This window comes from Citrobacter sp. Res13-Sevr-PEB04-36 (genome assembly GCF_015672735.1).
Taxonomy (GTDB): domain Bacteria; phylum Pseudomonadota; class Gammaproteobacteria; order Enterobacterales; family Enterobacteriaceae; genus Citrobacter.
Genome location: NZ_JADABY010000064.1, coordinates 1 through 48,270 on the forward strand (window position 1 = coordinate 1; position 48,270 = coordinate 48,270).

Here is a 48,270-nt window from a genome sequence, read left to right on the forward strand (position 1 = left end):
GTTTGTGGAGCAGCATTGGCTACGCCGGATGCGGTGATGGTAAACGTCAGCGGGCGGTTCATCGCTCTGCCTTGCGAGGTCTCATTAGAGACGAAAAACCTTAAGGTAGATTTAACACCCGGTAATACCTTTCATCGTTCCTGGCTACGGGATGCTGGTTCAGCGGGACCGTGGGTGAATTTCTCTCTCCATCTGATCAATTGCCCAAAGGGAACTCGACAGGCAACGCTGACGATATCTGGTACTCCGGAAAATCAGGGGAATGAGGCGTTATTTAAAAATAGCGGAACAGCGCAGCGGGTCTCGATCCAGCTTAACGGTCTGAATGGTGAAAAGTATGGTAACGGTCAATCACACACCATGACGCTGATGGATGAAACTTATAATTGGCCTCTGCGTGCAAGGCTGTTTAGTGTACTGGGTGGTGCGACAGGCGGAACTGTACAAACTGCTGTCACGATGACGTTTACCTATCATTAAGTTGCCAGAACACCTGAATTCAAGGGCTATCTTCAGCTGCGTAGACGGGGTTTCCCCCACATATAATCTCAATCTCCTCATTTCTCCTCAGAATATTTGAATTGTCGTTTTTGTGATCTAAATTGTAGTACAACACATTAATGTTGTACTACATTACGTCTATAGGAACGATGAATTACGTCACGTTAGTACTACAAAGTTGAGGCGTGCTTCAGCGATAACGGTAAAGTAGAGCAGTACATACAGAGCACAAGGACTCTCCATGACTCTCAATAAAACCGATCGCATTGTTATTACGCTGGGCAAGCAGATTGTCAGCGGTAAGTACGTACCGGGTTCAGCGCTACCCGCGGAAGCGGATTTGTGCGAGGAGTTTGAAACCTCGCGCAATATTATTCGTGAAGTGTTCCGCTCGCTGATGGCGAAGCGGCTCCTTGAAATGAAACGCTATCGCGGGGCGTTTGTTACCCCGCGAAACCAGTGGAATTATCTTGATACCGATGTACTGCAATGGGTGCTGGAAAACGATTATGACCCGCGCCTGATTAGCGCGATGAGTGAGGTTCGTAATCTGGTGGAACCGGCGATTGCACGCTGGGCAGCGGAGCGGGCGAACTCAAGCGATCTGGCTGAAATCGAGTCGGCGCTCAATGACATGATCGCCAACAACCAGGACAGGGATGCTTTTAATGAAGCGGACATCCGCTATCACGAGGCCGTTTTACAGTCGGTACATAACCCTGTTTTACAACAACTTAGCATAGCAATTAGTTCACTACAGCGTGCGGTTTTTGAACGAACCTGGATGGGGGATGAGGCCAACATGCCGAAGACGCTCCAGGAACATAAGGCGCTATTTGATGCGATACGGCACCAGGATAGCAATGCGGCAGAGCAGGCGGCTTTAACTATGATCGCCAGCTCAACACGAAGGCTCAAGGAAATCACATGACAGCTCGCTACATCGCAATTGACTGGGGATCAACCAATTTACGCGCCTGGCTTTACCAGGACGACAAATGCCTGGAGAGCAGGCAATCAGAAGCTGGTGTAACGCGTCTGAACGGTAAATCTCCTGAAGCGGTGTTAGCTGAAGTCACACAAAATTGGCGTGATGGCGCCACCGCCGTGGTGATGGCGGGAATGGTCGGTAGCAATGTGGGCTGGAAAATTGCCCCCTATCTTCCTGTTCCCGCCCACTTCTCTGCCATTGGTGAGCAGTTAACCTCTGTTGGTGACAATATCTGGATTATTCCCGGACTTTGTGTTTCTCGCGAGGATAACCATAATGTGATGCGCGGCGAAGAGACCCAATTGCTGGGTGCCCGCACGCTTTCTCCTTCCTCTGTTTATGTCATGCCCGGAACGCACTGCAAATGGGTACAGGCCGACGTACAACAAATCCATGATTTCCGTACCGTAATGACCGGTGAATTGCATTATTTGCTGCTGCGCAACTCGCTGGTAGGGGTGGGATTGCCAGAGCAGGAGACCTCTGCGGAGGCCTTCACCGCTGGACTGACTCGTGGTCTTGCTGCCCCTGACATTCTGCCGCAACTTTTTGAGGTGCGTGCCTCGCATGTGCTGGGGGCTCTCCCGCGTGAGCAGGTTAGCGAATTTCTCTCCGGTCTGCTGATTGGCGCTGAAGTCGCCAGTATGAGCGAACAATTCGCGTCCCAACAGGCTATTACTCTCGTCGCAGGTTCAGCTCTGACCTCACGTTATCAACAGGCATTTCACGCCATTGGACGTGAGGTCTCAGTCGTATCCGGCGACACGGCATTTCAGGCAGGCATAAGGAGCATCGTTCATGCAGTGGCAAACTAATCTTCCGTTAATCGCAATATTACGTGGCATAACGCCTGATGAAGCGCTGGCGCATGTCGGTGCAGTCATTGAAGCGGGTTTCGATGCTGTAGAGATCCCGCTTAATTCCCCACAGTGGGAAAAAAGCATTCCGGCAATTGTGGATGCGTATGGCGACAAGGCTCTAATTGGCGCTGGAACCGTGCTTAAACCTGAGCAAGTGGACCAGCTTGCACAAATGGGCTGCAAGCTTATCGTCACACCCAATATTCAGCCTGAGGTGATCCGCAGTGCGGTGAACTATGGCATGACCGTTTGTCCTGGCTGTGCGACGGCCAGTGAAGCCTTTACCGCGCTGGATTCTGGCGCGCAGGCGTTAAAAATATTCCCTTCATCCGCTTTTGGCCCGGACTACATCAAAGCACTGAAAGCGGTGCTTCCGCCTGATGTTCCGGTGTTTGCCGTTGGCGGCGTGACGCCTGAAAATCTGGCGCAATGGATTCATGCAGGTTGTACAGGTGCTGGATTGGGCGGCGATCTCTATCGCGCCGGGCAGTCTATTGAACGTACCGCGCAGCAGGCTACGGCATTTGTAAAAGCGTATCGAGAGGCAGTGAAATGAAAATTACCAAAATCACCACGTACCGTTTACCCCCGCGCTGGATGTTTTTAAAGATTGAGACTGATGAGGGGATTGTTGGTTGGGGCGAACCAGTTATTGAAGGGCGGGCACGCACCGTGGAAGCGGCAGTACATGAGTTTGGCGACTACTTGATTGGTCAGGATCCCTCACGTATCAACGACCTGTGGCAGGTGATGTACCGGGCTGGTTTTTATCGTGGTGGCCCGATCATGATGAGTGCTATCGCCGGTATCGACCAGGCGCTGTGGGACATCAAAGGCAAAGTGCTGAACGCACCGGTATGGCAACTTATGGGTGGTCTGGTACGCGATAAAATCAAAGCCTACAGCTGGGTTGGCGGCGATCGGCCGGCAGAAGTGATCGACGGTATCAAGAAGCTGCGCAGCATTGGTTTTGATACCTTTAAACTGAACGGCTGCGAAGAAATGGGCGTCATTGATAATTCTCGCGCGGTGGATGCAGCAGTGAATACCGTGGCGCAAATTCGCGAAGCCTTCGGGAATGAGATTGAATTTGGTCTCGATTTTCATGGTCGCGTCAGCGCCCCGATGGCGAAAGTATTAATCAAAGAACTGGAACAATATCGCCCGCTGTTTATTGAAGAACCGGTGCTGGCTGAGCAGGCGGAATACTATCCGAAGCTGGCGGCGCAAACGCACATACCGATTGCCGCAGGTGAACGTATGTTCTCACGCTTTGAGTTTAAACGCGTGCTGGAAGCCGGTGGTCTGGCTATTCTTCAGCCGGACCTGTCCCATGCGGGCGGTATTACCGAATGCTACAAAATAGCCGGAATGGCGGAAGCCTACGATGTGGCGTTGGCACCGCACTGCCCGCTGGGGCCTATTGCACTGGCTGCCTGCCTGCATATCGACTTCGTTTCTCGCAACGCGGTATTCCAGGAGCAAAGCATGGGCATTCACTACAATAAGGGCGCGGAGCTGCTCGACTTTGTGAAAAACAAAGAAGATTTCAATATGGAAGGTGGGTTCTTTAAACCATTAACAAAACCGGGGCTCGGTGTAGAAATTGATGAAGCCCGAGTTATCGAACTCAGCAAAAATGCGCCGGACTGGCGTAATCCATTGTGGCGACATGAGGATGGTTCTGTCGCCGAATGGTAATGTCCGTCATACTTCGCGCCGCAGGTGCGTTGGCTGCGATTGTGCACCCCAGTCACTGACTTCAGTCAGCTCCCGGGGATTTACAATCTTGCCGCCTTCCTGTGACACGAATTATTTAGGACATCCATCCCTATAAAAAAATCAAATACACCCTCTGTAATTTACAGGGCATGGTGAGCGGCTTCGCTATGCCCAAAATCTGGAGACAGATTACGATGGATATTTCAGTTACTACTGCAAAACCCGGGCGTCGTCGGTATCTGACGCTGATTATGATCTTTATTACCGTGGTTATTTGTTATGTTGACCGCGCCAACCTTGCCGTGGCGTCGGCACATATTCAGGAAGAATTTGGTATTACCAAAGCGGAAATGGGGTATGTCTTTTCTGCGTTTGCCTGGCTCTACACCCTCTGCCAGATCCCCGGTGGCTGGTTCCTCGATCGTGTGGGCTCTCGTCTGACCTACTTTATCGCCATCTTTGGCTGGTCGGTGGCAACTTTATTCCAGGGATTTGCGACTGGGCTGATGTCGTTAATTGGCCTGCGCGCCATTACCGGAATTTTTGAAGCACCCGCATTCCCAACTAATAACCGCATGGTAACCAGTTGGTTCCCCGAGCATGAACGCGCCTCAGCTGTCGGTTTCTACACATCGGGACAATTTGTGGGCCTGGCGTTCCTTACGCCGCTGCTGATCTGGATTCAGGAGCTCCTGAGCTGGCACTGGGTATTCATTGTTACTGGGGGGATTGGCATTGTCTGGTCACTTATCTGGTTTAAGGTTTACCAGCCACCGCGCCTGACCAAGAGCATTACTCAAGCTGAGCTGGACTACATTCGTGACGGCGGCGGTCTGGTGGATGGCGATGCGCCTGTTAAAAAAGAGTCGCGTCAGCCGCTGACCAAAGCCGACTGGAAGCTAGTGTTTCATCGTAAGCTGGTGGGCGTCTATCTGGGGCAGTTTGCCGTTACCTCTACACTGTGGTTCTTCCTGACCTGGTTTCCAAACTATTTAACCCAGGAGAAAGGCATCACCGCACTGAAAGCGGGCTTTATGACTACTGTCCCGTTCCTTGCCGCTTTTTTTGGTGTGCTGCTTTCCGGTTGGTTGGCGGACAAACTGGTGAAAAAAGGCTTCTCACTGGGCGTAGCGCGTAAAACGCCGATTATCTGTGGCCTATTGATCTCTACCTGCATCATGGGGGCGAACTACACTAACGATCCGGTGTGGATTATGACCCTGATGGCCATTGCATTCTTCGGCAACGGTTTTGCGTCCATCACGTGGTCACTGGTCTCTTCACTGGCGCCAATGCGCTTGATTGGTCTCACCGGCGGTATGTTTAACTTTGTTGGCGGGCTGGGGGGAATCACCGTTCCGTTGGTGGTCGGTTACCTTGCGCAGGATTATGGTTTTGCGCCAGCGCTGGTTTATATCTCTGCCGTTGCCCTGCTTGGCGCGTTGTCTTACATCCTGTTGGTGGGGGATGTGAAGCGCGTCGGTTAATGTTCTTTAACCAGCCCGTCAGCCGTTACGGCGGGCTGCTCTTCCTGGCTCGATGGATAATGCGCCACGCCGCTGCGCATTATCCATTTATGGGAAAATGCGGACGTTAGCGCCCGGCTCTTGAGGATTTTTCCATACAGCTTGATACGCAGCCTGCGGGTTGCCTTGCGATAGGCTTTATTTTTGTCGACCGCGTCCTGCAACAGTACGGATTTAAGGATTTCCGCGCTGTCCAGCGCATAGCTAATACCTTCCAGTGAACTGGCGCTAATAAATCCGGCGGCTTCGCCAATCAGAAAGGCGTTCTCCTCACCGCAGACGAAATCCTTCCAGCGTGATGGGAACAGGACTGTGCATTTTTCGCTTTTCACCGGATTGCTAAACTGGAAATGGAACACTTCCATCTTAGCTTTCAGCGCGTCAAAACGAGCCTGACCGTCCTTCATTGGGTAAGCGCCGCCGAAGATAAAAAAGCCGTCTTTGCTGATACTCCAGGAATAACAGTCCGTAGCATCGTTATCAAAAATACACGAGTAGAACGGGACAGGATGTTTTTCCGTAAACCACTGTTGAATAGCAACATATTTGCGGATCTGATGCTGTGGGTAGAGATGACGGCGCACCAGCGAATTCGCCCCGTCGGCACCGATCAGATAGCGGGCCGTAATCTGTTGTTCCCAGCCATCTGCACGGAATATCACATGCCATTTATCGCCCTCGCGCCAGACTTTACGACACAGGCTGTCATGGTAAACCTGCACATCGTCAGGGATCAGTGATTTCATCCATAAATCAAAAGCATGGCGATCGATATTAATATAGCTACGCTGGTAGTTTCGGCTCAGAGAGGCGGCCACATCGACCGTTTTAACGCTGAATATCTGTGGATTGGCAATAACATCAACCGGGAGCGTGATCCCGTCGCGGATAAAAGAACGTTGGGCGTCAGGAGCCAGTAGACCTCCGCAGGGTTTGGTGAACCCTTCAGTCCCGCACTGGCGCTTTTTATCCAGCGCAATCACGCGCATTTTTCCGCTCAACTGCCGTGCCAGCGCCGCACCTGCCGGGCCTAAACCGATAATTGCCACGTCAAAATGTTCCATCTTTCTGCCCGTAATAAGTGAGATGGGTATACGCTAAAGCCTGAAAGTGAAGTCCCTGTGAAGTATGATTACTGAAATTGTCTCGTATCAGGGCATCCTATGAAGCAAGTCACCTTTACGCCGCGTCATCACCAACTGACCAATATCAATACCTGGACCCCGGACAGCCAGTGGCTGGTTTTTGATGTGCGTCCCTCCGGCGCGTCGTTTACCGGTGAGACCATTGAACGCGTCAATATCCACACTGGCGAGGTGGAGGTGATTTATCGCGCGACGCAGAAGGCACACGTCGGCGTGGTGACCGTTCATCCGAAGTCTGAAAAATATGTGTTCATCCATGGCCCTGAAAACCCAGATGAAACATGGTATTACGATTTTCACCATCGTCGTGGAGTGATTGCTGGTCAGGATGGCGTGACGAATCTGGACGCGATGGATATTACTGCCCCGTATACCCCTGGCGCACTACGCGGTGGTAGTCATGTGCATGTTTTTAGCCCGAACGGTGAGTTTGTTAGCTTCACCTATAACGACCATGTGCTGCATGAGTATTCCCCGGCGCTGGATTTACGTAATGTTGGCGTGGCGACGCCATATGGCCCGGTGCCTGTCTCCATTCAGCATCCACGTGAGTACAGCGGGAGCCACTGGTGCGTGCTGGTGAGCCAGACCACGCCTGCGCCGCAGCCGGGCAGCGATGAGATTAACCGTGCCTATGAAGAGGGCTGGGTGGGGAACCACGCGCTGGCGTTTATCGGTGATACGTTGTCAGTAAATGGCGAGAAAGTTCCCGAGCTGTTTATTGTTGATTTGCCGCAGGATGAAAGTGGCTGGAAGCAACCGGGCGATGCACCGCTTGAAGGCAGCGAATCAACCATGCCGGCACCGCCGGTTGGCGTGATCCAGCGTCGCCTGACATTTACCCACGACCGCGCTTTCCCTGGACTGGTTAATCAGCCGCGTCACTGGGTGCGCAGTCATCCCCTGGCGCCAGAGATTGCATTTTTGATGCGCGATGATCATGGTGTGGTACAGCTATGGTTGATTTCTGCTCAGGGTGGTGCACCGCGTCAACTGACCCATTGTTTGACCGATATTCAGTCAGCGTTTAACTGGCATCCGTCAGGCCAATGGCTGGGATTCGTGCTGGAAAACAGAATTGCCTGCTGCAATGTGCAGACGGGAGAGATTGATTTTTTAACGGAAAGTCACAAAGCTCCACCTTCCGCAGATGCGATCGTTTTTTCGCCTGATGGGCAGCGGGTTGCGTGGATGGAGGACGTCGAGGGTTTCCGCCAGCTGTGGGTGACAGAAACCGGACGTTAACTTAAGGGGTAGGCATTTTTGCCGGGGGGATCACGTCGTTAGTAGCTTGCGTGCTCTCCTCGCTTCTTTCTACTCGCGATCTCACCGAGCTATCGGTACGAAAGAAATCCCACGGGAGCAGTAGCGTATCCAGCACGGCAGTAAACGGCATATCAAGAATGGCCAGCGACTTGGTTCCCCAGTTTGTATCACTCTCGCTTATCATCGTGGCGCTGGCACGCGTGCCGGGATACGTTCCTTCTTTACCTCCGGTGTGTGACATGATGCTGGAGCAACCGCTCACAAGAGCTATCCCGCTGCACATCATCAGTGTAAACAACATTTTTTTTATCATCGTTTATTCATCTGTTAAACATCGGTGTTTGCATGGTGAGTTATAGCGATCCATTGCGAAAAATAACATCACCATTCTGTCGCACTGTGGCGGCTATCGCACTCTAACGATAACAATTGTTCCCCCAGTGTATGCAATAGACAACAAACTGCAAAAAAAGTCAGATGAATACGCTTGAAAAGTTTGTATTAAGACCCATTTTTAGGATGTAGGCAAATGAAGGGCACGCCTGATGGGTGTCCTGGCTACCTGACCTGTCCATGATGGAAGGTCTAACATTCTCGCTGATTTCAGGAGCTATTGATTATGCGTAACTTTGACTTATCCCCGTTATACCGTTCTGCAATTGGTTTTGATCGTCTGTTTAACCTGCTGGAAAGCAATCAGAGCCAGAGTAATGGCGGCTACCCTCCGTATAACGTCGAGCTGGTGGACGAAAACCATTACCGCATTGCGATTGCCGTTGCGGGCTTTGCTGAAAGCGAGCTGGAAATTACCGCCCAGGACAATTTGCTGGTGGTAAAAGGCGCTCATGCGGACGAGCAAAAAGAACGTACTTATCTGTACCAGGGTATTGCCGAGCGCAACTTTGAACGCAAGTTCCAGTTGGCGGAGAACATTCATGTTCGCGGCGCAAACCTGGTAAACGGTCTGCTGTACATCGAACTTGAGCGCGTGATTCCGGAAGCGAACAAACCGCGCCGCATCGAAATCAACTAATTCAGTGGGCCGCGTCAGGCGGCCCTGCTAAGCAATCAGCTTGCCGTCAGGGAGCTGAAAGGTATTTACTCGCTTCTTAGAAGGAGAAATGAATATGCGTAACTACGATTTATCCCCGCTGCTGCGTCAATGGATCGGTTTCGACAAACTGGCCAATACACTGCAAAACACCGGTGAAAGCCAGAGCTTCCCACCCTATAACATCGAAAAGAGCGACGATAACCACTATCGCATTACGCTTGCGTTAGCCGGTTTCCGTCAGGAAGATCTGGATATTCAGCTGGAAGGCACGCGTCTGACCGTGAAAGGTACGCCTGAGCAGCCGGAAAAAGAGACCAAGTGGCTGCATCAGGGACTGGTGACACAATCCTTCAGCCTGAGCTTTACCCTGGCTGAAAATATGGAAGTCTCCGGTGCGAGCTTCACCAATGGTTTGTTGCACATCGATTTAATTCGCAACGAGCCAGAAACGGTTCCGCCACAGCGGATCGCCATCAGCGAACATCCCGCATTAAATAGCTAATTAGCTCCTTGCCTTTGCCCCGCCAGAAATGACGGGGCTTTTTTGTGCTTTACCACCCATACATTGCGCCTGTACTCTGCCAGAATCCATTTACTTAATGATGTTATTCACAGGGAACAGAATAATGAGTGATATAGCATTGACGGTCAGTGTTCTGGCATTGGTGGCGGTTGTCGGGTTATGGATCGGCAACATTAAAGTCCGGGGTGTGGGTTTTGGCATCGGGGGCGTGCTGTTCGGCGGTATTATCGTCGGGCATTTTGTCGATCAGGCTGGGATGACCCTGAGCGGTGATATGCTGCATTTTATTCAGGAATTCGGCCTGATACTCTTCGTGTACACCATCGGTATTCAGGTGGGGCCAGGCTTCTTTGCTTCGCTGCGTGTTTCAGGTTTGCGCCTGAATCTGTTTGCCGTGCTGATTGTCATTATGGGGGGTCTGGTCACCGCTCTCCTGCATAAGATTTTTGCCATTCCTTTGCCTGTGGTGCTGGGCATATTTTCTGGTGCTGTCACGAATACCCCGGCGCTGGGTGCAGGGCAGCAAATCCTGCGCGATCTGGGTACACCGATGGATGTGGTGGATCAGATGGGGATGAGCTACGCCATGGCTTATCCTTTTGGTATTTGCGGTATTTTGCTCACGATGTGGCTGATGCGCCTTATCTTCCGCGTTAACGTCGAGGCGGAAGCACAGCAGCACGAATCAACGCGGACCAACGGTCAGGCGCTGATTCAGACCATGAACATCCGCGTTGAAAACCCGAACCTGAATAATATGGCGATTCAGGATGTCCCCATTCTGAACAGCGATAAAATCATCTGCTCGCGCCTGAAACGTGAAGAGACACTGATGGTGCCGTCGCCGGGAACCATTATCCAGTTGGGTGACTTGCTCCATCTGGTGGGGCAACCCGCTGATTTGCATAACGCGCAGGTGGTGATTGGTCAGGAAGTCGATACTTCGCTGTCGACGCGAGGTACGGATTTACGCGTTGAGCGCGTGGTAGTAACCAACGAACAAGTGCTGGGCAAACGGATCCGTGACCTGCATTTCAAAGAGCGCTATGACGTTGTAATCTCGCGTCTGAACCGCGCGGGCGTTGAGTTGGTTGCCAGTAGCGATGCCAGTCTGCAGTTTGGCGATATCCTCAATCTGGTTGGACGCCCCTCGTCCATTGATGCTGTCGCTAATGTTGTCGGCAATGCGCAGCAAAAGCTGCAGCAGGTACAGATGCTGCCGGTATTTATTGGTATCGGGCTTGGGGTATTGCTGGGTTCCATTCCGCTGTTTATCCCTGGCTTCCCGGTGGCGTTAAAGCTGGGTCTGGCCGGTGGCCCGCTAATTATGGCGCTGATACTTGGGCGTATCGGCAGTATCGGCAAGCTGTACTGGTTTATGCCACCGAGCGCTAACCTGGCGCTGCGTGAACTGGGGATTGTGCTCTTTCTCGCGGTGGTTGGTCTGAAATCGGGCGGTGACTTTGTCGACACGCTAACTCAGGGAGATGGCTTAAGCTGGGTGGGTTACGGTATTTTCATTACCGCCGTTCCGCTGATCACCGTTGGTCTGCTGGCACGACTTCTCACCAAAATGAACTACCTGACACTGTGCGGAATGCTGGCCGGTTCGATGACCGATCCCCCCGCGCTGGCGTTTGCCAATAACCTGCACGCTACCAGCGGTGCGGCGGCGCTTTCCTATGCCACCGTCTACCCGCTGGTGATGTTCCTGCGCATTATCACCCCCCAACTGCTGGCGGTGATCTTCTGGGGAATGGGTTAACACTGACTTATCCGGCCTGCCTGCCTGTAGGCCGGATAAGACGCAATTCTCCATCCGGCACCATAAGGTGCGTCTCTCTTTTCTTTTGTCTCATCACATTACGTCCTCGTTCGTTTGAGAATCAGGTTCATACTCCTTAACTGTTCCGGTATAACGACCAGACAACAACATTGAAGGAGCCATAATGAAGATTTCCCGCCTCGGAGAAGCGCCGGATTACCGCTTCTCGCTGGCAAATGAGCGTACGTTTTTGGCGTGGATCCGCACCGCGCTGGGGTTTCTGGCCGCCGGTGTGGGTCTTGATCAACTGGCACCGGATTTCGCCACGCCGGTCATTCGCGAACTGCTGGCGCTGCTGCTGTGCCTGTTTGCCGGCGGTCTGGCGATTTATGGCTACCTGCGCTGGTTGCGGAATGAAAAGGCCATGCGCCTGAAAGAGGACCTGCCATACACGCATAGCCTGTTGATAATCAGTCTAATTTTGATGATTGTTGCGGTCATTGTGATGGGCCTGGTGCTGTATGCCGGATAGCCGTAAATCGCGACGTATCGCCGATCCGGGGCTGCAACCTGAACGTACCTCGCTGGCCTGGTTTCGCACCCTGCTGGGTTACGGCGCGTTAATAGCACTGGCGCTGAAACATAACTGGCATCAGGCCGGCTTTATGTTTTGGGTGTCAATTGGGGTACTGGCAATTGTGGCGATAATCCTTTGGCGCTATACCCGGAGCCGAAACCTGATGGACGTCACGCATAGTGATTTTTCTGAATCTCGCGCGGTGTGTGACAAATTTATGATCTCCCTCGCGGTGTTATCTCTCGCAATACTGTTTGCTGTAACACACGTTCGCCAACTTATCGTATATATCGGGACTTTTGCATGACAGGATGTGAGGACATGGATGTTAGTGAGGGAATGATTAAGGTGGTGGTAGATCACCAGAAATGTCAGCATCCTAGTGATTTATATCGTAATTTACAACAAGCAGGCGTTCGTTCGGCGCAGTTTATTCCCCTGGTTGAACGCGATGAAAAAGGGTGTCCGACTGCGGGTTCCGTTACAGCGGAAGACTGGGGACGGTTTTTAAATACGGTATTTGATATCTGGGTTCGTGAGGATATATCACGAATATCTATTCCGCTTTTTGATGAAACGTTGAATCGGTGGTGTGGCCGGACGGGACAAACCAATCGACAGACGCTTTCACAGATGAACGCGCGCTGCCAGTCATGTTCCCTGTTGCAATTCTATCGTGGTGAGTGCCCTGCATATTGTGATGATAGCGGCAAGGGCGGACTGTGTGCAGGCTACCACGCTTTCTTTGACCACACAGCTCCGCATATGCGCGTTATGCGCGACCTGCTGAAACAGCACCGCTCACCGATGGAACTGATGGCGATGCTGCGTTAAGGTCAACGGCGTTTAGCGCCCTTTCGCCAGGTACTGTGCCATTTCGGCTTCCGGCACCATGCCGCCGCCGGTGGCCCACACCAGGTGCGTGGCGTTATTAAGCTGCTCAGCACTGAAACCGTGCATTTGTTGATAGTCAGCTGACGCGCAAACGCGTTGCGGACCGGCCATACCCGCCAGAGCCGAAGGCTCAAGGCGAATCCCTTCCTCCTGCGCCAGCCAGCCCAGCATGTCGTACATGGTCTGGTCATCAAGGGTGTACAGACCGTCGAGCAGACGCTCCATTGCGCGCCCCACAAAACCCGATGCACGGCCCACCGCCAGGCCATCTGCCGCCGTCAGGTTGTCGATGCCAATTTCTTGTACAGATATCTCATCGTGTAGCCCGGTATAAACCCCCAGCAACATGCACGGTGAATGAGTCGGCTCGGCAAAGAAGCAATGCACGTTGTCGCCGAACGCTAGTTTCAGACCAAACGCCACGCCGCCAGGGCCGCCGCCGACACCGCACGGTAGATAGACAAACAGTGGATGGTTGGTATCCACCACGCGACCCTGCTGTGCGAACTGTGCCTTCAGACGCTGCCCGGCTACAGCGTAACCCAGGAACAGCGTGCGGGAGTTTTCGTCGTCGATAAAGAAGCAGTTCGGGTCAGACTCCGCCGCCTTGCGACCCTGTTCAACCGCCACGCCGTAATCTTCTTCGTACTCCACTACCGTCACGCCGTGGCTGCGCAGTTTGGCTTTTTTCCAGGCGCGGGCGTCAGCGGACATATGCACCGTCACCTTAAAGCCAATACGGGCGCTCATGATGCCGATCGACATCCCCAGGTTACCGGTCGAGCCTACTGCGATGCTGTACTGGCTGAAGAACTGTTTAAACTCAGGCGAAAGCAGAATGCTGTAATCATCTTCCGTAGTCAGCAAACCGGCTTCCAGCGCCAGTTTTTCGGCGTGGGTCAGCACTTCATAAATACCGCCACGGGCTTTAATCGAGCCGGAGATCGGCAGGTGGCTGTCCTTCTTCAACAGAATTTCGCCATTGATGTTCTGGCCAAATTCTTTTTCCAGCCGCTTCTGCATGGCGGGAATGGCTGCCAGCTCAGATTCGATAATGCCGCCGGTGGCTGCGGTTTCCGGGAAGGCTTTCGCCAGGTACGGCGCAAAGCGCGCCAGACGGGCGTGAGCATCCTGAACGTCGTCTTCCGTCAGGCCAACATAGGGTAAACCTTCCGCAAGAGAGGTGGTGCCCGGGTTAAACCAGGTCGTTTCTTTCAGTGCGACCAGTTCCTCCACTAACGGATACTGGGCGATGAGTTTTTGCATTTTTTCCATAGGACGTCTCTTTGCGCTTAGATGATAAAGGAAAGCAGGAATGTGCATGCCAGTGCAATCACCGACGCGATAAATGTCGCGGTCGTATAGTATTTAAACGTCTCATTCAGGGTAGCGCCGCAGTACTGCTTCACCAGCCAGAAGAGGGAATCTGTGACGATCGTGCAGCCAATCGCGCCGGAACCGATGGCAATGGCAATGATCTCCGGGCTGACGTTGGGATAGAGCGGCAGCATGGGGCCACAATCGCCGTTGCGCCCATCATCGCCACCGTGGCAGAACCCACTGCCGCGTGCAGGATCAGTGCCACCAGCCAGGCCAGCAGAATCGGGTGCATATGCATGTTGGAGAGGATAAGTGCCAGCGTATCCGCCAGTCCGCTGCTCTTCAGAATGGCGTTGAACGCGCCGCCCGCACCGATAATCAGCAGGATGTTGGCAATGGAGACAAAGCCATTTTCAGTATGGGTCAACAGTGCGCCCATGCCGATATGCTGGCGCAGACCGAGAATGTAATAGGCCACAAACACGGCGATAAACATGGCGGTGATCGGGTTGCCGATAAACTCCAGCAGCGTATATACCGCGCTGCCTTTCGCCATATTCAGTTCAGCGACGGTTTTCATCAGCATCAGGCCAATTGGCAGCAGCACGGTAAACAGCGTGGCCCCCAGCGACGGCAGCGTGTTTTCATCGCGAACCTTCAGGTCGGAAAACTCTGCCGGTACCGGTTTAAACGGCAGACGATTGCCTAGGAATTTCAGGTACAGTGGCCCGCCGATCAGTGATGCCATTAAACCCACCAGTAAACCGTAGACAATCACGGTACCAATGTCCGCTCCCAGCTTATTGGCCACGAACAGGGCTGCCGGATGTGGCGGAACGACGCAGTGCACCGCCATCAGCGCCGTACACAGTGGGATCGCCAGTTTCAGCAGCGAGGTATTGGTTTTTTTGGCGATGGAAAATGCCAACGGAATCAACAGCACCACGCCCACTTCAACAAACAGCGTGATCCCGCAAATCAGGCCGACCAGCACCATAATGACGTCGGCGGAAAGCCAGCGACAGCGCTGAAGCGTCAGGCCGATGCGTTCTGCCGCGCCGGATACTTCCATCATTTTTCCGAGAATGGTTCCCAGACCGATAACCGCGGCAAGGAAGCCCAGCGTACCGCCGATGCCACTCTCAATGGCATTGACCATATCCAGCGGCCCCATGCCCATCATCGTACCCACGAAGAAGCTGGCTAACAGCAGTGCCAGAAACGGGTGGAATTTGAACTTCACGATGGTCAAAACGATCAACACGATGCTTATCAACAACGTGCTCACAACCCAGATTTGAGAGTGCATATCTCACCTTGCCCTGTGATTAACCTGACGTTATACCCTGGGTCTATTGGACAAAATTAAGGCACATGCTGACAAACGATATAAATCTTCTTTCGCATGAGACAGATTGAATCAAAATGGTGATTTACGTCTAATAACGGCCTGATAATGCGAGATGATTCACTCTGGTTCATCTTTGTGCTGATTTTTACAGCGTATTTTTTTACACTTTGGGGAAAGATTCAGCATGAAAGAGGTGAGTATGGATCCCGGACGCGAGGTCAGAAATCGACTGCTCAATGGCTGGCAGCTGTCAAAGCTTTATACTTTTGAAGTGGCGGCCAGGCATCAGTCGTTTGCGCTGGCGGCAGATGAACTGTCGTTAAGTCCCAGCGCCGTCAGTCACCGAATTAATCAGCTGGAAGAGGAGTTGGGCATCCAGCTGTTTGTCCGCTCACATCGCAAAGTTGAACTCACCCACGAAGGCAAACGGGTGTTCTGGGCGCTGAAATCCTCGCTGGATACGCTCAACCAGGAAATTCTCGACATCAAAAATCAGGAGCTGTCCGGGACGCTCACCGTCTACTCGCGGCCCTCCATCGCCCAGTGTTGGCTAGTTCCGGCTCTCGGTGACTTTACCCGCCGCTACCCGTCGATTTCCCTGACCATGCTGACCGGGAATGATAACGTCAATATGCAGCGTGCCGGGGTCGACCTGGCCATCTATTTTGACGACGCGCCGTCTGCGCAATTGACGCATCATTTTTTGATGGATGAAGAGATTCTGCCGGTGTGCAGCCCGGATTATGCCCGCCGCCATGATCTTACCGGCTCGCGGGTGAATCTGTCGCACTGCACGTTGCTGCATGACAGGCAGGCGTGGAGTAATGATTCCGGGACCGATGAGTGGCACAGCTGGGCGCAGCATTTTACGGTGAATTTGCCGACATCATCGGGCATTGGCTTCGATCGTTCTGATTTAGCGGTGATTGCGGCCATGAATCATATCGGCGTGGCGATGGGGCGCAAACGGCTGGTGCAAAAACGACTCGACAGTGGAGAACTGGTTGCCCCCTTTGGCAATATGGCGCTGAAATGCCATCAGCACTATTACATCACCACGCTACCCGGCAGGCAGTGGCCGAAAATTGAGGCGTTTATTGGCTGGCTGCAGGAGCAGGTAAAATAATCGAGGTGAGCCTCGAATATTTTTACGCTTTCTCTCTACACCCGGCGTCAGAAATTATGCTAAATACGTGAATTACACCTGATGATTTGCCTAAGGACACACCGTGTTAAAGCCGCTTGTTTCCCTGTTGTTGGTCGCCTGCACTACCGTCTATGCGGCACAACCTCCGCTGACGGCGGCGCACTATGCACAGCAGTTGGGCGTAGGGATGGATGTGGACTGGGCGCGCACAGAACGGGGTATCCGCGAGTTCGACCCGCTGGTGGTACGGGACTTTCAGGCGAAGGGGATCGCCCACGTACGTATTCGTGTTGTCGGAGAGCCAACGGAGGCCCGGCTTATCCATCTGCGTAAGCTGGTGGAAGCCTGCGAGCATTATGGCGTGATCCCGATTATTGCTTATCAGGCGGATGAATATAAAAAAGACCCCAGTGCCAGCAACGAAAAAGAGGTGATTAACTGGTGGGTGGCAGTGGCGCATTACTTTGGTCAAGGCTCGCCGTTACTGGGTTTTGACCTGATCTACGAACCTGCGGATAAGCTTAATCATAATCAGGTGTCGCTCAATCGGGTGTATGACAAAACGATTCGCATGATTCACGCCATCTATCCCCAGCGCATGATTTTTGTCGCACCACGCCTGCGCGCCGCGCCGGAAGAGTTGTCGAACCTGAAGTTGCCGCCACAAAGTCAGAACAACGTGCTGGCCGAGTGGCATATCTTCCCGTGGGGGCCGTTAAAAAATAACGGTAAGTATCCGTGGACGTCGGGTACGGCGGCAGAAAAGGCGGCGATTCGCGTCCGCATTAATAGCGCCGTTCACTGGCAGCAGAAGACCGGCCATGTCAGTTGGGTTGGTGGATGGGCGCCGGGAGAGACGATCAAAAATGGGTCTTCTGCTGCACAGATGGCGTTTGCCCGCTTTATGGCCTGTGAACTGAAGAAAGCGAAAATTCCCTACGCTATTAATACAGATACGCAGTTTTATGATGGCGAGGAAGGGGCCTGGCGTCCGGCGCTGGAGCCGCTACTGAATACGATGATTGCGCCTGAATGTGACAAGCCTGGCGAAAAACCGGGCCATCACACGCTTAAACCGCCTGCTCCTGATGAGACACGCGTGACGCCAGCGGCAACCAGCAGATCAGAATCAATACACCCATAAGGGTCATCAGCAGACCCAGGCTGGCCTGACCGGTCTGAGGCAGCATCGCGGAAAGCCACGCCAGCACGCCGGAACCAATATTTTGTAACCCCCCCACCAACGCCCCGGCGGTACCAGCCAGGAATGGGAAAGGTTCCATCGCGCCGCTGGTAGCGAGCGGGAACAGCATTCCGGCACCGAAGAAGAACAGCGCGGCGGGAATCAGTAACGTCCAGACGTTCATCACGTCAAACAGGCCAGGGATCCACATCATCAAACCAGCTGACAAACAGCTAATGACCGATTGCCACATCAGCGTTGAGAAGCGCTTGTTCGGGCGACCGGCGAACCACGCCCCGAAAAACGCCGCCGGGATCGGCAGAATAAACAGGATACTGACCGCCATGCTGCTTAAGCCTAATCCTGCGCCCAGCAGTACCCCTGAGCAGGCTTCGAAGACGGCTACACCCGCAAGGCCACCGATCAGCATCAGTACGTAACAGGTGAATGCGCCGTTGCCAAACAGGGTTTTGTAGCTGGCGATCAGACGTGGACGCGGCGCACCTGCAGGGCGCGTTTCTGGCATCCAGCGCGCCATGCTAAACGTCACGCCCGCGCACAGAATCAACAGGAAAATATAGCAGGCGCGCCAGTTCCATATCGTGTCCAGCACGCCGCCAATCAGCGGTGCTAACAGTGGGCTGACAAGAATACCCATATTTAACAAACTATTAGCATGACGCAGTTGGGTGCCCTCATACAGATCACGCGGTAAGGTTCGTGCCATCACACCGCCGACGCCCGTTCCCATCCCCTGCATGGCGCTGGCGATAATCAGTACCGTCAGGCTATGGGTAGTAATGGCGACCAGCGTAGCCAGCATAAAAATAGACATTCCGGTGAGGATTACTGGACGGCGCCCTACGCGGTCGGAAAGAGGTCCGTAAACCAACTGCGACACACCGTAGGTTAGCAGGTAGGCCGCCATTACGCTTTGTACCGCCCCTTCGCGAACGTTGAGTTCACGCGCCATATCGGCAATGGCGGGGATATAAATGGTTTGTGCCATCTGGCCTACCGCCACCAGGAGTACCAACATCAACAACAAATTGACGCTTCTATGCCTTTTCATTTCGCTGATTACTTTTAAAAAAGAGAAAAAATAAGAATAAGGTGCTGCACATTCCCGTAAATGCGCGTGGAATCTACCACATTAAAAAAAGAAGACCACATTGATCACTATAAAGGAAAAAGGAGGAGCGGCAGGAAATGTAAACAAAAAACGGCAATAAATGTTGCCGGAATGCGCACCCTACGATCAGGATAAACGTAATAATATTGCCCCGGCGGCAATCCCCGCAGCGGCGATAAGGCGTATTCCTGCGACCTTTTCTTTAAGCAGCAGCCAGGCGAGCAGGGCACCAAACAAGATGGAAGTTTCTCGCAGTGCGGCGACTACCGCCAGCGGGGCCTGCGTCATCGCCCACAGCGCCAGACCGTAAGAGCCCATAGTGCCGATGCCGCCCAAAATGCCTTTCTTCCATTGCTGCGCCAAATAGCGTGATGACTCCCGGCGTCGGGCGATCATCGCCCAGGTGAGCAGACAGGATCCGTTGAGAAAGAAGGTCCACAGCGTATAGCCCAGCGCGGTTTCTGAGAGTCGTACTCCGGTGCCATCCACCAGCGTATAGCCAGCGATAAAACAGGCGTTAATTAACGCCAAAACAATTCCCCGCTGCGAGCTGCTGCGCCCGTTAAACGCCATGCCGAGGATCGCCATACAGATGGTGGCGATACCTACCCAGGCGAGCATTGACAGGCTATCGCCGAGAAACAGAACGCTGATGATCGCGACCAGAAGCGGGGCAGTACCGCGCATTAAGGGATAGGTCTGGCTCATGTCCGAAACCTGATAGGTTTTGGCGACCAGCACGGTATACACCACCTGTAATGCGGTTGAGACCGCTAAGTACGGCAAGCTGGCTGCAGAGGGATGAGGTGCAAAAGGCAGGCATATCAACGCCATGACCGCCGCCGATCCGCTGACGCTGATGGCGGAGTACAGCTTATCGTTTCCTGCTTTTACGATGGCATTCCAGCTGGCATGGAGCAGTGCGGCGAACAGTAAAATGCAGAAAACAGAAAGCGTCATGGCGGTCTTCGTCCCTGGGTGTGTCATAAAAACGTAACATATTGGCGCGGCGCACGCACCAGGGCAACGGTGAAAGGGGAGTGGTTACCCACTCCCCTTCGGTGCGACTTGAATCTGAATTATTTAATGTACTTCAGAACAGCATCAAGCAGTTGCAGTGCAGCAACAATGAGTTTCAGGATAAGAATGGTGATATCCACGAGGCTCATACGCTCTCCTTTTGGTACAAGGAGCACGATGCTGGCGTACCTCGCCGCTGCCTGTTGCCAGCACCTTTGTTGACATAACACAGCGTGCTCACACGGGGTTAAGGCGCTGACGGCACCACCCGTTTCAGCCAGGACTTAGTTGCGCCGGTTTACTCTGCGGCCCCCGCATAACACATTGCGTACGGCGATATTATAGATAATCACTGTATAAATTAACAGTATTTTATGGACTTTCAATTATGACTGCGCCATACTCAAAAACGTCAAAATTCGAGCCGAAATTGCGTGTTCTTCGTGGAACGCGTATACTTTTTGCGTTGACATAACACAGCGTGCCCGGCGGCAACCAACCGCACAACGCTGATAAAAACCTCGCTCTGTCGGGGTTTTTTCTTTTTGCACAATCTACAATGAAACGTGATCGCTGACGCATTTTTGCGCAGATGAAAATTTTTCCATTGTCACGCTGAAAAACCTGTGTTTGTATAAATCCTGTTAATCAACGAACAGACAAGGTCCCTAATGAACCCTTCCATGCTGACTGCGACCCTACTAAAAACTGCGCCATCTCGCGCAGTGGTCGTCGTGCGTGTGGTGGTGGTCGTCGGCAATGCGCCGTAGGGTCCGGAACACACGATTCCAAAACCCCGCCGGCGCAAACCGGGCGGGGTTTTTCGTTTAAGAGACCCACCCGGAAAGTCGGCCCAGAATAAAAGGACTGGAGCATGGCAATTTCGGGCATAACATCCAAGCGTACGCGTTTTACGGGCGCAGAATTCATCGTTCATTTCCTGGAGCGCCAGGGAATTTCGGTGGTCACCGGTATTCCGGGCGGCTCGATTCTCCCTGTATACGACGCTTTAAGCCAAAGCACGCAAATCCGTCATATCCTGGCGCGCCATGAGCAGGGCGCGGGGTTTATCGCCCAGGGCATGGCGCGAACTGACGGCAAACCTGCTGTGTGTATGGCCTGTAGCGGGCCGGGCGCCACCAATCTGGTGACCGCCATTGCTGATGCGCGACTGGATTCCATCCCGCTGGTGTGCATCACCGGCCAGGTTCCGGCCTCGATGATCGGCACCGACGCCTTCCAGGAAGTCGACACCTACGGCATCTCTATCCCCATCACCAAGCACAACTATCTGGTCCGCCATATCAATGAATTACCCCAGGTCATGAGCGACGCTTTTCGCATTGCGCAGTCAGGACGCCCGGGCCCGGTGTGGATAGACATTCCTAAGGATATTCAAACCGCTGAATTTGAAATTGAAGAGTTGCCGGAGCCCGCGCAGAAAATGGCGGCGCCGGAGTTCAGCCGGGACAGCATCCGTGATGCCGCCGCGATGATTAACGCAGCCAAACGCCCGGTGCTGTACCTTGGCGGCGGGGTTATCAATGCGCCTGAGCGGGTGCGCGAGCTGGCAGAAAAAGCGATGCTGCCCACTACCATGACCTTAATGGCGCTTGGCATGCTGCCAAAAATGCATCCGTTGTCGTTAGGTATGCTGGGGATGCACGGCGCGCGCAGTACCAACTTTATTCTGCAGGAAGCGGATTTATTGATTGTTCTGGGGGCACGTTTTGATGACCGGGCGATCGGTAAAACCGAGCAGTTCTGTCCGAATGCCAAAATCATCCATGTGGATATCGACCGTGCGGAACTGGGTAAAATCAAACAGCCACACGTGGCGATTCAGGCCGATGTGGATGAGGTGCTGGAACAATTGATCCCGCTAATTGAGGCGCAGCCGCGTGAAGAGTGGCATCAACTGGTGTCCAACCTGCAGCAAGAATTTCCGTGCACCATCCCGCAGGAAAAAAATCCGCTCAGTCATTATGGGCTGATTAACGCGGTTGCTGCCTGTGTGGACGACAACGCGATCATCACCACCGACGTGGGGCAGCATCAGATGTGGGCGGCGCAGGCTTACCCGCTGAACCGTCCGCGCCAGTGGCTGACCTCCGGCGGCCTTGGTACCATGGGTTTTGGCCTGCCTGCGGCAATTGGCGCGGCGCTGGCGAATCCGGACAAAAAAGTGCTGTGTTTCTCCGGCGACGGCAGCCTGATGATGAATATTCAGGAAATGGCCACCGCCAGCGAGAATCAGTTGGATATTAAAATCATCCTGATGAATAACGAAGCGCTGGGGCTGGTGTATCAGCAACAGAGCCTGTTCTACAAGCAGGGCGTGTTTGCTGCCACCTATCCGGGGATGATTAACTTTATGCAGATTGCCGCCGGTTTCGGTCTCGAAACCTGCGATTTAAACCACGAAGCCGACCCGCAGGCGGCATTGCAGGCGATTATTGATCGTCCGGGACCGGCGCTGATCCACGTGCGTATCGATGCGGAAGAAAAAGTGTATCCGATGGTGCCACCGGGTGCGGCAAATACAGAGATGGTGGGGGAATAAGCTATGCAACAGCAGACACATGACAACGTAATTCTTGAACTCACCGTGCGTAACCACCCCGGCGTTATGACCCACGTGTGCGGCCTGTTCGCCCGCCGCGCGTTTAACGTGGAGGGCATTCTCTGTCTACCGATTCAGGGCAGCGACCAGAGTCGAATCTGGCTATTGGTCAACGACGACCAACGTCTGGAGCAGATGATCAGCCAGATTGATAAACTGGAAGATGTGGTGAAGGTGGCACGCAACCAGTCCGACCCGTCGATGTTTAACAAGATCACCGTGTTCTTTGAGTAATCCGTTCAATGCTTGAACGACGAAGTGTATATCGTTAAGGTAAGCGACTTTGCCGGATGGCGGCGTAAACGCCTTATCCGGCCTACCACGGCTCCTGCCCGTAGGCCTGATAAGCACAGCGTCATCAGGCATCCCACACGCCAGGACAAAACTCATGATCACCGTTGCACTGATAGACGATCACCTTATCGTCCGTTCCGGCTTTGCGCAGTTGCTGGGGCTTGAACCTGATTTACAGGTGGTCGCCGAATTTGGTTCGGGGCGTGAGGCGCTGGCTGGATTGCCGGGGCGTGGTGCGCAAGTGTGTATTTGCGATATTTCCATGCCGGATATCTCCGGACTGGAGTTGATAAACCAGCTCCCCAAAGGCATGGCCATCATAATGCTCTCCGTCCACGACAGCCCGGCGCTGGTGGAACAGGCGCTAAACGCCGGGGCGCGTGGCTTCCTCTCCAAGCGTTGTAGCCCTGATGAGCTGATTGCGGCGGTACACACCGTGGCGACCGGCGGCTGCTATCTCACGCCAGATATCGCCGTCAAACTGGCTGCGGGGCGTCAGGATCCGTTGACCAAACGCGAGCGTCAGGTGGCAGAAAAACTGGCGCAGGGGATGGCGGTGAAAGAGATTGCCGCCGAACTGGGCCTGTCGCCGAAAACGGTGCACGTGCATCGCGCTAATCTGATGGAAAAACTGAACGTCAGTAACGACGTCGAGCTGGCGCGCCGGATGTTTGACGGCTGGCAATGAACACCTTTTTCTCTCGCTTAATCACCGTTGTTGCCTGTTTCTTTATCTTCTCCGCTGCCTGGTTCTGCCTGTGGAGCATTAGCCTGCACCTGGTGGAACGCCCGGAGCTGGCGGTGCTGTTGTTCCCGTTTGGCCTGCGTCTGGGGATCATGCTGCAATGCCCGCGCGGCTACTGGCCGGTGCTGCTGGGCGCGGAGTGGCTGCTGATTTTCTGGCTGTCGCAGGAAGTGGCGTTGGCGCATCTGCCCCTGTTGATTATCGGTAGCGTGCTGACGCTGCTGCCCGTGACATTGATCTGGCGCTATCGCCATCAGCGCGACTGGCGCACCCTGCTGCTGCAGGGGGCTGCGCTTGGGGCGGCGGCGCTGTTACAGTCCCTGCCATGGCTGGGTCAGGGGGAAGCGGCGTGGAGCGCGCTGCTGTTGACGCTGACCGGTGGACTGACGTTGGCCCCCATCTGTCTGGTGTTCTGGCACTATCTGACCAGCACCACCTGGCTGCCGCTCGGCCCGGCGGTGGTCTCCCAGCCGGTGAACTGGCGTGGGCGACATCTGGTGTGGTACTTGCTGCTGTTTAGCGTCAGCCTGTGGCTCCAGTTGGGCTTGCCGGACGAGCTGTCGCGCTTCACTCCGTTTTGCCTGGCGCTGCCGATCATCGCGCTGGCCTGGCACTACGGCTGGCAGGGCGCATTGATTGCGACGCTGATGAACGCTATCGCGCTGATTGCCAGCCAGACCTGGCACGATCATCCCGTTGATTTACTGCTCTCACTGCTGGCGCAAAGCCTGACCGGGCTGCTGCTCGGTGCCGGTATTCAGCGTCTGCGTGAACTCAACCAGTCGCTGCAAAACGAGCTGGCGCGTAACCATCGGCTGGCGGAGCGTCTGCTGGAAACCGAAGAGAGCGTGCGCCGCGACGTGGCGCGTGAACTTCACGACGATATTGGCCAGACCATCACCGCCATTCGTACCCAGGCGGGCATTGTCCAGCGGCTGGCCCCGGAGAATGCGGGCGTGAAGCAAAGCGGGGCGCATATCGAGCAGCTCTCGCTGGGCGTCTATGATTCCGTGCGGCGCCTGCTGGGTCGCTTGCGTCCACGACAGCTCGACGATCTGACGCTGGAGCAGGCCATTCGCTCGCTGCTGCGCGAAATGGAGCTGGAAAGTCGTGGCATCGTCAGTCATCTCGACTGGCATATCGACGAGTCGGCACTCAGCGAAAGCCAGCGGGTGACGCTGTTTCGCGTCTGTCAGGAAGGGCTGAATAATATTGTGAAACATGCCAACGCAAGCGCGGTGACGCTACAGGCCTGGCAGCAGGATGAACGGTTAATGCTGGTGATGGAAGATGACGGCTGCGGTCTGCCGCCGGGCTCGAATCAACAAGGATTTGGTCTGACCGGCATGCGTGAGCGCATTACGGCCCTTGGCGGTTCGCTCTCGATTTCCTGCATGCACGGTACGCGGGTCAGTGTATCGTTGCCTCAGCGCTACGTGTAAGGAGCATTGATGCTGACGTTTTTTAAAGCTCCGGCGAATGCGCCGCTTATCACTGATAAACATGAGGTTGACGCCCGTTACCGCTACTGGCGGCGGCATATCCTGCTGACCATCTGGCTTGGCTATGCGCTGTTCTATTTCACGCGTAAAAGCTTCAACGCCGCGGTGCCGGAAATTCTCGCCAGCGGTGTGCTCACCCGCAACGATATTGGCCTGCTGGCAACGCTGTTTTACATCACCTATGGCCTGTCGAAATTTGTCTCCGGCATCGTTAGCGACCGCTCCAATGCCCGCTATTTTATGGGCATCGGACTGATTGCCACCGGGGTGGTGAATATCCTGTTTGGTTTCTCAACCTCACTGTGGGCATTTGCCGTACTGTGGGCGCTGAATGCCTTTTTCCAGGGCTGGGGATCGCCGGTGTGCGCCCGTCTGTTGACGGCCTGGTATTCGCGTACTGAACGCGGCGGCTGGTGGGCGCTGTGGAACACCGCGCATAACGTCGGTGGGGCGTTAATTCCGATGGTAATGGCCGCCGCCGCGCTGCATTACGGCTGGCGTGCCGGGATGATGATGGCCGGCACAATGGCGATTGTGGTCGGGATTTTTCTCTGCTGGCGACTGCGTGACCGCCCGCAGGCCATCGGCTTACCGCCGGTTGGCGACTGGCGGCACGATGAGCTAGAAATCGCTCAACAGCAGGAAGGGGCGGGGCTGACCCGCAAAGAGATCCTCACCAAATACGTGCTGCTGAATCCGTATATCTGGCTGCTGTCACTGTGCTACGTGCTGGTGTACGTGGTGCGTGCGGCAATCAATGACTGGGGCAATCTGTACATGTCGGAGACGTTGGGCGTCGATCTGGTGACTGCCAATACGGCGGTAACGATGTTCGAGCTGGGTGGATTTATCGGCGCGCTGGTGGCAGGTTGGGGTTCAGACAAACTGTTTAACGGCAATCGGGGGCCGATGAACCTGATTTTTGCCGCCGGGATTTTGCTCTCCGTCGGCTCGCTGTGGCTGATGCCGTTTGCCAGTTATGTGATGCAGGCGGCGTGCTTCTTCACTACCGGGTTCTTTGTCTTTGGCCCACAAATGCTGATCGGCATGGCGGCAGCGGAGTGTTCGCACAAAGAGGCAGCGGGGGCGGCAACCGGATTTGTCGGGCTGTTCGCCTATCTTGGCGCATCGCTCTCTGGTTGGCCGCTGGCGAAGGTGATGGAAGTCTGGCACTGGACCGGATTCTTTGTGGTGATCGCCATTGCGGCGGGTATTTCCGCGCTGCTGTTGCTGCCGTTTTTAAATGCTCAGGCGCCGCGCGACGTCAGTGAAGCGTGATGTATCTCACCTTTTTGCCTTGAGAGGCGCAAAACTAAGAAATTTTCCCGGTTTCGCCTGGACGCTGTCTCAGGCGTCTCTCCCGACTGATTTTTACAATGCCTGCTATTCGCAGGTATAAAAATTAGCTCGGGAGTGTCCTATGCTGGCCTTTCTAAACCAGGTGCGCAAGCCGACCCTGGATCTGCCGCTCGATGTGCGGCGCAAAATGTGGTTCAAGCCGTTCATGCAGTCTTACCTGGTGGTTTTCATCGGCTACCTGACCATGTACCTGATCCGCAAAAACTTTAACATTGCTCAGAACGACATGATCACCACCTACGGGCTGAGTATGACGCAGCTGGGGATGATTGGCCTGGGCTTCTCCATCACCTACGGCGTGGGTAAAACGCTGGTCTCCTACTACGCTGACGGCAAAAACACCAAGCAGTTCCTGCCGCTGATGCTGATCCTCTCGGCCATCTGTATGCTCGGCTTTAGCGCCAGCATGGGGCCAGGCACAACCAGCTTGTACCTGATGATTGCCTTCTACGCGCTGAGCGGTTTCTTCCAGAGTACCGGCGGTTCGTGCAGCTATTCGACCATCACCAAATGGACGCCGCGCCGTAAACGTGGCTCCTACCTCGGTATGTGGAACATCTCCCATAACCTCGGCGGCGCGGGTGCGGCAGGCGTAGCGCTGTTCGGTGCTAACGTGCTGTTCGACGGCCACGTTATTGGGATGTTTATCTTCCCGTCGATTATCGCGCTGATCGTGGGCTTTATCGGCCTGCGCTATGGTAGCGACTCTCCGGAATCTTATGGTCTTGGCAAAGCAGAAGAGCTGTTTGGCGAAGAGGTAAGCGAAGAGGACAAAGAGACCGAAGAAAACGAAATGACCAAATGGCAGATCTTTGTTGAGTACGTGCTGAAAAACAAAGTGATCTGGCTGCTGTGCTTCTCCAACATCTTCCTGTACGTGGTGCGTATCGGTATCGACCAGTGGTCTACCGTGTATGCCTTCCAGGAGCTGAAACTCTCTAAAGAGGTGGCGATTCAGGGCTTTACCCTGTTTGAAGTGGGGGCGCTGGTCGGCACGCTGCTGTGGGGCTGGCTGTCGGATCTGGCGAACGGCCGTCGGGCGCTGGTGGCCTGTATCGCGCTGGCATTAATTATTGCCACGCTCGGCGTTTATCAGCACGCCAGCAACCAGTACATTTATCTGGCCTCGCTGTTTGCGCTTGGTTTCCTGGTGTTTGGTCCGCAGCTGTTGATCGGCGTGGCGGCAGTGGGTTTTGTGCCGAAAAAAGCGATCGGCGCCGCCGATGGGATTAAAGGCACCTTCGCGTATCTGATCGGCGACAGCTTCGCCAAGCTGGGACTGGGGATGATCGCCGATGGGACGCCAGTCTTCGGCCTGACCGGCTGGGCAGGCACCTTCGCCGCGCTGGACACCGCCGCGATTGCCTGTATCTGCCTGATGGCTATCGTGGCTGTCTTCGAAGAACGTAAAATCCGCCGCGAGAAAAAAATTCAGCAGTTAAAAATCGCTTAAGTGTGTAGTGGTAACGCTTTGCCCGCCTTCATGGCGGGCTTTTTTATGCCTTATGCGCCGTCCTGAATAGCGTTAACACGTTCGGCCGTCGACAGAGATGAATTTGCCGCTATGATGGGCGTCCTGTCTGGTAAGGGATGTGCGCATGATTTGGATAATGCTGGCCACGTTGGTGGTCGTTTTTGTTGTCGGTTTTCGGGTGCTGACGTCTGGGGCGCGGCGTGCGGTGCGCCGGTTGAGTGAACGCCTGGGCATTGATGTGATGCCGGTAGAATCGATGGCCGATCAGATGGGGAAAGCGCAGGGCGAAGCGTTTCTGCAGTACCTCCACCGACCTGACGAATCGCATCTGCAAAATGCCGCACAGGTGCTGTTGATCTGGCAAATTGTCATTGTCGATGGCAGCGAACAGAATCTGCTGCAATGGCATCGTTTGCTGCAAAAAGCCCGGCTGGCCGCGCCAATTACTGACGCTCAGGTGCGTCTGGCGCTCGGTTTTTTGCGTGAAATGGAGCCAGACCTGCAGGAGATAAACGCATTTCAGATGCGCTACAACGCCCTTTTCCTGCCTGAGGATGGCGTTCACTGGCTGCACTGATATCTGATTTGTGATGGTGACTACTTGTCATCGTCGTCCGGCGGTGAAAGTTGTTAAAACGTTAAATCCGTCACATTTTTAATGTTACACTGCGTAACTTTTCTACAATAACCCTACGCAGGTTACAAAATTGAGTGACGTTATTGAACAAAAATCCCGCGCTGAGGTGAATGCCCGACCTAACTGGTCGGCGGTATTTGCCGTGGCGTTCTGTGTTGCCTGCCTGATAACCGTTGAGTTCTTGCCGGTCAGTTTGCTGACGCCAATGGCGCAGGATCTGGGTATTTCGGAAGGCGTTGCCGGGCAATCGGTCACTGTGACGGCCTTTGTCGCCATGTTTGCGAGCCTGTTTGTCACGCAAATCATTCAGGCGACCGACCGTCGCTATGTGGTGATCCTGTTTTCGGTGCTGCTGACGCTCTCCTGCTTGCTGGTCTCATTCGCCAACTCCTTTACGCTGCTGCTGGTGGGGCGCGCCTGTCTTGGGCTGGCGCTCGGTGGCTTCTGGGCGATGTCGGCGTCGTTGACCATGCGTCTGGTTCCCGCGCGCACGGTGCCAAAAGCGTTGTCGGTTATCTTCGGTGCGGTCTCTATCGCACTGGTGATTGCCGCGCCGTTGGGGAGTTTTTTAGGCGGTATTATCGGCTGGCGTAACGTGTTTAATGCTGCGGCGGTAATGGGAGTGCTGTGCACTATTTGGGTGGTGAGATCGCTGCCTTCTCTACCCGGTGAGCCGTCGCACCAGAAGCAAAATATGTTTAGCCTGCTGCAGCGTCCGGGCGTGATGGCCGGTATGATCGCCATCTTTATGTCCTTTGCCGGGCAGTTCGCCTTCTTTACCTACATCCGTCCGGTATATATGAATCTGGCGGGCTTTGATGTGGATGGCCTGACGCTGGTGCTGCTGAGTTTTGGTATCGCCAGCTTTGTGGGCACGTCGTTCTCGTCGATGATTTTGAAGCGCTCGGTCAAACTGGCGTTAGCCGGTGCACCGCTGGTGCTGGCGCTCAGCGCGCTGGTACTGATCCTGTGGGGCAGCGACAAAGTGGTCGCGGCTGGTATTGCGATTGTTTGGGGGCTGGCGTTTGCGCTGGTGCCGGTGGGATGGTCGACGTGGATCACTCGCTCGCTGGCCGATCAGGCAGAAAAAGCCGGATCCGTCCAGGTCGCCGTGATCCAGCTTGCCAATACCTGTGGGGCTGCGGTGGGAGGCTATGCGCTTGATAACCTCGGACTGCTGTCGCCCCTGATGCTCTCCGGCAGCCTGATGCTGCTGACGGCGCTGGTGGTGGCAGCGAAAGTACGCATAAAGGGTATGCAATGATCCCAATATTCATTGCGGGACCGTCTACGTAGGCCGGATAAGGCGTTAACGCGCCCTCCGGCATCGTGCCCGGTGGCGCGGTGCTTACCGGGCTACGTGACTACGACGATGCACGATCCCTTATCAGAACCACGCTTCCCACATCGCGCCGAGGTTGAAGTCGTCCAGGGTTTCGTCTTTCGTACCGTTGACGCGCGCAGTGCGGTCGTTGTCCACCTTGCCGCCTGTCACGTAGAAGCGCAGCATGGGGCGGAATTCGGGTCCCATGGCGATTGACATGTTCTGCGACAACGTCAGCTTCCAGCCGCTGTTATCCCCGCCGTTGTCGTAATCAACCCGCTGATAGCCCGCTTCCAGCCAGGTGGAGTGAACGTCGTTCCAGAAGTACATCGGGCGTACAATCGCGCCGTAGTTCTTACGGTTATCACTTTTATCTGCGCTGTTGTCGTAGTCATGGAACGCCAGCAGGTATTCCACCTGCGCCTGGCGGGTAAACTTATGGCTCCCCTCGAAGCTGGCGTAAACCGTGGTCAGGTCGTCGGTTTTGTTGTAGACGCTGTTGTCTGAGTTATCCGAATAACGGGCGATTACCTTGTTCACGCCGCTGTCGTTGGTGTGGCTCAGCACAAAAGCGCCCTGCCAGGCTTTGAGTCGGTCATCGCTCTCGACGGCTTTGGAGTCAAAACCGTAGTTGGCGTAGATCTCCAGGTCCAGCGGGCCAACCTTCATATTGTGGATTTTTGACGTCACCGCATAGTTACCTTTGTCACCGGTGCCGGAGCCGCCGGTACAGGTAATGCGTGAAGGGTTGGCTTCGTCTTCCATGACTTCCGGGCTGCACGATTCGACGGCGGCAACGGTGGCGACATCAAACTGTACGCCGCCAATGTCGAAGTTCTTCACCCCGGCACCCTGGCCGTCGTGGTTCATCCAGAAGTAGTCGTTGATGCCCTGTTGTGGACGCTGATGGAAGTCGCGGCCGGCCCAGATGTAGGCGTTCGGATTGGACTCCAGCACGTTGGTTACGCCCGCGTAGGCTTTTTTGAGGTTAACTTCATCGCCCCAGTGGTCAATCATTACGTTGATATCCCAGATTGCGCCGTTGTCGCTTTTGAACGCTTTGGATAGCTGGAATTCGCCGCCGTTGCCTTCGTTGCCCAGACGACCAATCGCAGATGCACCGTTGTAGGACCCGTCAACGCCAACGTATTTCTGATCGCCACTCTGGAAGTGCGCGCCGTAACGGGCGTAGCCGCTGAACTTCACGCCGAACGGTATTGCCATATCCGGTGACTGCGCTGCGCTTTGCGGTTCGTTAATCACATCGGTTTTCTTCGCCACGGCAGCGTCCATTTTCGCCTGGCGCTCCGCCAGCGCTTTATCGACGGCTTTGGCGACGATGGCGTCGATTTGTTCCTGCGTAAATTCCTGTGCGAGGACAGAAATTGGGCACAGCGCGGCCACGACCGCCATGGCTAATGGAAGTTTTTTTATGTTCATGGTTATCTCATTTGACACTTAACCCTTCAGGTTGCCATTGGCATTCTGAATAAGCGTGTGTATTCATTTATTTTAAGATAATAACCATCCCGTCTCGGTTGAATTTGCTATCACCAAAACAAGTTGATTTGTTTATTGTATTAATGGGTACAGAAATAATTTATTTAATCGTAATAAATACTCCGTTCAGAAAGTGTTATTTAGAAACTAACGTTGATACAGATGAATAATTTCTTCTGACAGTTCGCGGGCTAATAGCGACGTCATTAAGTGGTCCTGCGCATGCACCATAATTAATGTCATCGGTTGCCGGGCTTCCCCGGCGTCCTGTTCGATCAATTTGGTTTGCATGTGGTGAGCCTGACGGGCATAGCCGTCAGCCTCACGAAGCAGGCTTTTCGCTTCGTCAATGTTCCCGGCGCGCGCAGCGTGCAGCGCTTCGAAACACAGGCTGCGTGACTGCCCGGCATTGACGATGATTTCCATTACTGCTTCTTCTAATGCAATCATGATGCTCTCTTTTTAATCGAATCCATTATTGGCGGCAGTTTTCGCAAACCACTCGCCGCTCTTTTTCACGGTACGTTTTTGCGTGGCTAAATCTAACTGGACAAAACCGTAGCGGTTTTTATATCCGTTGAGCCATGACCAGTTATCAATAAAGGTCCACATATGGTAGCCAAGACAATGGCAGCCTTCGCTAATACCTTTATGCAGCCATTTAAGATGTTGCGAGACAAACTCAATACGGTAACTGTCGTTAATCTGATCGTTCTGAATAAAACGCTGCTCGTTTTCTACGCCCATGCCGTTTTCAGAAATAAAACAGCGCGGGTTACCATAATTATCACGTAGATTAGTAATAATATCGTAAATACCCGGCTCATAGATTTCCCAGCCACGGTACGGGTTCATTTTACGTCCCGGCATTTCGTAATAATCAAACAATGACTCTGGCATAAACGGCGCGTCAGGATTGACGGCGCTATCGCGGCATTTCACCCGGCGCGGTTGGTAGTAGTTAATACCCAACAGGTCGATTTTACCCTCGGCTATTAGCTGGCTGTCGCCGGGCTGGCAGGCCGGTAGCTGATTGTACTGTTTTAACAGTTCCACCAGGTCTGCCGGATATTCGCCTTTTAATACCGGATCGAGGAAGCTGCGATTAAACAGCAGATCCGCATGGTGTGCGGCTTTCACATCTGCCGGATTTTGCGAGCGCGGATAAGACGGCGTTAAATTCAGCACCACGCCGATTTCACCGTCATAGTTGCCAGCGCGATACGCTCGGACCGCCGTCGAATGCGCCAGTACGGTGTGGTAGGCCACGGTTGCCGCACGTTTGAAATCCACCACGTTCGGGTAGTGGAAGTCATACAAATAACCGCCTTCTACCGGGACAATCGGTTCGTTGAAGGTGAACCAGTGCTTCACCCGATTGCCGAACAATGTAAAACATGTCTGGGCGTAGCGGCCAAAGGCTTCCACAACTTCACGATTTTCCCAGCCGCCTTTTTCCTGCATCACCATCGGCATATCGAAGTGGAACAGGGTGATAAAGGGCGTAATGCCCTGCGCCAGCAGCTCGTCGATAACATTATTATAGAAATCGACCGCTTCAGGATTGACCTCGCCGGTACCATCCGGGATCAGGCGCGACCAGCTCAAGGACGTACGGAAGCTGTTGTGCTTCAACTGCTTTAACAGCGCGATGTCCTGTTTCCAGTGTTGGTAAAAACCGGACGTATCTGCCGGGCCAACCCCCTGATGGAAACGACCCGGCTGACGCTCGAACCACACGTCCCATGTGGTCTGGCTTTTACCGCCGTTCAGGCTATCCCCTTCGGTTTGTAGCGCTGAGCAGGCACTGCCCCACCAGAAATTTTCAGGAAAACGGTATCTCATTGTTCTGACTCCTTGATTCATTATGAGTTGCTACGGGCAGCGTTCGCCACGGAGACGGCATCCTGGGCTTTTTGCTCTGCGGATTTCATCAAAGAACGTTCGTACGCACGCAGGAAAGGCAGGTACATCAGCGCCGACATTGCCATGCAGATAAAGCACATCACCACCGGACTTAATGCCCAGTTCGCGGCCCAGGATGCCCCAATTGGCGCAGGCGTGGTCCACGGAGTTAACGACACGACCTGGGCTATCCAGCCAAGCTTGGTGGCGCTATAAGCCAGCACCGCATTGACCAGCGGAACGCAGACGAACGGGATGAACAGCATCGGGTTCATGATGATCGGCGCACCAAACAGAATAGGCTCATTGATGTTAAAGAAACTAGGCACAATTCCCATTTTACCGATGGTGCGCAGGTGGGCGACGCGGCTGCGCAGTAGCAGGAACGCAAGCGGTAAGGTTGAGCCCACGCCGCCAATCAGCAGGTAGTGATCCCAGAAACCTTGCAGATAAACGTGCGGCAGCGCCGCGCCTGCCGCCAGTGCCGCCTGGTTAGCGGACAGGTTTGCCATCCAGAATGGGTTCATGATGCCGGTGACAATCAGCGCGCCGTGAATTCCCGCAAACCAGAAAATCTGGCACAGCAGGACGGAAAGCAGAATCGCCGGCAGGGAGTCAGAGGCGGAAACCAGCGGTTCCAGCAGGTGCATAATCGCCTGTGGAATAATCATCCCGGTTTGCGCTTCGATGAACAGGTTGAGCGGATGCAGGGTGGCAATCACCACCAGAACCGGTATCAGGATCTCAAATGAACGCGCAACACCGGTCGGCACTTCTTTCGGCAGGCGGATCGTCACGTTGTTTTGCTTCAGCCAGGCATACACCCGGGTGGAGTAAATGGCGGTAATCAGGGCGGTAAAGATCCCCTGACCGGAAAGGTACTGCGTCGAGATTTTTCCGTCGGCATAAGGCGCTGCAACCAGCAAAAACGCCATAAAGGCCAACAACCCGGACATGATCGGGTCGAGATTAAACTGGCGCCTAAGGCTGGCGCCAATGCCAACGGAGATGAAGAACGTCATAACACCCATGCTGAGGTTAAACGGCAGCATCAACTGTTCACGGTAGGTGGCAGAAAAGTCGAGCCAGCCACGGGCAAAGCTGTTGGTGGTTTCGGCAGAGAACGGAGGGAAAATAAACACCAGCATGAACGAGCCGATGATCATAAACGGCAGCGCCGCCGTAAAACCGTCACGAATCGCAATCACATACTTTTGCTGCCCCAGTTTTCCGGCGAGCGGGGTGATGGATTGTTCAATGACGGCAACCATTGACTGATATAACGAACTCATATTGATACCTTTCTAGTGTGTCGCTTCAATCAGCGACAGGGCATAATCCAGCACTTTGTCACCGCGTTGCATACCGTAATCCATCATATCTATGGCTTTTACGGGTACACCCTGGGTGGCAGCCTTTTCTGAGAGCGTAGTAAGCATGTACTTTACCTGGGGGCCGAGCAGCACCACCTGATAATTTGGAAACTGTGTGTCAAATTCGGCAACACCGTATGCATCAATCTTCACGGGCAACCCGCGCGTTTCCGCTTCTTCAACCATTTTGCGAACCAGCATGCTGGTGGACATCCCTGCAGAGCAACACAACATAATCCTGAACATGGTGAACCATCCTTTAAATGTAAGAACATATTGCGAGTTTGATTTGATATCATACGGAAACCGGTTTCCATTCGTCGCAAACAGAACTGTGACGGCCATCAAGATCTTATTGTTATAAGGCTTATTATTGGAGTCTGGATCACGAAATTCGGTGGTTTTATCTCTTTTTGAGTCAAAATGGAAAATCGGTTTCCATGAAAAACGGAAACAGATATACTGCGAGTGGCGATTATTTAAGCCAGTGTTAAATACAGGAAGGAAAGGGCCGGGCAGGTCCTGTCAGGGGAGAATGATGTCTACTATCAACGATGTATCGCGTCTGGCTGGTGTATCAAAGGCCACGGTGTCACGCGTGTTGAGCGGTTCACGTGGTGTTAAGGAGGCCAGTCGTCTTGCCGTGTTGAAAGCGGTGGATGAACTGAACTATCGCCCTAACGTGATTGCGCAGTCGCTGCTGAGTCAGTCCACCGGCTGTATTGGGGTGATTTGCGCGCAGGATAACATTAACCAGACCACCGGCTATCTCTACGCGCTGGAAAAACACCTTAGCCAGCATCAAAAACATCTGCTGCTGCGTTTTGCCAATAGCAAAGCGGAAGTGATGAACGCCCTCGATGAGTTAAGCTGCGGGTTGTGCGATGACGTATTGATTATTGGCGCGCGTTTCCCGCTGAGTATCAGTCAGGAGAATGTCATTCTGGTGGATTGCCTGGATTCCGGCGATGACGTCAACAGCATTCAGTTTGATCACGCGTTCGCTACCGAAACAGCCTGTAACTACCTGATAAGCCAGAACCGTCGCCAGATTGCGTTGATTCATCCGGACGGCATGGGGTTCTCGGATCAGGTGCTGCTGGGCTACAAGCATGCGCTGGAAAAAAACTTCCTGCCGTTTAACCGCAATCTGGTGTTTATGGAGGCCACGTCGTCCTCCGTGGCATTACAGGAGCTGCTCAATAACGCGTCAACGCTCAATTTTAACGCGCTGTTGGTGGCCGACGAGCAACAGGCTCAGCGAGTTATCCCGCAGCTGCTGGCGTTTAATAAATCGGTGCCGGGAGACATAATGGTCTTTAGTCTGGCCGGGTCGCTGCATTTGCCGGGCATTCCGACTATCCCGGCCATTGAGTATTCAATGGATGCGATGGCGGCACGCATCGTCAGCTGGCTGAACGAGAAAACCCAGAACGTGCTGGGTTCATACGTGCTGCGCGGCGACCTCATTATTCCTCAACGTTAGCCGAAATAATCAGGCGCGAAGCAATTCGTTTCGTGCCTAGAGATCAGGGCATTCAATCTTGCCAAGTGCATCCCAGTAGTTATTCTGATTACTCCTTTGTATTGCCAAAATGGCCTCGCGGATATGCTGCTGATTACGTGTATCGGCCATAATCGTTTTTTCCCATACTTCATCTGACGGCGACCCCTGCGGAGTACAAATTTTTCGCAAGTCCTTCAATACAGTATTTTTTTCGTGAACTGCCTGTAGAGAACCGTAAGCCGAGTCGGCCTGCGCCAGACCCGGCAGCGTGAAAAGGACGGCAATAATCGGAAAAACGGCTCGTTTCATGATAATAATCCTTGTTGTCGATGCGCATCATCTCAAGAGTAAGTGTAGACGCCATAAGGCTCACTCATCTGCCTGTGTTAATGTCTAAAATTAAATCAGCCAGAAGTTTTAGTTTTTCAGGAGGATAGAATGCAGATACAGATTACGGATACGGTTACCGAAGACGATCAAAATGCGCTGCTTACCGGATTGCGGGCTTACAATCTGCAGTTCCTGAAAACGACCAATTTCGGCGATTTGGCGGTCTACTGGCGCAATGAACACCATGAAATACAGGGTGGGCTGATCGGTAAAATCAAAGGTGAATGGCTGTGTATCGAGTTTTTATGGATGCATGAATCCCTGCGTAAAGGGGGTTATGGCACAAAATTGATACAGGCGGCAGAACAGACGGCTCGCGAGAGGGGATGTCTGCACGCATTGGTTGATACTCTGAGTTTTCAGGCATTGCCGTTTTATCAAAAGAATGGCTACCAGCTGCAATTAACCCTCGAAAACTTTCCGGAACAAGGTGCCGCACGCCACTATTTATCGAAAATGTTTTGATGACCGGGAGTGTTGGCCGTAACGTCTGGATGTCGCCTCACTTTCTTGCACAGCAGAATAGTGTATGTTCTGAACAATCATTTATTTCTTAAGCGGTAAAGAGATGAGGCGGATTGAGGTAATACTGGGGGAGCTGGAACGGCTGACGCGTGGGCTTAATCTTGCCAATTTGGCGCAGGAAACGGCATTCACGGCGGAGGCTATAGGCTTCAACCTTGGGCTGGCGCGCAATTCTGTCAGTAAAGACCTCAATCAGCTATGGAACGATGGCCTGGCGATTAAAAGTCGGGGCCGTCCGGTGTTCTTCCTGCATCGTCAGGCAATTGAAATGTTGCTGGATCGCACGCTGGATGAGTCCGAACGCGAAGTGCGGTCGGTTGCCGATCTCATTGCCCATCAGGAGAGTCTGGTCTCTGACGATCCCTTTATCGGGCTTATCGGCTACGACCGCAGCCTGCGCGATGCGGTGGAAAAAGGTCGAGCGGCGGTACTCTATCCTCATGGTCTGCATGTCATGCTGACCGGCCCCTCTGGCGTAGGCAAAACCTTTTTTGCTGAGCTGATGCATCGCTTTGCCTGCGAACGCGCGACGGGAACGTCGCTGCCACCGCTGGTCTATTTTAACTGTGCAGAATATGCCCATAACCCGGAGCTGCTTTCCTCACATCTGTTTGGTCATCGCCAGGGGGCATTTACCGGAGCAAACGAGAATAAACCCGGTTTAGTCGAACAGGCTGACGGTGGTTATCTGTTACTCGATGAGGTCCATCGACTGCCGTATGAAGGGCAGGAAAAGCTGTTCTCCATTCTCGATAAAGGCGAATACCGGCCTCTGGGTTCGAGTGCTACGGCGCGCTCCATTTCGGTACGCCTGATTTGTGCGACGACTGAACCGGTGAGTTCGGCGCTGCTACGCACTTTCCAGCGGCGTATTCAGGTCTGTATCGATCTGCCAGGTATCCGCCAGCGTTCAATCGAAGAACAGGTTGAATTGATTGTCGGTTTCTTACAGCGTGAGAGCCGTAAAATCGAACGCACGGTAAGCATCGACAAAACGCTACTGCTCTGGCTGCTGAACAAACCGCTGGAAGGCAATATTGGCCAGCTCAAGAGCGATATTCAGTTTCTGTGCGCTCAGGCGTGGGCATCAGGGATGACGGAGCAAAGTGACACGCTACAACTGGATAAACGGCTCGCAGAAATGCCGTTTAATGCCACGGCGGAACAGCGCCAGTTGGTTGATGTACTGTTTGTCGGAAAAGAGCGTCTGAGCGTGGATGCTCGCACGCTCCCGGCATTAAAAAACTCGCTGGCAACCGGGGCGGAAATTGAAGATAGCGATCTCTTTTACAGCTTCCTGACTCGCGAATACGTCAACCTGCGTAACAGTAATGTACCGCCAGCCGAAACGCTGGCGATACTCAAAAATAAGCTCAGTTCCATATTTGATTACGGTCTTTACAGTCGCGATAACGTGGCGCATCCCCCGCGCTATGGTGACCAGATTGAAGAACGGGTGACGTTACTCATCGGCTGTGTTGAACAAGTGCTGGGCTTTACGCTGCCGGAAAACCTGGTGAATCCATTGCGCAAGCACCTTCTGGCGCTGATTGGTTATGTGCAGCGCGGACTTATCCCGCAGCTTTACTCCTCCAGCCTGATCCTTGATCGCTGCAAAGATGAATACGACAACGCCACGCTGTTGTGCCGAAAAATCAATGAACTGCTGTATATTCAGTGCCCGGCGACGGAAGTTGTCTGGCTATGTTTGTTCCTTAAAGAGTGTCGCCATTACCGACAGCGCATCGACGCCAGCCCCGACTGCGGTGTGGTTTTGATTGCCCACGGAGCCACCACCGCCACGAGTCAGGCGCAGTACGTGAACCGTGTGCTGGAGCGTGAATTGTTCAGCGCTATCGATATGCCGTTTGAGCAATCGGTGCATGACACACTGGAAGCGCTGACCCGGATGATCCAGACCCGGCAATACCGGCGATTAATCCTGATGGTAGATATCGGTTCACTGATTCATTTTGGTAGCACCATCAGCAAGTTATTCCAGATAGATGTTCTACTAATGCCGAATATCACCCTGACCAGCCTGCTGGAAGTGGGCCTGGACTTAAGCTATGAAACCAGCGACTTAGCGCAGTTGGCGGCGTTAATGCAGAGTAAAGATATCCCCTGTCAGCTCTGCACACCGCAGCAGGAGAACGGCGGCAAAGTACTGGTGATCTCCTGTATTACCGGCATGGGGACAGCGGAAAAAATCAAAAAGGTGCTGGAGGAGAGCTTTGGCGAACTGATGTCGCAGGACACACGGATGGTTATCCTCGATTACAACGAAGTGCGCAGTCTGGAGCGCGTCCAACAGGCGATAAATGCCAGCGAAAGACTGGCGGGGATTGTCGGCACCTTCCAGCCGGGGTTACCGGATATTCCGTTTATTTCGCTGGAGGAGCTGTTCTCCGAGCAGGGGCCGGAGCTGGTGCTGAGCCTGCTGACGCCCGATCTCTCCAGCAGCGAGCGCCGTCTGGAGATGGAACGCAGTGCCATGCGCTTTATTAGTGCGCTGACTATGGAGAGCATCATCAACCATATTTCGGTGCTCAATCCTCAGCGTATTCTGAAGGAAATGGAAGGCGTGCTTAACCACCTGACGGCTGCACTTTTGCTGAAACCGAGCCGTCAGGTGACACTGCGCTTCCTGATCCACTGCTGTTGTATGGTCGAGCGTATCGTGATTAACCGCAAACCGTTACAGATGGCGCTTGAAAACAAGCCGGACCTGGACACCCACGCATTTAGTGTCATTAAATCCGCTTTCCTGCCGATCGAAGAGGCCTACGCCATTCGTTTATCGGACGCGGAATATTTTTATATCTACGAACTGTTATATAGCTGACCCCTTGCCTGGCGGGGCTTTACGTCCCGTTCGCTTTCCCTCTTCCCCCGCGTGACACAAATTCTGGCACATCCCTTGCTCTGGTTACCTATGTCTATGTAATCGAGCCAGGAGGCCATTTTGACTACCACTGAATCCTTGCCCCAAATTCTGCTGCTGACCCATGGCGGCTGGGGGCAACAGCTTTGCAACAGCCTGCGCATGGTGACGGGCGAAATTAAAGGCGTCACGGAAATCGCGCTGATGCCCGTCGATACGCTCGGTGAGTTTTATCAGCGCGTCGAAGCCGTGGTGAAAATCATGCCGGAAGGTTCACTTATCCTGACGGACTTCATTGGTGGGACTACCTCTAACGTGGCGGCGCGGCTGAGTGCCGATTACCCGGTGGCGGTGGTTTCCGGGCTGAATGCCTCTTTGCTACTGGAGGCGCTGGACAGGCGTGAGCATGGTCTTCTGACCACCTGCGTGGCTGAACTTGTTGATGCCGGGCGGAGCAGTTGTCTGGACGTTGCCGCCCATGTTCGTCAATTACAACAATCAAAATAGGGAAGAAAACATCATGGCAAACATCGTCTTATGTCGAATTGATAGCCGTCTGATTCATGGGCAGGTGGTAACGAAATGGGTTGGACAATCCCAGGCAAACCGAATTGCGGTAGTCAGTGATGAACTGGACGCCGATCCGTTTATGAAAAATATCTACCTGATGGCCGCACCGCCGAACATCAAAGTGGATTGCTACGGTAATCAGAGTTTTGCTGCCGCATGGAAAGAAAACCAGCTTGGTGACGGCAAAGTATTGGTGCTGTTTCCTTCTCTGACGGCGATTCAGGAAGCGGTCCAACTGGGTTTTGATGTGACCACCATTCAGGTCGGTGGACTGGGCGGCGGGCCAAACCGCAAAGCGGTATTCCAGAACATTACGCTGGATGAAAAAGACGTCGGCATTTTGGGTGACCTGAAAAACCGCGGGATTCAGGTGTTCTTCCAGACCATCCCGGAAGATAAGCCGCAGTCGCTGGACGATATCCTGAAAAAATTCTAACCCTTTGATAATGGGATAACACTATGGATACTTTAGTCTTCGCAAGCCTGATGGGGTTGTATTACTGGTTTGCCCGTTTACGTTTAGGCTACACCTTCTCCGCCATGCTGCTTCAGCCCGTTGTCATTGCTGTTTTTGTGGGCTTGCTTTTAGGCAACATGGAAACTGCGATGATCATTGGCGCAGGTATGCAGCTGGTTTACCTTGGCGTCACCTCCACTCCGGGCGGTAACGTCCCGTCAGACCCCGCGCTGGCCGCCTGTATCTCGATTCCTATCGCCGTGAAAGCGGGAATGGACCCGAATCTGGCCATTGCGCTGGCGATCCCGTTTGGCGTGATAGGCGTGTTCCTTGACCAGTTGCGCCGTACGTTGAACGCGGCGTGGGTACATATGGCGGATAAGCATGCGGAAACGGCGAACATGGCAGGCATTATGCGCTGTGCTTTCCTTTATCCGGCGTTGCTCGGCCTGGTACTACGCTTTCCGGTGGTCTTTGCCGCCAACTATTTTGGTCAGGACGTGGTGGAAAGCTTCCTCAAGCTGATGCCACACTGGCTGACCCACTCCTTTGAAATTATGGGCGGCATTCTGCCTGCGCTGGGCTTCGCCATCACCATTATGGTGATCGGTAAAAAAAGCCTGCTGCCGTGGTTTATCGGTGGATTCTTTGCCGTGCTGTACCTGAAGGTGGACATCATGGCGATGGCAATCTTTGGTACCTGCGTGGCCTTCCTGATTAAAGGTCTGGCGAAAAATGAAGGAGCAGCATGATGAGCAGCGACGTAATGCAGAATGAACTGGTCGAGCGCGCACGAGAAAGCGGCACGCTGACCAAGGCCGACATCACCAAAGCCTGGTTTATTTATTGGCTGGGTGCGGAAGTCTCCAGCTCTTATGAGCGTTTGCAAAGCCTGATTTACTGCGCCTCAATGACGCCGATCATCAAAAAGCTCTACCCGCAAAAAGAAGAGCAGGTTGAAGCGCTAAAACGCCATCTGAACTTCTTCAACTCGGAACAGACGTTTGGGGCGGTGATTCAGGGGATCTCCATTGCGATGGAGGAGCAAAAAACGCGTGGTGAACCGATCAGCGACGCCTCTATCACCGGGATTAAAACGGGTTTGATGGGGCCGCTGGCCGGGATGGGGGACTCCATCATTTGGGCCGCCGTAATGCCGCTGTTAATCGCTATTTTCATCCCATTCGCCGCCAATGGCAGTGCGATGGGCGGCATTGTCCCCTTAATTCTCTATCCTGCTATTACGCTGGCGATAAGCTACGGCATGGTTCACAAAGGCTACACGCTGGGGCGCGACTCAATAATCGGTCTGCTGCAAGGAGGGAGAATTAAAGAGCTTATCTACGGCGCGAACGTGTTGGGCCTGATCATGATGGGGGCGCTGTCTGCAAGCTACGTCAAGATTACGACACCGTTAAAGCTTAGCGCCCTGAAAGGCTCGGAAGTGGTGGTGCAGCAAATCCTCGACTCTATTGCCCCTGGCCTGTTGCCGCTGGCGGCGGTATTCGCTATTTACTTCTATCTGGTGAAGAAAGGGCCGCGTTACACCACCATTTTGCTGTCGATTGTGGCGCTCAGCGTGGTTTGTTCGCTGTTGGGAGTGTTGTAAATCATGACACAAAATATCTATCAACAACTGGGACTAAAGCAGGTGATTAACGCCTGCGGCAAGATGACGATCCTGGGTGTCTCCAGTGTTGCGCCAGAAGTGATGCAGGCAACGGCGCAAGCGGCTTCAGCCTTTGTTGAAATTGACCGGCTGGTGGACCGTACCGGCGAGTTGGTTTCCCGCTATACCGGTGCCGAGGATAGTTATGTCACCTCATGCGCCTCGGCAGGGATTGCCATTGCCGTGGCTGCCGCAATCACCCGTGGCGATCCGCTCCGGATCACGCTGATGCCAGATAGCACCGGTATGGCAAACGAAATAGTTATGCTGCGCGGGCATAACGTGGATTACGGTGCGCCAATCACCAGTGCGATTCGCTTAGGCGGCGGACGGGTGGTGGAAGTCGGCTCAAGTAATCTGGCGGCCCGCTGGCAGTTGGAAAGCGCGATTACCGACAATACCGCCGCGCTGCTGTACGTAAAATCGCACCACTGCGTGCAGAAAGGTATGTTAAGCATTGCGGATTTTGTGCAGGTCGCACAGGTTCACAACCTGCCGCTGATTGTCGATGCCGCCGCCGAGGAGGATTTGCACGCCTGGGTGGCGAGTGGTGCCGACATGGTGATTTACAGCGGGGCAAAAGCGTTCAACGCGCCAACCTCCGGGTTTATTACCGGCAAGACACCGTGGATTGCCGCTTGTAAAGCGCAGCACCACGGTATTGCCCGGGCGATGAAAATCGGCAAGGAGAACATGGTCGGGCTGATTTATGCGCTGGAAAACTACCATCAGGCGCAAACTGTAGTCACCGCAGATCAGCTACAGCCCGTAGCGGCAGCGATTTCTGCCATTCGTGGACTGGAGGCTGATATTGAGCAGGATGAAGCCGGACGTGCTATCTGGCGTATTCGTGTCCGGGTGAATGTACAGGCGCTAGGTATTGACGCCCGTGAAGTCGAAGCACAGCTACGCGGTGGTGATATCGCCATTTACGCTCGCCGTTACAATCTCCACCAGGGCGTCTTTAGCCTTGATCCGCGTACGGTCGCAGAAGGGGAAATGGCGCTGATCGTTGCACGACTGAAGGAGATTGCAGACCATGCAGCAGATTAATTTTTATCGTCAACGTGTGGCGATTAACGTGCTGGCAAAAGATATTGCCAATGCCAGGGAAATCTACGACGCCGCCGAGGGCCATGCGGTAATCGGCGTGCTCTCCGCGCAGTTTGCCTCAGTAGAAGACGGCATTCAGGAGGTCAAACGCTGGATGGCGCAGGTGCCTTCCATCTCCGTGGGGCTGGGAGCCGGAGATCCGGCGCAGTATTACAAAGCAGCGATGATCGCATCTGCGGTTCATCCGGCGCACGTCAACCAGACCTTTACCGGTAGCGGTTTTGCGGCTGGCGCGCTGGCGGCAACGGGGGGCGAACAGACGCACATCAACGCGCTGGTTAGCCCGACAGGTACGCCGGGTGAGGTGCTTATTTCCACCGGGGTTAGCAGCAGCAAAGGGACACCTGCTCGGGTTCCCTGTGATGCGGCGGTGCGTATGATGCAGGATTCAGGGGCGCATGCGGCGAAGTTTTTCCCTATGGGGGGCGAGAAGTCGCTACCTGAGCTGTATGTGCTGGCGACGACCGCCGCGCGCAACGGAATGACGCTAATTGAACCGACCGGCGGAATCGATCTTGATAATTTCGGCATCATATTGCAAACCTGCCTGGAAGCAGGCGTATCACGCGTGATGCCACACGTTTACAGCTCAATTATCGATCCGCAAACCGGCAATACCCGGCCAGAAGATATCCGCAGATTAATGGAGATCGTAAAAGGCCTGGTGTGATAGTGCCTCCTGCATATAACCCCCGACATACAGGCCCGGTAAGCGTTATCGCCACCGGGCATTTTTGCGAACATTATTCCCTGAAAATGTATGCATTGCAGTTGAGAGTTTTTATCCTACAAAGCGCCTCGCAGGCTTAAAAGTTGCCTGATGTGGATAATGCGATAGGCGAGTAAGGTCCCGTCATCTTGTACTGCAGGTGATGGATCGCCATGAAAAAAAACATGACCTCTACGCCGCATGATGCGGTGTTTAAAAGGTTTTTAGGCCATCCGGAAACGGCGCGGGATTTCCTGGATATCTGGCTTCCGGAATCGCTACGCGACCTTTGCAACCTGAACACACTGAAGCTTGAATCCGGTAGTTTTGTGGAGGAAGACCTGCGGGCCAGTTATTCCGATGTACTGTGGTCACTGCAAACAACGAAGGGAAGGGGCTATATCTATGCGCTGATTGAACATCAAAGCTCGCCGGATGCCCATATGGCATTTCGGCTGATGCGCTATGCCATTGCCGCGATGCAGCGTCATCTCGACGCCGGGAATAAAGCGTTACCCCTGGTGGTGCCGATACTTTTTTACCATGGTGTGGAAAGTCCATATCCCTTTTCGCTGAGTTGGCTGGATGAATTTGCAGAGCCAGAGATAGCGCGACAGCTTTATGATGCACCGTTTCCGTTGGTGGACATCACCATGGTGTCTGATGATGAAATTATGCAGCACCGGCGGATGGCTTTGCTGGAGCTTGTTCAGAAGCACATCCGCGAGCGTGATCTGATGCTATTGGTGGATAAGCTGGCGGTCCTACTTGTTAAGGAACACGCTAATGACAGCCAAATAGAAACGCTGTTTAATTACTTGCTATAGTCTGGCAGTGCGACCCAATTTGAGGCGTTTATTCGTAAGCTGGCCGGGCGCGTTCCCCTACACAAGGAGAGATTAATGACCATTGCTGAATGCTTACGTGAGTCGGGGAGAAAAGAAGGAAAACTGGATGAAGCGTTGCGGATTGCACATGCCATGCTTGAAAAGGGTATCGATCGCGACCTGGTGCTACTGATTACCGGGCTTTCCATTGATGAGCTGATGGAACACTCCGACTAATCTCCTTTATTTCCGTTATGCCTTTTTCTTCTTGCTGATGCTTTTTCGTTTTTTAAACCGCAGCGGCCTTCCCGCTATAGTCATTTCATTACTCAATGGGCGGTTAATTCAAAAGGATAAAAACGTGAAGCTGAAGAAACCATATTTTGGGGCCGGGGCTGCGGTATTGCTGGCAGGATTACTGCTGGCAGGTTGTGACCAGCAAAGCAGTGATGGAAAACACATTAAAGTCGGCGTGATTAACGGCGCAGAGCAGGATGTGGCAGAGGTCGCGAAGAAAGTGGCCAAAGAGAAGTACGGACTCGATGTTGAGCTGGTGGGTTTTAGTGGTTCGTTGCTGCCCAACGATGCAACTAATCATGGTGAGCTGGATGCCAACGTCTTCCAGCATCGTCCGTTCCTTGAACAGGATAATAAAGCGCATAATTACAAACTGGTGGCGGTGGGCAATACCTTTGTCTTCCCGATGGCCGGTTATTCGAAAAAAATCAAAAGCGCGGCAGAGCTAAAAGACGGCGCGACGATTGCGATACCTAACGATCCCACTAACCTCGGACGCGCGCTGTTGCTGCTGCAAAAAGAAAAATTAATTACGCTGAAAGACGGTACCGGTCTGCTGCCGACAGCGCTGGATATCACCGATAATCCGCGTCATCTGACAATCATGGAGCTGGAAGGCGCACAGCTGCCGCGCGTGTTGGACGATCAGAAAGTGGACGTGGCGATCATCAGTACCACCTATATTCAACAAACTGGGCTTTCTCCGGTACATGACAGCGTATTTATCGAAGATAAAAACTCGCCGTATGTGAATATTCTGGTGGCGCGAGAAGACAATAAAGATGCCGGGAACGTAAAAGAATTCCTGCAATCCTATCAGTCTCCGGAAGTCGCTAAGGCGGCGGAGAAAATCTTTAATGGTGGCGCGGTACCGGGCTGGTAATAACCCTCTGTAGCCGCGCCGCTCGGTGTTATACCGCTCGGGCGCGGCGGCGGGAGTCCATTGATATCAGCACCACTGAAGAGAGGATCAGCAACGTGCCCAGCCAGTCTGGCAGGGTAAACGTAATCCCTAACAACAACAGCGACAACAGGGCGCTGCTTAACGGTTCTGCACAGCTCAAAATACTCGCTTTCGGTCCGCCAATCATCTGCGCGCCTTTCAGGTACAAGCTAAACGTCAGCGATGTGCCGATCACCACCAGATAGAAAAATGCCAGAATCAAACTGCCATTGACCACGAAGTCCGTTCCCTCTCCGGCATAGAACGGGAGCAGGATCAGGCCACCTATCAGCATGCTCCAGCCAACAATCGGCAGCGTACCGTAACGGGCGATAAGCGTAGAGGGATAGGTGGTATAGAACGCGGCGGCAAAGGCGGAGGCAATCCCCCAGAACAGCGCGGCAGGGGAAATAGACAGCGAGGTTGGGTTGCCGTGAGTCACCAGCAAGAACGTGCCAATAAGCGAGGTCAGAATGGCGGTGAACACTAAAATACCCGGTCGTGCTTTACGTACCACGGAGAACCACGCCACGATAATGGTCGGTGACAAAAATTGCAGCACCGTTGCGGTGGCGGCGTTGGATTTTTCAATGGTCAGCAGAAAAGTCAGCTGTACAGTGAGCGCGCCGACCACGGAAAAGATCAGCAGGCTGATGGCGTCTTTGCGATTTTTGATGATGGAAAAGACTTTGTCGCCGTGCACAAACGAGAGCATCAGCAGAATGAGTCCGGCGAAAATCAGGCGCGTCATGGTCAAAAACTGCGATGACATCTGACTTTGCTCCATGATGTACTGCGCGCAAACGCCCGAACTTCCCCATAATACGGCGGCTATCAGGACGTTCATCATCCCTCTTCTGGTGGAACTCATTATTTCCTCGGCATGGTTGTATTGTCTTATTTGTGTGCAGGTATCATATCAGAGATGGTATGGATCTCTGCCTGCACATCCGCCATCAGCCAGTCATTAAAGATTTTCACCTCAGGGCGCATAGCCGCGTGCTGTGGTGTGACGATGTAGTATGACCATGTCAGAGGCCAGCGGACGTTGGGATGAAGTTGGACCAGTTGCCCGTCAGTAAGAAGTTGTTGCACCAGCGCGCGGCGCACAATGGCCACACCCTGACCACTGAGTGCTGCCAGAATCACGGTGGCGGTGGAGTTGATGTGCAGCCTGCTTTCGCGTGTAGCGGGAGCATGGGTAGCATTCAGGACATCGTCCCAGGAAGGAAAATTGGCACCGTGGTGGGGGGTATCATCATGGATCAGCTTCTGTGTGACCAACCATTCACCACAGGATATTTTTTCTATTGGCGCGAGGCGCGGGCTGCAGACCAGAACGGCTTCTTCATCCATCAGCCAGGTTTTGTTGACTCCTGGCCAGTCGCCTTTTCCGCAGCGCACGCCCAAATCCGCTTCGCCGTGGGCGACATCCATCAATTTTTCCGTCACGTTCAGACGTAGTTCGATATTTTCATGCGCCTGCGAGAAACGGTTGAGACGACTCATCAGCCAGTTCATCACCAGTACCTGAGAGGCGGTGATGATTACCACTGAGCGTGCCCGACGACCGCGCAGTTTATTCAGCCCGGATTCGAGGTTATCCAGTCCTTGGGTAATGTCGCGTAATGCGTCCTGCGCTTCACTGACCAGCGTGAGGCGCTCT

48 protein-coding genes, 3 pseudogenes and 1 other annotated feature are annotated in these 48,270 nt (G+C 53.7%); of the genes and pseudogenes, 35 read left to right on the forward strand and 16 right to left on the reverse strand.

Annotated elements, in window-relative coordinates; translation table 11 throughout:
• From IMQ48_RS18060 to IMQ48_RS18085, 6 genes are all read left to right on the forward strand, one after another.
• Positions 1–480 (forward strand): fimbrial protein (locus IMQ48_RS18060; protein ID WP_230326469.1); only part of this gene is annotated, 480 nt, incomplete at its 5' end.
• Positions 481–742: 262 nt separating this feature from the next.
• Positions 743–1,432 carry a D-galactonate utilization transcriptional regulator DgoR gene (gene dgoR / locus IMQ48_RS18065; protein WP_196210109.1) on the forward strand — a complete coding sequence of 230 codons (690 nt, stop codon included), beginning with the start codon at positions 743–745 and terminating at the stop codon, positions 1,430–1,432.
• Entirely contained in the window at positions 1,429–2,307 is an 879-nt protein-coding gene (locus tag IMQ48_RS18070; RefSeq protein ID WP_196210110.1) for a 2-dehydro-3-deoxygalactonokinase, read from the forward strand. The genes dgoR and IMQ48_RS18070 overlap by 4 nt, the downstream gene beginning before the upstream one ends.
• Positions 2,291–2,908: a 2-dehydro-3-deoxy-6-phosphogalactonate aldolase gene (locus IMQ48_RS18075; RefSeq protein ID WP_196210111.1), complete on the forward strand. Its 618-nt coding sequence runs from the start codon at positions 2,291–2,293 to the stop codon at positions 2,906–2,908. The genes IMQ48_RS18070 and IMQ48_RS18075 overlap by 17 nt, the downstream gene beginning before the upstream one ends.
• Positions 2,905–4,053, forward strand: coding sequence for a galactonate dehydratase (gene dgoD, locus IMQ48_RS18080; RefSeq protein WP_196210112.1), 1,149 nt, complete (start codon positions 2,905–2,907; stop codon positions 4,051–4,053). The genes IMQ48_RS18075 and dgoD overlap by 4 nt, the downstream gene beginning before the upstream one ends.
• 170 nt (positions 4,054–4,223) lie before the next feature.
• A complete protein-coding gene (locus IMQ48_RS18085; RefSeq protein ID WP_196210113.1) occupies positions 4,224–5,561 on the forward strand; it encodes an MFS transporter in 1,338 nt (445 codons plus the stop codon).
• Here IMQ48_RS18085 and cbrA read toward each other — a convergent pair.
• Complete coding sequence (cbrA, locus tag IMQ48_RS18090) at positions 5,558–6,664, reverse strand: colicin M resistance lipid reductase CbrA (protein WP_196210114.1); 1,107 nt, start codon at positions 6,662–6,664, stop codon at positions 5,558–5,560. The two genes, IMQ48_RS18085 and cbrA, sit on opposite strands and share 4 nt — an antisense overlap.
• A gap of 99 nt (positions 6,665–6,763) precedes the next feature.
• Here cbrA and IMQ48_RS18095 point away from each other — a divergent pair, with 99 nt between their 5' ends.
• Positions 6,764–7,990 carry a DUF3748 domain-containing protein gene (locus IMQ48_RS18095; RefSeq protein WP_196210115.1) on the forward strand — a complete coding sequence of 409 codons (1,227 nt, stop codon included), beginning with the start codon at positions 6,764–6,766 and terminating at the stop codon, positions 7,988–7,990.
• Position 7,991: 1 nt separating this feature from the next.
• Here the strand turns inward: IMQ48_RS18095 and IMQ48_RS18100 are convergent, their stop codons facing one another.
• Entirely contained in the window at positions 7,992–8,324 is a 333-nt protein-coding gene (locus IMQ48_RS18100) for a YceK/YidQ family lipoprotein (RefSeq protein ID WP_196210116.1), read from the reverse strand.
• Between the two features lie 240 nt (positions 8,325–8,564).
• Positions 8,565–8,637 (forward strand) — a sequence feature (ROSE (Repression Of Heat Shock gene Expression) occurs in the 5'-region of heat shock genes and acts as an RNA thermometer to modulate expression.).
• On the opposite strand from IMQ48_RS18100, the gene ibpA reads away from it, so the two are divergent.
• The 6 genes from ibpA to IMQ48_RS18130 all read left to right on the forward strand — a co-directional run bounded on the left by ibpA (position 8,631) and on the right by IMQ48_RS18130 (position 12,764).
• Positions 8,631–9,044, forward strand: a complete 414-nt coding sequence (gene ibpA / locus IMQ48_RS18105) for a small heat shock chaperone IbpA (RefSeq protein WP_045448945.1) — start codon at positions 8,631–8,633, stop codon at positions 9,042–9,044. (Overlaps the previous feature by 7 nt.)
• A 94-nt stretch (positions 9,045–9,138) precedes the next feature.
• Entirely contained in the window at positions 9,139–9,567 is a 429-nt protein-coding gene (gene ibpB, locus IMQ48_RS18110) for a small heat shock chaperone IbpB (protein WP_196210117.1), read from the forward strand.
• Between the two features lie 124 nt (positions 9,568–9,691).
• Entirely contained in the window at positions 9,692–11,353 is a 1,662-nt protein-coding gene (locus IMQ48_RS18115) for a putative transporter (protein ID WP_196210118.1), read from the forward strand.
• A 184-nt stretch (positions 11,354–11,537) separates the two neighbouring features.
• Positions 11,538–11,885 (forward strand): YidH family protein, encoded by a 348-nt coding sequence (locus IMQ48_RS18120; protein WP_096759005.1) that lies wholly within the window; start codon positions 11,538–11,540, stop codon positions 11,883–11,885.
• Positions 11,875–12,237 carry a DUF202 domain-containing protein gene (locus IMQ48_RS18125; protein ID WP_196210119.1) on the forward strand — a complete coding sequence of 121 codons (363 nt, stop codon included), beginning with the start codon at positions 11,875–11,877 and terminating at the stop codon, positions 12,235–12,237. The genes IMQ48_RS18120 and IMQ48_RS18125 overlap by 11 nt, the downstream gene beginning before the upstream one ends.
• Positions 12,234–12,764 carry a radical SAM protein gene (locus IMQ48_RS18130; protein ID WP_196210120.1) on the forward strand — a complete coding sequence of 177 codons (531 nt, stop codon included), beginning with the start codon at positions 12,234–12,236 and terminating at the stop codon, positions 12,762–12,764. The genes IMQ48_RS18125 and IMQ48_RS18130 overlap by 4 nt, the downstream gene beginning before the upstream one ends.
• Before the next feature lie 12 nt (positions 12,765–12,776).
• On the opposite strand, the gene dsdA is transcribed toward IMQ48_RS18130, so the two are convergent.
• Positions 12,777–14,099: a D-serine ammonia-lyase gene (gene dsdA / locus IMQ48_RS18135; RefSeq protein WP_196210121.1), complete on the reverse strand. Its 1,323-nt coding sequence runs from the start codon at positions 14,097–14,099 to the stop codon at positions 12,777–12,779.
• Positions 14,100–14,182: 83 nt separating this feature from the next.
• Positions 14,183–15,453, reverse strand: a pseudogene (gene dsdX, locus IMQ48_RS18140) (D-serine transporter DsdX); the annotation flags it as partial.
• A 241-nt stretch (positions 15,454–15,694) separates the two neighbouring features.
• On the opposite strand from dsdX, the gene dsdC reads away from it, so the two are divergent.
• A complete protein-coding gene (gene dsdC / locus IMQ48_RS18145; protein ID WP_196210142.1) occupies positions 15,695–16,621 on the forward strand; it encodes a DNA-binding transcriptional regulator DsdC in 927 nt (308 codons plus the stop codon).
• A 103-nt stretch (positions 16,622–16,724) separates the two neighbouring features.
• Entirely contained in the window at positions 16,725–17,786 is a 1,062-nt protein-coding gene (locus tag IMQ48_RS18150; RefSeq protein WP_196210122.1) for a cellulase family glycosylhydrolase, read from the forward strand.
• On the opposite strand, the gene emrD is transcribed toward IMQ48_RS18150, so the two are convergent.
• The 3 genes from emrD to tisB all read right to left on the reverse strand — a co-directional run bounded on the left by emrD (position 17,713) and on the right by tisB (position 20,126).
• The gene (emrD, locus tag IMQ48_RS18155) at positions 17,713–18,897 is read right to left on the reverse strand and encodes a multidrug efflux MFS transporter EmrD (RefSeq protein WP_196210123.1); all 1,185 of its coding nucleotides are present in this window, start codon (positions 18,895–18,897) and stop codon (positions 17,713–17,715) included. The two genes, IMQ48_RS18150 and emrD, sit on opposite strands and share 74 nt — an antisense overlap.
• A 186-nt stretch (positions 18,898–19,083) precedes the next feature.
• Entirely contained in the window at positions 19,084–19,917 is an 834-nt protein-coding gene (locus IMQ48_RS18160; protein WP_196210124.1) for a DMT family transporter, read from the reverse strand.
• 119 nt (positions 19,918–20,036) lie between these two features.
• Positions 20,037–20,126 (reverse strand): type I toxin-antitoxin system toxin TisB, encoded by a 90-nt coding sequence (gene tisB, locus IMQ48_RS18165; protein ID WP_115257124.1) that lies wholly within the window; start codon positions 20,124–20,126, stop codon positions 20,037–20,039.
• A gap of 522 nt (positions 20,127–20,648) precedes the next feature.
• Here tisB and ivbL point away from each other — a divergent pair.
• The 3 genes from ivbL to ilvN all read left to right on the forward strand — a co-directional run bounded on the left by ivbL (position 20,649) and on the right by ilvN (position 22,834).
• Positions 20,649–20,747, forward strand: coding sequence for an ilvB operon leader peptide IvbL (gene ivbL / locus IMQ48_RS18170; RefSeq protein WP_096759014.1), 99 nt, complete (start codon positions 20,649–20,651; stop codon positions 20,745–20,747).
• Positions 20,748–20,851: 104 nt separating this feature from the next.
• Complete coding sequence (ilvB, locus tag IMQ48_RS18175; protein WP_196210125.1) at positions 20,852–22,540, forward strand: acetolactate synthase large subunit; 1,689 nt, start codon at positions 20,852–20,854, stop codon at positions 22,538–22,540.
• Between the two features lie 3 nt (positions 22,541–22,543).
• Positions 22,544–22,834 (forward strand): acetolactate synthase small subunit, encoded by a 291-nt coding sequence (gene ilvN, locus IMQ48_RS18180; protein ID WP_045448917.1) that lies wholly within the window; start codon positions 22,544–22,546, stop codon positions 22,832–22,834.
• Positions 22,835–22,870: 36 nt separating this feature from the next.
• Here the strand turns inward: ilvN and IMQ48_RS23230 are convergent.
• Positions 22,871–22,966, reverse strand: a pseudogene (locus IMQ48_RS23230) (hypothetical protein); the annotation flags it as partial.
• Between the two features lie 22 nt (positions 22,967–22,988).
• Between IMQ48_RS23230 and uhpA the strand changes: the two are divergent.
• The 6 genes from uhpA to nepI all read left to right on the forward strand — a co-directional run bounded on the left by uhpA (position 22,989) and on the right by nepI (position 29,875).
• Positions 22,989–23,582: a transcriptional regulator UhpA gene (gene uhpA / locus IMQ48_RS18185; RefSeq protein ID WP_196210126.1), complete on the forward strand. Its 594-nt coding sequence runs from the start codon at positions 22,989–22,991 to the stop codon at positions 23,580–23,582.
• Positions 23,579–25,081, forward strand: a complete 1,503-nt coding sequence (gene uhpB / locus IMQ48_RS18190; RefSeq protein ID WP_196210127.1) for a signal transduction histidine-protein kinase/phosphatase UhpB — start codon at positions 23,579–23,581, stop codon at positions 25,079–25,081. The genes uhpA and uhpB overlap by 4 nt, the downstream gene beginning before the upstream one ends.
• Positions 25,082–25,090: 9 nt before the next feature.
• Positions 25,091–26,419, forward strand: a complete 1,329-nt coding sequence (locus IMQ48_RS18195; RefSeq protein ID WP_196210128.1) for an MFS transporter — start codon at positions 25,091–25,093, stop codon at positions 26,417–26,419.
• Between the two features lie 142 nt (positions 26,420–26,561).
• Entirely contained in the window at positions 26,562–27,953 is a 1,392-nt protein-coding gene (uhpT, locus tag IMQ48_RS18200; RefSeq protein WP_196210129.1) for a hexose-6-phosphate:phosphate antiporter, read from the forward strand.
• 145 nt (positions 27,954–28,098) lie between these two features.
• Positions 28,099–28,551 (forward strand): DUF1198 family protein, encoded by a 453-nt coding sequence (locus IMQ48_RS18205; RefSeq protein ID WP_196210130.1) that lies wholly within the window; start codon positions 28,099–28,101, stop codon positions 28,549–28,551.
• Between the two features lie 130 nt (positions 28,552–28,681).
• A complete protein-coding gene (nepI, locus tag IMQ48_RS18210) occupies positions 28,682–29,875 on the forward strand; it encodes a purine ribonucleoside efflux pump NepI (RefSeq protein ID WP_196210131.1) in 1,194 nt (397 codons plus the stop codon).
• 123 nt (positions 29,876–29,998) lie between these two features.
• Here nepI and IMQ48_RS18215 read toward each other — a convergent pair whose 3' ends face one another.
• The 5 genes from IMQ48_RS18215 to IMQ48_RS18235 form a co-directional block, all read right to left on the reverse strand.
• Positions 29,999–31,375, reverse strand: a complete 1,377-nt coding sequence (locus IMQ48_RS18215) for a carbohydrate porin (RefSeq protein ID WP_096759026.1) — start codon at positions 31,373–31,375, stop codon at positions 29,999–30,001.
• A 207-nt stretch (positions 31,376–31,582) separates the two neighbouring features.
• Positions 31,583–31,885 (reverse strand): PTS lactose/cellobiose transporter subunit IIA, encoded by a 303-nt coding sequence (locus IMQ48_RS18220; RefSeq protein WP_008786514.1) that lies wholly within the window; start codon positions 31,883–31,885, stop codon positions 31,583–31,585.
• A gap of 12 nt (positions 31,886–31,897) precedes the next feature.
• Positions 31,898–33,280: a glycoside hydrolase family 1 protein gene (locus IMQ48_RS18225; RefSeq protein WP_196210132.1), complete on the reverse strand. Its 1,383-nt coding sequence runs from the start codon at positions 33,278–33,280 to the stop codon at positions 31,898–31,900.
• 20 nt (positions 33,281–33,300) lie between these two features.
• Positions 33,301–34,632 carry a PTS sugar transporter subunit IIC gene (locus IMQ48_RS18230; RefSeq protein WP_196210133.1) on the reverse strand — a complete coding sequence of 444 codons (1,332 nt, stop codon included), beginning with the start codon at positions 34,630–34,632 and terminating at the stop codon, positions 33,301–33,303.
• A gap of 12 nt (positions 34,633–34,644) precedes the next feature.
• Entirely contained in the window at positions 34,645–34,959 is a 315-nt protein-coding gene (locus IMQ48_RS18235) for a PTS sugar transporter subunit IIB (RefSeq protein WP_196210134.1), read from the reverse strand.
• A gap of 292 nt (positions 34,960–35,251) precedes the next feature.
• Between IMQ48_RS18235 and IMQ48_RS18240 the strand changes: the two genes are divergently transcribed.
• On the forward strand, positions 35,252–36,199 hold the full coding sequence (locus IMQ48_RS18240; protein ID WP_096759029.1) for a LacI family DNA-binding transcriptional regulator: 948 nt from the start codon (positions 35,252–35,254) through the stop codon (positions 36,197–36,199).
• Positions 36,200–36,235: 36 nt separating this feature from the next.
• On the opposite strand, the gene IMQ48_RS18245 is transcribed toward IMQ48_RS18240, so the two are convergent.
• Positions 36,236–36,529 carry a YicS family protein gene (locus IMQ48_RS18245; protein ID WP_196210135.1) on the reverse strand — a complete coding sequence of 98 codons (294 nt, stop codon included), beginning with the start codon at positions 36,527–36,529 and terminating at the stop codon, positions 36,236–36,238.
• A 129-nt stretch (positions 36,530–36,658) separates the two neighbouring features.
• On the opposite strand from IMQ48_RS18245, the gene IMQ48_RS18250 reads away from it, so the two are divergent.
• The 10 genes and pseudogenes from IMQ48_RS18250 to nlpA all read left to right on the forward strand — a co-directional run bounded on the left by IMQ48_RS18250 (position 36,659) and on the right by nlpA (position 46,544).
• Positions 36,659–37,075: a GNAT family N-acetyltransferase gene (locus IMQ48_RS18250; RefSeq protein WP_196210136.1), complete on the forward strand. Its 417-nt coding sequence runs from the start codon at positions 36,659–36,661 to the stop codon at positions 37,073–37,075.
• Positions 37,076–37,178: 103 nt separating this feature from the next.
• Entirely contained in the window at positions 37,179–39,980 is a 2,802-nt protein-coding gene (gene dagR / locus IMQ48_RS18255; protein ID WP_196210137.1) for a transcriptional regulator DagR, read from the forward strand.
• Positions 39,981–40,100: 120 nt separating this feature from the next.
• The gene (locus IMQ48_RS18260; protein ID WP_096759032.1) at positions 40,101–40,526 is read left to right on the forward strand and encodes a PTS sugar transporter subunit IIA; all 426 of its coding nucleotides are present in this window, start codon (positions 40,101–40,103) and stop codon (positions 40,524–40,526) included.
• A 13-nt stretch (positions 40,527–40,539) separates the two neighbouring features.
• A complete protein-coding gene (locus IMQ48_RS18265) occupies positions 40,540–41,025 on the forward strand; it encodes a PTS system mannose/fructose/N-acetylgalactosamine-transporter subunit IIB (protein WP_096759033.1) in 486 nt (161 codons plus the stop codon).
• A gap of 23 nt (positions 41,026–41,048) precedes the next feature.
• On the forward strand, positions 41,049–41,798 hold the full coding sequence (locus IMQ48_RS18270) for a PTS sugar transporter subunit IIC (RefSeq protein WP_003023960.1): 750 nt from the start codon (positions 41,049–41,051) through the stop codon (positions 41,796–41,798).
• Positions 41,795–42,655, forward strand: coding sequence for a PTS system mannose/fructose/sorbose family transporter subunit IID (locus IMQ48_RS18275; protein ID WP_182270708.1), 861 nt, complete (start codon positions 41,795–41,797; stop codon positions 42,653–42,655). The genes IMQ48_RS18270 and IMQ48_RS18275 overlap by 4 nt, the downstream gene beginning before the upstream one ends.
• A 3-nt stretch (positions 42,656–42,658) precedes the next feature.
• Complete coding sequence (gene dgaE, locus IMQ48_RS18280; protein ID WP_196210138.1) at positions 42,659–43,768, forward strand: D-glucosaminate-6-phosphate ammonia lyase; 1,110 nt, start codon at positions 42,659–42,661, stop codon at positions 43,766–43,768.
• Complete coding sequence (locus tag IMQ48_RS18285) at positions 43,755–44,498, forward strand: 2-dehydro-3-deoxy-phosphogluconate aldolase (protein ID WP_196210139.1); 744 nt, start codon at positions 43,755–43,757, stop codon at positions 44,496–44,498. Before dgaE ends, IMQ48_RS18285 begins: the two co-directional genes overlap by 14 nt.
• A gap of 212 nt (positions 44,499–44,710) precedes the next feature.
• Positions 44,711–45,601 (forward strand): annotated as a pseudogene (locus IMQ48_RS18290) (Rpn family recombination-promoting nuclease/putative transposase).
• A gap of 124 nt (positions 45,602–45,725) precedes the next feature.
• On the forward strand, positions 45,726–46,544 hold the full coding sequence (nlpA, locus tag IMQ48_RS18295) for a lipoprotein NlpA (RefSeq protein WP_096759038.1): 819 nt from the start codon (positions 45,726–45,728) through the stop codon (positions 46,542–46,544).
• Between the two features lie 28 nt (positions 46,545–46,572).
• Here the strand turns inward: nlpA and IMQ48_RS18300 are convergent, their stop codons facing one another.
• Complete coding sequence (locus IMQ48_RS18300) at positions 46,573–47,475, reverse strand: carboxylate/amino acid/amine transporter (RefSeq protein ID WP_196210140.1); 903 nt, start codon at positions 47,473–47,475, stop codon at positions 46,573–46,575.
• 26 nt (positions 47,476–47,501) lie between these two features.
• On the reverse strand, positions 47,502–48,270 hold a 769-nt coding region (locus IMQ48_RS18305; protein WP_196210141.1), incomplete at its 5' end, for a LysR substrate-binding domain-containing protein.

Coding starts and splice junctions, on each gene's coding strand:
- dgoR (WP_196210109.1), top strand. CDS start 743: ATGACTCTCAATAAAACCGATCGCATTGTTATTACGCTGGGCAAGCAG.
- IMQ48_RS18070 (WP_196210110.1), top strand. CDS start 1,429: ATGACAGCTCGCTACATCGCAATTGACTGGGGATCAACCAATTTACGC.
- IMQ48_RS18075 (WP_196210111.1), top strand. CDS start 2,291: ATGCAGTGGCAAACTAATCTTCCGTTAATCGCAATATTACGTGGCATA.
- dgoD (WP_196210112.1), top strand. CDS start 2,905: ATGAAAATTACCAAAATCACCACGTACCGTTTACCCCCGCGCTGGATG.
- IMQ48_RS18085 (WP_196210113.1), top strand. CDS start 4,224: ATGGTGAGCGGCTTCGCTATGCCCAAAATCTGGAGACAGATTACGATG.
- cbrA (WP_196210114.1), bottom strand. CDS start 6,664: ATGGAACATTTTGACGTGGCAATTATCGGTTTAGGCCCGGCAGGTGCG.
- IMQ48_RS18095 (WP_196210115.1), top strand. CDS start 6,764: ATGAAGCAAGTCACCTTTACGCCGCGTCATCACCAACTGACCAATATC.
- IMQ48_RS18100 (WP_196210116.1), bottom strand. CDS start 8,324: ATGATAAAAAAAATGTTGTTTACACTGATGATGTGCAGCGGGATAGCT.
- ibpA (WP_045448945.1), top strand. CDS start 8,631: ATGCGTAACTTTGACTTATCCCCGTTATACCGTTCTGCAATTGGTTTT.
- ibpB (WP_196210117.1), top strand. CDS start 9,139: ATGCGTAACTACGATTTATCCCCGCTGCTGCGTCAATGGATCGGTTTC.
- IMQ48_RS18115 (WP_196210118.1), top strand. CDS start 9,692: ATGAGTGATATAGCATTGACGGTCAGTGTTCTGGCATTGGTGGCGGTT.
- IMQ48_RS18120 (WP_096759005.1), top strand. CDS start 11,538: ATGAAGATTTCCCGCCTCGGAGAAGCGCCGGATTACCGCTTCTCGCTG.
- IMQ48_RS18125 (WP_196210119.1), top strand. CDS start 11,875: ATGCCGGATAGCCGTAAATCGCGACGTATCGCCGATCCGGGGCTGCAA.
- IMQ48_RS18130 (WP_196210120.1), top strand. CDS start 12,234: ATGACAGGATGTGAGGACATGGATGTTAGTGAGGGAATGATTAAGGTG.
- dsdA (WP_196210121.1), bottom strand. CDS start 14,099: ATGGAAAAAATGCAAAAACTCATCGCCCAGTATCCGTTAGTGGAGGAA.
- dsdC (WP_196210142.1), top strand. CDS start 15,695: ATGGATCCCGGACGCGAGGTCAGAAATCGACTGCTCAATGGCTGGCAG.
- emrD (WP_196210123.1), bottom strand. CDS start 18,897: ATGAAAAGGCATAGAAGCGTCAATTTGTTGTTGATGTTGGTACTCCTG.
- IMQ48_RS18160 (WP_196210124.1), bottom strand. CDS start 19,917: ATGACGCTTTCTGTTTTCTGCATTTTACTGTTCGCCGCACTGCTCCAT.
- tisB (WP_115257124.1), bottom strand. CDS start 20,126: ATGAGCCTCGTGGATATCACCATTCTTATCCTGAAACTCATTGTTGCT.
- ivbL (WP_096759014.1), top strand. CDS start 20,649: ATGAACCCTTCCATGCTGACTGCGACCCTACTAAAAACTGCGCCATCT.
- ilvB (WP_196210125.1), top strand. CDS start 20,852: ATGGCAATTTCGGGCATAACATCCAAGCGTACGCGTTTTACGGGCGCA.
- ilvN (WP_045448917.1), top strand. CDS start 22,544: ATGCAACAGCAGACACATGACAACGTAATTCTTGAACTCACCGTGCGT.
- uhpA (WP_196210126.1), top strand. CDS start 22,989: ATGATCACCGTTGCACTGATAGACGATCACCTTATCGTCCGTTCCGGC.
- uhpB (WP_196210127.1), top strand. CDS start 23,579: ATGAACACCTTTTTCTCTCGCTTAATCACCGTTGTTGCCTGTTTCTTT.
- IMQ48_RS18195 (WP_196210128.1), top strand. CDS start 25,091: ATGCTGACGTTTTTTAAAGCTCCGGCGAATGCGCCGCTTATCACTGAT.
- uhpT (WP_196210129.1), top strand. CDS start 26,562: ATGCTGGCCTTTCTAAACCAGGTGCGCAAGCCGACCCTGGATCTGCCG.
- IMQ48_RS18205 (WP_196210130.1), top strand. CDS start 28,099: ATGATTTGGATAATGCTGGCCACGTTGGTGGTCGTTTTTGTTGTCGGT.
- IMQ48_RS18215 (WP_096759026.1), bottom strand. CDS start 31,375: ATGAACATAAAAAAACTTCCATTAGCCATGGCGGTCGTGGCCGCGCTG.
- IMQ48_RS18220 (WP_008786514.1), bottom strand. CDS start 31,885: ATGATTGCATTAGAAGAAGCAGTAATGGAAATCATCGTCAATGCCGGG.
- IMQ48_RS18225 (WP_196210132.1), bottom strand. CDS start 33,280: ATGAGATACCGTTTTCCTGAAAATTTCTGGTGGGGCAGTGCCTGCTCA.
- IMQ48_RS18230 (WP_196210133.1), bottom strand. CDS start 34,632: ATGAGTTCGTTATATCAGTCAATGGTTGCCGTCATTGAACAATCCATC.
- IMQ48_RS18235 (WP_196210134.1), bottom strand. CDS start 34,959: ATGTTCAGGATTATGTTGTGTTGCTCTGCAGGGATGTCCACCAGCATG.
- IMQ48_RS18240 (WP_096759029.1), top strand. CDS start 35,252: ATGTCTACTATCAACGATGTATCGCGTCTGGCTGGTGTATCAAAGGCC.
- IMQ48_RS18245 (WP_196210135.1), bottom strand. CDS start 36,529: ATGAAACGAGCCGTTTTTCCGATTATTGCCGTCCTTTTCACGCTGCCG.
- IMQ48_RS18250 (WP_196210136.1), top strand. CDS start 36,659: ATGCAGATACAGATTACGGATACGGTTACCGAAGACGATCAAAATGCG.
- dagR (WP_196210137.1), top strand. CDS start 37,179: ATGAGGCGGATTGAGGTAATACTGGGGGAGCTGGAACGGCTGACGCGT.
- IMQ48_RS18265 (WP_096759033.1), top strand. CDS start 40,540: ATGGCAAACATCGTCTTATGTCGAATTGATAGCCGTCTGATTCATGGG.
- IMQ48_RS18270 (WP_003023960.1), top strand. CDS start 41,049: ATGGATACTTTAGTCTTCGCAAGCCTGATGGGGTTGTATTACTGGTTT.
- IMQ48_RS18275 (WP_182270708.1), top strand. CDS start 41,795: ATGATGAGCAGCGACGTAATGCAGAATGAACTGGTCGAGCGCGCACGA.
- dgaE (WP_196210138.1), top strand. CDS start 42,659: ATGACACAAAATATCTATCAACAACTGGGACTAAAGCAGGTGATTAAC.
- IMQ48_RS18285 (WP_196210139.1), top strand. CDS start 43,755: ATGCAGCAGATTAATTTTTATCGTCAACGTGTGGCGATTAACGTGCTG.
- IMQ48_RS18300 (WP_196210140.1), bottom strand. CDS start 47,475: ATGAGTTCCACCAGAAGAGGGATGATGAACGTCCTGATAGCCGCCGTA.